The 57,671-nt window shown below is 43.0% G+C and carries 50 protein-coding genes and 1 riboswitch (1 of these 51 only partly in view); of the genes, 7 read left to right on the top strand and 43 right to left on the bottom strand.

Going from position 1 to position 57,671, the window contains the following annotated elements; translation table 11 throughout:
* Together HMPREF9698_RS08620 and HMPREF9698_RS01105 are read right to left on the bottom strand one after the other, a co-directional pair.
* Positions 1–3,262, bottom strand: the 5' portion of a protein-coding gene (locus HMPREF9698_RS08620; RefSeq protein WP_003776444.1) for a metallophosphoesterase. Its footprint begins 86 nt before the window's first position; the window shows 3,262 of its 3,348 coding nt (coding positions 1–3,262); its start codon is at positions 3,260–3,262; its stop codon lies beyond the left edge, outside the window.
* 303 nt (positions 3,263–3,565) lie between these two features.
* Positions 3,566–4,048: a metallophosphoesterase family protein gene (locus tag HMPREF9698_RS01105; protein WP_003776442.1), complete on the bottom strand. Its 483-nt coding sequence runs from the start codon at positions 4,046–4,048 to the stop codon at positions 3,566–3,568.
* 290 nt (positions 4,049–4,338) lie between these two features.
* On the opposite strand from HMPREF9698_RS01105, the gene istA reads away from it, so the two are divergent.
* Positions 4,339–5,577, top strand: a complete 1,239-nt coding sequence (istA, locus tag HMPREF9698_RS01100) for an IS21 family transposase (RefSeq protein ID WP_003776440.1) — start codon at positions 4,339–4,341, stop codon at positions 5,575–5,577.
* The gene (gene istB, locus HMPREF9698_RS01095; protein WP_003776438.1) at positions 5,570–6,298 is read left to right on the top strand and encodes an IS21-like element helper ATPase IstB; all 729 of its coding nucleotides are present in this window, start codon (positions 5,570–5,572) and stop codon (positions 6,296–6,298) included. The genes istA and istB overlap by 8 nt, the downstream gene beginning before the upstream one ends.
* Positions 6,299–6,526: 228 nt before the next feature.
* On the opposite strand, the gene HMPREF9698_RS01085 is transcribed toward istB, so the two are convergent.
* From HMPREF9698_RS01085 to pdhA, 15 genes are all read right to left on the bottom strand, one after another.
* The gene (locus HMPREF9698_RS01085) at positions 6,527–7,318 is read right to left on the bottom strand and encodes an ABC transporter ATP-binding protein (protein WP_003776434.1); all 792 of its coding nucleotides are present in this window, start codon (positions 7,316–7,318) and stop codon (positions 6,527–6,529) included.
* A 1-nt stretch (position 7,319) separates the two neighbouring features.
* Positions 7,320–8,474, bottom strand: a complete 1,155-nt coding sequence (locus HMPREF9698_RS01080; RefSeq protein WP_003776431.1) for an ABC transporter ATP-binding protein — start codon at positions 8,472–8,474, stop codon at positions 7,320–7,322.
* Between the two features lie 2 nt (positions 8,475–8,476).
* On the bottom strand, positions 8,477–9,289 hold the full coding sequence (locus tag HMPREF9698_RS01075; RefSeq protein WP_003776429.1) for an ABC transporter permease: 813 nt from the start codon (positions 9,287–9,289) through the stop codon (positions 8,477–8,479).
* Positions 9,289–10,236 carry an ABC transporter permease gene (locus tag HMPREF9698_RS01070; protein WP_003776427.1) on the bottom strand — a complete coding sequence of 316 codons (948 nt, stop codon included), beginning with the start codon at positions 10,234–10,236 and terminating at the stop codon, positions 9,289–9,291. The genes HMPREF9698_RS01075 and HMPREF9698_RS01070 overlap by 1 nt, the downstream gene beginning before the upstream one ends.
* A gap of 281 nt (positions 10,237–10,517) precedes the next feature.
* Positions 10,518–12,092: an ABC transporter substrate-binding protein gene (locus HMPREF9698_RS01065; RefSeq protein WP_003776425.1), complete on the bottom strand. Its 1,575-nt coding sequence runs from the start codon at positions 12,090–12,092 to the stop codon at positions 10,518–10,520.
* Between the two features lie 408 nt (positions 12,093–12,500).
* Positions 12,501–12,983, bottom strand: coding sequence for a pantetheine-phosphate adenylyltransferase (coaD, locus tag HMPREF9698_RS01060; protein WP_003776423.1), 483 nt, complete (start codon positions 12,981–12,983; stop codon positions 12,501–12,503).
* Positions 12,984–13,538: a 16S rRNA (guanine(966)-N(2))-methyltransferase RsmD gene (gene rsmD / locus HMPREF9698_RS01055; protein WP_003776421.1), complete on the bottom strand. Its 555-nt coding sequence runs from the start codon at positions 13,536–13,538 to the stop codon at positions 12,984–12,986.
* A gap of 9 nt (positions 13,539–13,547) precedes the next feature.
* Positions 13,548–13,868 carry a YlbG family protein gene (locus HMPREF9698_RS01050; RefSeq protein ID WP_003776418.1) on the bottom strand — a complete coding sequence of 107 codons (321 nt, stop codon included), beginning with the start codon at positions 13,866–13,868 and terminating at the stop codon, positions 13,548–13,550.
* Positions 13,869–13,944: 76 nt separating this feature from the next.
* The gene (locus HMPREF9698_RS01045; protein WP_003776416.1) at positions 13,945–14,214 is read right to left on the bottom strand and encodes a DUF1507 family protein; all 270 of its coding nucleotides are present in this window, start codon (positions 14,212–14,214) and stop codon (positions 13,945–13,947) included.
* A gap of 63 nt (positions 14,215–14,277) precedes the next feature.
* Entirely contained in the window at positions 14,278–16,107 is a 1,830-nt protein-coding gene (gene typA, locus HMPREF9698_RS01040) for a translational GTPase TypA (RefSeq protein ID WP_003776414.1), read from the bottom strand.
* Between the two features lie 101 nt (positions 16,108–16,208).
* Positions 16,209–16,991, bottom strand: coding sequence for an inositol monophosphatase family protein (locus HMPREF9698_RS01035; protein ID WP_003776412.1), 783 nt, complete (start codon positions 16,989–16,991; stop codon positions 16,209–16,211).
* A gap of 156 nt (positions 16,992–17,147) precedes the next feature.
* Positions 17,148–18,560 (bottom strand): dihydrolipoyl dehydrogenase, encoded by a 1,413-nt coding sequence (lpdA, locus tag HMPREF9698_RS01030; protein ID WP_003776411.1) that lies wholly within the window; start codon positions 18,558–18,560, stop codon positions 17,148–17,150.
* An 87-nt stretch (positions 18,561–18,647) separates the two neighbouring features.
* Entirely contained in the window at positions 18,648–19,928 is a 1,281-nt protein-coding gene (locus HMPREF9698_RS01025) for a dihydrolipoamide acetyltransferase family protein (protein WP_003776409.1), read from the bottom strand.
* A gap of 120 nt (positions 19,929–20,048) precedes the next feature.
* Complete coding sequence (locus HMPREF9698_RS01020; RefSeq protein ID WP_003776408.1) at positions 20,049–21,032, bottom strand: alpha-ketoacid dehydrogenase subunit beta; 984 nt, start codon at positions 21,030–21,032, stop codon at positions 20,049–20,051.
* Positions 21,033–21,034: 2 nt separating this feature from the next.
* Positions 21,035–22,198 carry a pyruvate dehydrogenase (acetyl-transferring) E1 component subunit alpha gene (pdhA, locus tag HMPREF9698_RS01015; protein ID WP_003776406.1) on the bottom strand — a complete coding sequence of 388 codons (1,164 nt, stop codon included), beginning with the start codon at positions 22,196–22,198 and terminating at the stop codon, positions 21,035–21,037.
* A gap of 327 nt (positions 22,199–22,525) precedes the next feature.
* Here pdhA and def point away from each other — a divergent pair, with 327 nt between their 5' ends.
* Together def and rnjA are read left to right on the top strand one after the other, a co-directional pair.
* Complete coding sequence (def, locus tag HMPREF9698_RS01010; protein WP_003776404.1) at positions 22,526–23,089, top strand: peptide deformylase; 564 nt, start codon at positions 22,526–22,528, stop codon at positions 23,087–23,089.
* Positions 23,090–23,382: 293 nt separating this feature from the next.
* On the top strand, positions 23,383–25,056 hold the full coding sequence (rnjA, locus tag HMPREF9698_RS01005; protein ID WP_003776402.1) for a ribonuclease J1: 1,674 nt from the start codon (positions 23,383–23,385) through the stop codon (positions 25,054–25,056).
* 49 nt (positions 25,057–25,105) lie between these two features.
* On the opposite strand, the gene HMPREF9698_RS01000 is transcribed toward rnjA, so the two are convergent.
* The 6 genes from HMPREF9698_RS01000 to mltG form a co-directional block, all read right to left on the bottom strand.
* Positions 25,106–25,738, bottom strand: coding sequence for a response regulator transcription factor (locus HMPREF9698_RS01000; RefSeq protein WP_003776400.1), 633 nt, complete (start codon positions 25,736–25,738; stop codon positions 25,106–25,108).
* Positions 25,731–26,792, bottom strand: coding sequence for a sensor histidine kinase (locus HMPREF9698_RS00995; protein ID WP_003776399.1), 1,062 nt, complete (start codon positions 26,790–26,792; stop codon positions 25,731–25,733). Before HMPREF9698_RS00995 ends, HMPREF9698_RS01000 begins: the two co-directional genes overlap by 8 nt.
* Positions 26,789–27,532, bottom strand: a complete 744-nt coding sequence (liaF, locus tag HMPREF9698_RS00990) for a cell wall-active antibiotics response protein LiaF (RefSeq protein WP_003776398.1) — start codon at positions 27,530–27,532, stop codon at positions 26,789–26,791. Before liaF ends, HMPREF9698_RS00995 begins: the two co-directional genes overlap by 4 nt.
* Before the next feature lie 139 nt (positions 27,533–27,671).
* Positions 27,672–28,145 carry a transcription elongation factor GreA gene (gene greA / locus HMPREF9698_RS00985; RefSeq protein WP_003776396.1) on the bottom strand — a complete coding sequence of 158 codons (474 nt, stop codon included), beginning with the start codon at positions 28,143–28,145 and terminating at the stop codon, positions 27,672–27,674.
* Positions 28,146–28,232: 87 nt separating this feature from the next.
* A complete protein-coding gene (gene udk / locus HMPREF9698_RS00980; protein ID WP_003776395.1) occupies positions 28,233–28,868 on the bottom strand; it encodes a uridine kinase in 636 nt (211 codons plus the stop codon).
* Between the two features lie 87 nt (positions 28,869–28,955).
* Entirely contained in the window at positions 28,956–30,098 is a 1,143-nt protein-coding gene (gene mltG / locus HMPREF9698_RS00975) for an endolytic transglycosylase MltG (protein ID WP_003776394.1), read from the bottom strand.
* A gap of 213 nt (positions 30,099–30,311) precedes the next feature.
* On the opposite strand from mltG, the gene HMPREF9698_RS00970 reads away from it, so the two are divergent.
* Positions 30,312–31,478 carry a pyridoxal phosphate-dependent aminotransferase gene (locus HMPREF9698_RS00970; protein WP_003776393.1) on the top strand — a complete coding sequence of 389 codons (1,167 nt, stop codon included), beginning with the start codon at positions 30,312–30,314 and terminating at the stop codon, positions 31,476–31,478.
* A 135-nt stretch (positions 31,479–31,613) separates the two neighbouring features.
* Here the strand turns inward: HMPREF9698_RS00970 and lysA are convergent, their stop codons facing one another.
* The 14 genes from lysA to HMPREF9698_RS00900 form a co-directional block, all read right to left on the bottom strand.
* Positions 31,614–32,915, bottom strand: a complete 1,302-nt coding sequence (gene lysA, locus HMPREF9698_RS00965; protein WP_003776390.1) for a diaminopimelate decarboxylase — start codon at positions 32,913–32,915, stop codon at positions 31,614–31,616.
* Positions 32,915–33,982 (bottom strand): alanine racemase, encoded by a 1,068-nt coding sequence (locus tag HMPREF9698_RS00960; RefSeq protein ID WP_003776388.1) that lies wholly within the window; start codon positions 33,980–33,982, stop codon positions 32,915–32,917. The genes lysA and HMPREF9698_RS00960 overlap by 1 nt, the downstream gene beginning before the upstream one ends.
* A gap of 1 nt (position 33,983) precedes the next feature.
* Entirely contained in the window at positions 33,984–35,150 is a 1,167-nt protein-coding gene (locus HMPREF9698_RS00955) for a M20 metallopeptidase family protein (protein WP_003776386.1), read from the bottom strand.
* Positions 35,151–35,175: 25 nt separating this feature from the next.
* Positions 35,176–35,910, bottom strand: a complete 735-nt coding sequence (dapD, locus tag HMPREF9698_RS00950; RefSeq protein ID WP_003776384.1) for a 2,3,4,5-tetrahydropyridine-2,6-dicarboxylate N-acetyltransferase — start codon at positions 35,908–35,910, stop codon at positions 35,176–35,178.
* 9 nt (positions 35,911–35,919) lie between these two features.
* Complete coding sequence (gene dapB, locus HMPREF9698_RS00945) at positions 35,920–36,633, bottom strand: 4-hydroxy-tetrahydrodipicolinate reductase (protein ID WP_003776381.1); 714 nt, start codon at positions 36,631–36,633, stop codon at positions 35,920–35,922.
* A complete protein-coding gene (gene dapA, locus HMPREF9698_RS00940; protein WP_003776380.1) occupies positions 36,630–37,499 on the bottom strand; it encodes a 4-hydroxy-tetrahydrodipicolinate synthase in 870 nt (289 codons plus the stop codon). Before dapA ends, dapB begins: the two co-directional genes overlap by 4 nt.
* 16 nt (positions 37,500–37,515) lie before the next feature.
* Positions 37,516–38,496: an aspartate-semialdehyde dehydrogenase gene (locus tag HMPREF9698_RS00935; RefSeq protein WP_003776378.1), complete on the bottom strand. Its 981-nt coding sequence runs from the start codon at positions 38,494–38,496 to the stop codon at positions 37,516–37,518.
* Positions 38,489–39,712, bottom strand: coding sequence for an aspartate kinase (locus HMPREF9698_RS00930; RefSeq protein ID WP_003776376.1), 1,224 nt, complete (start codon positions 39,710–39,712; stop codon positions 38,489–38,491). Before HMPREF9698_RS00930 ends, HMPREF9698_RS00935 begins: the two co-directional genes overlap by 8 nt.
* Before the next feature lie 81 nt (positions 39,713–39,793).
* Positions 39,794–39,967: riboswitch (Lysine riboswitch) on the bottom strand.
* A gap of 192 nt (positions 39,968–40,159) precedes the next feature.
* The gene (locus tag HMPREF9698_RS00925) at positions 40,160–40,444 is read right to left on the bottom strand and encodes a DUF1292 domain-containing protein (protein ID WP_003776374.1); all 285 of its coding nucleotides are present in this window, start codon (positions 40,442–40,444) and stop codon (positions 40,160–40,162) included.
* Positions 40,445–40,452: 8 nt separating this feature from the next.
* Positions 40,453–40,872, bottom strand: a complete 420-nt coding sequence (gene ruvX / locus HMPREF9698_RS00920; protein ID WP_003776372.1) for a Holliday junction resolvase RuvX — start codon at positions 40,870–40,872, stop codon at positions 40,453–40,455.
* Positions 40,869–41,141, bottom strand: a complete 273-nt coding sequence (locus HMPREF9698_RS00915) for an IreB family regulatory phosphoprotein (protein ID WP_003776370.1) — start codon at positions 41,139–41,141, stop codon at positions 40,869–40,871. The genes ruvX and HMPREF9698_RS00915 overlap by 4 nt, the downstream gene beginning before the upstream one ends.
* Positions 41,142–41,385: 244 nt before the next feature.
* Positions 41,386–42,327 (bottom strand): IS481 family transposase, encoded by a 942-nt coding sequence (locus tag HMPREF9698_RS00910; RefSeq protein ID WP_003776368.1) that lies wholly within the window; start codon positions 42,325–42,327, stop codon positions 41,386–41,388.
* A 104-nt stretch (positions 42,328–42,431) separates the two neighbouring features.
* Positions 42,432–45,074 (bottom strand): alanine--tRNA ligase, encoded by a 2,643-nt coding sequence (alaS, locus tag HMPREF9698_RS00905; protein WP_003776366.1) that lies wholly within the window; start codon positions 45,072–45,074, stop codon positions 42,432–42,434.
* Between the two features lie 352 nt (positions 45,075–45,426).
* Complete coding sequence (locus HMPREF9698_RS00900; protein ID WP_051011766.1) at positions 45,427–46,347, bottom strand: YitT family protein; 921 nt, start codon at positions 46,345–46,347, stop codon at positions 45,427–45,429.
* 68 nt (positions 46,348–46,415) lie between these two features.
* On the opposite strand from HMPREF9698_RS00900, the gene HMPREF9698_RS00895 reads away from it, so the two are divergent.
* Positions 46,416–47,330, top strand: coding sequence for a diacylglycerol/lipid kinase family protein (locus tag HMPREF9698_RS00895; protein WP_003776362.1), 915 nt, complete (start codon positions 46,416–46,418; stop codon positions 47,328–47,330).
* Between the two features lie 42 nt (positions 47,331–47,372).
* On the opposite strand, the gene recD2 is transcribed toward HMPREF9698_RS00895, so the two are convergent.
* The 6 genes from recD2 to gshAB all read right to left on the bottom strand — a co-directional run bounded on the left by recD2 (position 47,373) and on the right by gshAB (position 55,984).
* Entirely contained in the window at positions 47,373–49,787 is a 2,415-nt protein-coding gene (gene recD2 / locus HMPREF9698_RS00890; RefSeq protein WP_003776360.1) for an SF1B family DNA helicase RecD2, read from the bottom strand.
* A gap of 114 nt (positions 49,788–49,901) precedes the next feature.
* The gene (gene nadC / locus HMPREF9698_RS00885; protein WP_003776359.1) at positions 49,902–50,762 is read right to left on the bottom strand and encodes a carboxylating nicotinate-nucleotide diphosphorylase; all 861 of its coding nucleotides are present in this window, start codon (positions 50,760–50,762) and stop codon (positions 49,902–49,904) included.
* 139 nt (positions 50,763–50,901) lie between these two features.
* Positions 50,902–52,029, bottom strand: coding sequence for a tRNA 2-thiouridine(34) synthase MnmA (mnmA, locus tag HMPREF9698_RS00880; protein ID WP_003776357.1), 1,128 nt, complete (start codon positions 52,027–52,029; stop codon positions 50,902–50,904).
* A 130-nt stretch (positions 52,030–52,159) separates the two neighbouring features.
* Positions 52,160–52,504, bottom strand: a complete 345-nt coding sequence (locus tag HMPREF9698_RS00875) for a hypothetical protein (RefSeq protein ID WP_003776355.1) — start codon at positions 52,502–52,504, stop codon at positions 52,160–52,162.
* A 9-nt stretch (positions 52,505–52,513) separates the two neighbouring features.
* Complete coding sequence (locus tag HMPREF9698_RS00870; RefSeq protein ID WP_003776353.1) at positions 52,514–53,665, bottom strand: cysteine desulfurase family protein; 1,152 nt, start codon at positions 53,663–53,665, stop codon at positions 52,514–52,516.
* Positions 53,666–53,686: 21 nt separating this feature from the next.
* Positions 53,687–55,984, bottom strand: a complete 2,298-nt coding sequence (gshAB, locus tag HMPREF9698_RS00865; protein ID WP_003776351.1) for a bifunctional glutamate--cysteine ligase GshA/glutathione synthetase GshB — start codon at positions 55,982–55,984, stop codon at positions 53,687–53,689.
* Positions 55,985–56,108: 124 nt separating this feature from the next.
* On the opposite strand from gshAB, the gene HMPREF9698_RS00860 reads away from it, so the two are divergent.
* On the top strand, positions 56,109–57,377 hold the full coding sequence (locus HMPREF9698_RS00860) for a replication-associated recombination protein A (protein ID WP_003776348.1): 1,269 nt from the start codon (positions 56,109–56,111) through the stop codon (positions 57,375–57,377).
* Positions 57,378–57,671: the final 294 nt, after the last annotated feature.

Genomic DNA, 57,671 nt, shown 5'->3' with positions numbered 1-57,671 from the left:
TATCTGGCAGAGCTTGGTTGGCTGGTTGATCCCCGCTAGCAGGACTGCCTTGACTAAAATCTTTTGATTTACTAGGTGAATTTTGGTCAGATGACTTTTGGTCAGGAGATTCCTGTTTAGTCTGCCCTTGACCAGAGAACTCCTTGTCTAAAGTTTTTGAATTTGGCTTTTCTTCTTCAGGATCTTCTTGGTCAGTATTTCCTGGATCTAGTTGGTCAGCTTCAGGATCTTCTTGTTCAGGGCTTTCTTGACCTGGTTGATCTGCTTCAGGATCTTTTTGGTCAGAACTTTCTTGACCCGGTTGGTTTGTTCCTGAATCCACTTGGTCAGTATTCCATATAAAGTCTGGTGCTAAGAAGTCATAAACCGCGTCAACTGAACTTTCTCCTTCAATGGTAGTAGCTTGTTCAACTTTTTCTCTCGCTGTGAAGGTTCGGCTACTTTCGTCATAGGCCCAATCTAAGTCACCTAAACCATTTTCACTAGCCCAGTTGCGGAAGTATTTTTCAGCTTCTTCCGGATTACCCGCTTTAACAGTTGTCGCTCCATTTTTGCCCCTAGTATTTTGGGTAATGTAAACTAGTGTATAAACTTTTAATTGATCTGGAATTTCTTGATCAGTGTTCCATTCAAAGCTTGGTGCTTGGAAGTCGTAGACTGAGTCTACTGAAGCCTCTCCTTCAATTGGATATATACTATCTTCTTCATCTTGATCTTCTTCTGAAGGAGACCAATCAGGAGTTGGTGCAAGGAAGTTGTAAACGGATTCGTCTATGTCAGCAATCGTTTTGCCAATTACATCTTGACCAACTGCTGTAAAAGTTCTACTGTCAGGATCAAAGGTCCAGACTAGGTCACCTAAACCACTTTCTTTAGCGTACTGGTCGAAGTATTTTTTGGCTTCTCCAATGCTAGGAGACTTAAAACTAGTGCTGCCTTTAGTAGTTGAGTTGATAAATTTAAAGGTGAACTCTTCTTGGAAATCGATAATTTCTAGGCCATCGTGGTCAAAGTGCATCACTACTACATCGTCATATACTCGACGTTCAGTTCTGACAAAATTGTAGTCATCATCTAAGATTGGGAAAAGGTAGACCGGTTGGAGGATCATTTTAGAACCGTAGTCTGTCCGAACTAAATCAATTTGTAGGTGACCATAGTGTAAGCCGCCATCCACTAGGTGCTTAACCCCGTTTTCATTGGTTAGCCAAGTCTCAGGTTCATTAGCAGTTGCAGACCACTGGGAGTAGGTGTTGAAGTTCAATGGAACTAGCTTGCCTTCCTCATCCCTGACAACTTTTTCACCGCGGAGACCATCCGCTGCTACCCCAACATCGTAAACATGGAAGCCTCGACCATCACCATCAAGGTCTACAAATGACCGTTCAAACATTTCATCGTGACCGGCGATAACTAGACTGACACCATATTTTTCGAATAGTGGCGAGTAAACCCGCATGGCAACCCCTGACTGGTTGTCTGGTTCGGAGAAGTTTGGAGCCATACCGTGGACACCAGAAGAATACGGAGCATGGTGGAATTGGACAACGATGATTTGACCTTTTTCTCGGGCATCTTGCAATTGTTCAACAGCCCACTTCCACTGAAGACTACCTGGATTGAAAGCTGGAAGGTCAGAATCTTCCGGACTAGTTCCAGGAAAAACTTTTGGGTAGGCATTGGCATATTCTTCAGCTGTAAAGGATCCTTGGGTATCAGTTGTAATGTAAGGATCATACTCCTTTCCCTTGTACCATAATTCTTCTTGCAAGATACTGTCATCACCAGTGTATTTCTCACCAGTCAGCATGCCTTGGTTGACATCTTCATCTGGCAAGCCATTAGTAGAATCAAGGGTCAAGATGGTAATTGGTCCAATGTCAGTCCGGTAGTAAGAAGACTTATGTTGTTCGTGTCCTGGGTAGTCAGGAGTAGAGATGTAGGCGTGGTATCTATTTCTAGCTTTTACCACAGGACTTCGGTCAGCTTGTGACCCGTAGTCTCCACTTAGGGCGGCAGTAGTCTCCCAGTTACCCAAGGCAGTGATTAGGGGAACATTGGAAGCAAAGTCGTTGAAATTTCCCGCAAAATGGCGCCAAAATTCGTCCCAGGCAGGTTGGTAACCAGATCCCTGGGTAAGGTCTCCTGCAATTAAGAGGGCATCCAAATTAGCTTCAGCTAGGTGGGCCAAGTTTTCATTCAAAGCTGTTTGCTGGTCAATCGGGTAGTTCACCAAGAACATATCGTTACGGGTTGAAGCACCATGCTTCTCAGCAAAGTCAGATCCCTGTCCTGGACGGGGTTCAGACTCAGAAGTGTAAGGATTAGTGGTGTGAAGCTCCCATTCTCTTTGCTCAATAGCACCCTTAGGTTCAGTTTCAGTATCTGAAAATGCTGCTAGTCGGATGTGGTCCCAATCATCCTTGGTCGGAAAGGTTTTGAAGGTGTTTTGATATTTTTGCCCATCCATTTCAATCATATATGTATACTCGGTGTTAGGGACTAACTTATCAAAGTCAGCATCGTACTTGTAGTTACTGTTAGAATATAACCACTCACCTTTTGGTAGTGTTTTGCCAGCATGTGAGATGTTTTCGTCTACTTCAGCCCGAGTATATTCCATGATCTCCATGTACTGGGGTTCAATAACTTGCTGTGAAACTTGCTTCCCCCCGGCTTTCAAGGTTATACGGGCTGGAGAGCCTAGTTCAGAAATCCAAGATATTCTCATAGAATCGCTAGAAGGTTTCTGTAAGTAAGGAAGAACCCTAAAGCCTGGTTGTGGGTCAGGGGTGTTGGCTTCAACGTAAGCTTTTTCTTCATCTATTGGGGCAGAGAATTCTAGAATTTCTCTCTTTTTTTCTTCTACCTCGTCACTATTTTCAGAGTTTTCTGACTGACCTGAGACAACTTTGCTATCAGCCGGATTATCTTTAAGTTCAAATGAATCATCAGCTGTATTTACATCATCTGGTTTATCTGGTTGACTAAGTTGGACCGTTTCTACCTCTACCCCACCACTTTCACCTTGGTCACTTGGGTAAATGGTTACTTCTAAATTACTTTCTTCGACTTGGTTTGATTGACCTTGGTCGATGGCTTGGCCCTCTAGAGGAAGATCTAAGCTTGCTCCGGAGTCTGAATCCGGCATTTGTCCTTGGTCTTGGCCTAAGTCTTCGGCAGAAACTTGTTCTACAGCATTTAAACTTAAAAGCCCAGCAATGGTAACTGTCGACCAAATAATGAATTTCTTGTTTTTCAATATTATCACTCCTTTTTAATAACCTTATTTTACTAAATGATTATGAAAGCAACTACCTTATACAAGTTAATATTGTGTAAATTTTTGTTTGATCTGATTCATATTATATATACTTTAAATTTACTAGTTAATATTTTAAAATTTTATATTTAGGGAATACATATCATTATAATTCTAAATAAAAATGATATTATTTTTTCGCTATTAATATTATCTACTTAATCAATTTCTAGAATAAAAGCTGCATCTTGGAGCTCCGCTATTAAATCGCTGCTTCTCCATTCCTCATAGTTACCTAAGCAGTTAACAATAAATGAAATCCCCCCCTACAATTAGTTCACTTCGATAGTGAACATGTCCCATAAAATTATACAGGATTGGATGGTCCTTAATTAATTCATCAAAATCGTCTGTACCTATAAATGCATTAAAATAGTCAAATTCTTGGTGAGGCATTGGAACGCAAAATTCAGGTATTGTAACCATATGTGTCACAAGAATAACTTGAAGTTCTTCTTTTTCGAATGATTTAGTAAAATCATTTTTTAACCTTTCAAGTTGGTTTCTAACTTTATTAGTCATAATCTTTGAAGTATCCCGGTCAGACATTTTCCAATTCACAAATATCTTATCTTGCCATGTTCGTTCATTATATTCACCTTTCTCCAACTCTTGCTCTGTAAAGATATTTCCATTATCCTTGGATCCTTTATATGCATGATTATACCAACCAGAGTGTCCTACCAAGACAAGTTGATCGCTAAGCCAAATAGATTTCTCTAACAAGCATTGTGGGTGTTTAGATAATTTTCTATAAATACTCCAAGTATCTATTTGATCATATAATTGTGGTTCTTCCGTATTTTGGGACCAATAATCATGGTTACCGGGAATAAAATAAACTTGGACACCTGTTGTATCTTGAAGATCTTGAACAAAATGACAAGAGACTTTCCAATTATTTGAAATATTGTAAACGGCAGCTATAAAATGTAGGAAAACGGCAATTTAAAATTGTTGGTTTTCCTACATTTTTTATATACTCTTCTTATCCCTTTAGAAATGGAGGTATTGGGATGAGAAGAGATATTCGAGAAGGAGTGAAAAAATATATGATAGACGGTATTAAACCTAATTTTTCTGCTTTAGCTCAACAATTTGGGTGCGATTACCGCACGGTTAAGGCAGCCTATCATGAAGCATTGAAAGGAGAAAGCTCAACCTCTCCTCGTAAGAAACGTGGAAGCAAACTGGATCCGTTTAAAAACATGATTCACGAAAAGCTAGAAGGCCACTGTAGTGCCTATAGTATCTTCCGATTTATTGAGAAGAAAGGTTTTGATGGCAGCTATAGTTTGGTAAAAACTTACTGTCGTGAGTTAAAGAAAGAGCGAGTCAAGAAAGCGACGATCCGTGTTGAACATACGCCGGGTCTTTCTGCTCAAGTTGATTGGAAAGAAAACATACATCTTATCAGTGAACAAGGAGAAATTATTTGCTTTAATATTTTTCTCTATGTATTGCCATTTTCAAAAATGAAGTTTATAACACTGACGTTTGACCGCAAACAAGATACATTATTTCAGTGTTTAAATGAGGCTTTTAAACATACCGGTGGCGTTCCAGAAGAAATTTGGTTTGATAATATGAAAACAGTTGTCGATCAATCAAGAACTCAGTTTTCAAAAGTACAATTGAATGAACGATTCTATGCATTTAGTAAAGATGCAGGGTTTAGAACGATGGTCTGCCGTCCATTTCGCCCTCAAACAAAAGGAAGTGTGGAAGCACTTGCCCGAACAGTTGAACGATTACGTGTCTATAATCATGAATTCCATGATAGTACAGACCTTATCCACATCGTAGATATGCTTTGCCACGACCTTAATCGGGAAGTGTCTCAAGCTACAGGAGAAACACCCTATTTCCTATGGAAGGATAAAGAAAAAGAGCACCTACATGAGCTACCAGAAAACCTATTAACGCCATATTTCAATGACTCTATTTGCCGTAAAGTCACAAAGGAAGCGATGGTTCTGTTCCGCAAATGTAGGTACTCGGTAGATCCTCGTTATATTGGAAAAGAAGTTGAATTAGCCCTTTCCGATAACGAATCGCACGTGCACATCTATTATAACGGAGAACGCATCCGTTCGCACTTATTAACGGAGAAACCATTGAATTATAACTATGATGATATGGTTCAAATTCTAAAATCTGATGTCCTAAGTCATAAGGATGAAGATGATATTCAGTCCTATATTGAAAATAGTTTAAAACAGTATGACTTTTTGGAGGAGCCAACGAATGAGTAGCGCTTATCAAAAACTCTTATATAATCTAGAAGAACTCAATTTAAACCATATGCGAGAATATGTGCCCAATTATATCGATGTCGCAAACAAAAATGAAATTTCTTTAACTGAGGCTCTATTAGAACTGACAAACCAAGAACTACACTATCAAAAGAACCAAAAGATTGAACGTGTGATTAAGCGCGCTCATTTCCCCAAAAGAACTTCTTTAGAGGAGTTTGACTTTGATTTCCAACCAAGTATTAATAAAAACGAAATCATTGACCTCAAACATATGGCTTTTATGGAAAAGAAAGAAAACCTTGTATTTATTGGTAATCCAGGTGTGGGTAAGACCCACCTGGTAATTGCCTTAGGGATTGAAGCTTGCCACCAAGGCTATCGTACATTGTTTATTAGTTGTCATGAATTACTTTTACGTCTTCGTTCAGCTTTTGAAAAAGGGACAGAAGAGCGCGTATTAAAACGTTATGCACGTTATGACTTGCTTATCATTGATGAGATTGGCTACTTACCTATTCAAAAGATTGAAGCAGACTTATTCTTTCAACTAATGACGATGCGGTATGAAAAGAATTCAACTGTCATAACAACCAACATTGTGTTATCCCGTTGGGGGGAATTATTTCAGAACTCAGAGATTGCGGCAGCGATACTTGACCGTCTGGTACATCACGTGAAGGTATTCAAGATCACTGGAAAATCATACCGAATGAAATAAAAAACTACCGATTACCTACAATTGAATTGCCAAAAACCTACATTTTTATCTTGCCGAAAACCTACAATTTTAAACTGCCCTTGACAAATATCTCCGCCGATAACAAAGTGAGAAAGGTTATTTTTCTTAATCCAATATCCAAATAGCTTTAATACTTCAGTACCTTCGAGAGGTATTTGGTCAATGTGTATATCTGAAACGAATCCTATACGCATGTCAAATTCCTCTCTAAAGATAAATCTGAGGGATAGAATCAAATAATTTTCTAGTATAGTCAGATCTATCTTCAACAGATGTCACTGAAGGATCAAAAACCTCTATAAGGTCTCCACGATACATTACAGCAACTCGATCACAAAAGTACTCTATAACATTTAGATCATGAGAAATAAATAAATAGGTTAATTTATATTTCTTTTTTAGATCATTTAAAAGATTTAAAATTGCTGCTTGAATAGACACATCTAAAGCTGACACACCTTCGTCAATTAAAATTAATTCAGGACGTAATATTATGGTAGAAGCTATAGCCACACGTTGACGCTGTCCCCCACTTAGATTATGAGGATAACGGTCATAGTATGAACTATTGAGTCCCACATCGGTTAATGCTTCTACAACTCGTTGTTTAACTTCTTCCCGAGAAATATCCCCAAAATTCCTTAATGCTTCTCCAATACTCCAACCAATGGTCTTACGGGGATTTAGTGTAGCATAGGGATCTTGAAAAACCATTTGTAAATTACGATAATAATTCCGAGCTTCTTTCCCTTTAGATTTAAATATATTTTGTCCGTTAAATAGTATTTGTCCGGAATCTGGCGGAAGTAAACGTGCTATAATGTTTGCTATTGTAGATTTACCAGAACCAGACTCACCCACTAATCCGAAACTTTCTCCACGATTAATATCAAACGTAATATTGTTAGCAGCAACTACTGCTTTTGGAGCACTGAAAAGTGAAAAGGAATTTGAGGTAAATGTTTTATTGAGATTCTTCACTTGTAGTATTTTATCCATCTTAATCCTCCTCTAGATCCCGCTTTTCTTTAACTGATTTATTATTTAAATTTGGTAGGTCAGGAACTTGATGAATTATTGTATCTGCTTTGGCCTTATCAGAATAGTTAGGTAAAGAAGCATGGCCATTGCTTTTTTCTTCTTTCGAATCTTGGGCTAAACTTCTAGTAAGTTTGTCTTTATTATCATCTTTGGAATTTCCACTAGCAGTTTTTGAAGATTTATACTCTTCAATTATAAATTCAGGAAAATTCTTTCGTATATACTCTTCATTACTTTTACTAAATTCCAAGTAGGGCCACTCTCCATGACGTCTGTCGGTTATTGATGAAACTTTAAAAGGAATGTAAAATAAAGGGTGACCTTTACTTTTCAGAGAAGGTATAGCTTTCAAAAGTGCCTTAGTGTATGAATGACGTGGATGGTGAACTATTTGCTCTACTGAACCTTCTTCAACTACTTTACCTGCATACATAACATACACCCTATCACACATCTCGTTAATTACTCCCCAATCGTGTGTTATAATAATCATAGACTTTTCTTTCTCACGAATTAAACGATATAAAATATCAAGAATCTGTTTTTGAATAGTAGTATCCAATGCAGTTGTTGGTTCATCAGCAATTATGAGATCAGGTTCAGCAATTAAAGCCATACATATCATAATTCTTTGTCTCATTCCCCCAGATAATTCGTGGGGAAAACTTCTGTAAATACTTTGGGGATCTGGAAATCCAACATCTCCCAAAAGATCCATAGTCATCCTCTTACGTTGATCTTTACTGTTAATTTTATGGATCTTTAAAACTTCTTGAATCTGTTTTCCCACTCTTGTTAAAGGATTGAGTGCTGACCCAGAGTCTTGAAAAATCATAGAAATTTCTTTGCCTTGAATATTTTTTCTGTTTTTTTTCAAGGTTTGATTAATATCTTTACCTTTATAATTAAGAATTTCGTAATCGATATGGGCATTGTTAGGTGCAATGCCCATAATAGTTTTAGCTGTTAATGACTTGCCTGATCCTGACTCACCTACGATGCCAATTATTTCTTTACTTTTCACGCTCATATCAACATTGGAAATTGCTGGATACAACTGATTTTGTATTTTAAAATCCAAAGAAAGATTTTTTATGTTTAATATTTCAGACATTTTTAGATACCTCTCTTATCTTGCAACTTACGGATCCCGTCTCCTAGAAGATTGAAGCCATATACCAAGAGAGTGATAATAATACCAATTGAAATAATATACCAGGGTGCAGATACAATAAAAGGTTGAGCTTCGGATAACATTCTACCCCACGATGCATCAGGCGGTTGCACTCCAAGGCCCAAATAAGACAAACCTGCTTCTGACAGTACTGTTCCAGAGAAAGACAAAGTTGTCGCTACGATAATTTGAGTCATAATATTAGGTAATAGATGTTGGCTAATTATGTGCCAGTTTGTTGCCCCTTTTATACGACTTGATTTTACAAAATCATAATTTTTGACTTGGAGAAAGCCTCCACGAATTACTCTAGTAAACGTTGCAATTCTTGGTATTCCTAAAGCAAGAACTGTGTTAGATAGCCCAGCATCAAAAATTGAAACTAGCATAATTGCAAATAATATACCAGGAATCGCCATCATAGCATCATTAAGCCTCATAATAACTTCATCTACCCAACCTCCAAAAAAGCCGGATATGGATCCTATAATTAGACCACCAATAAGACCAATAGCTACCGACAATATTCCAATCAAAAATACTGTACGGGATCCATCCATAATACGACTAAGAATGTCCCTACCAAAGTTATCAGTCCCAAGCAAATGATCAAATGAGGGTCCTTGTAACTGAGGCCCGACTCCTATGGTATTAGGAGGGTACGGGGTCCAAACAAAGCTAACAAGTGTAATAATAAGTAAGCCAATAATAATAATTGTACCAATATAAAGGTTATAGTCACGAGTACCTTTCATTACTTGCCTCCTAGTTTAATACGTGGGTCAATTAGATTATAAACAATATCTACCACTAGATTAGTTACAATGATAATTATCGATATAAACATTACTAGTGATTGAATTAACGGAAAATCTCTTGATTCTACTGATGCATTAAGTAGAGACCCTAATCCAGGTAAAGCAAAGACATTTTCTATTATGATAGAACCTCCAAGAGTATCGGCAACCATTAATCCTATAATCGTTATTACAGGAAGAGATGCATTCTTCAATACATGCCGATACATTATTCGTCCGTCTGAAGCCCCTTTAACCATAGCAGTAGTAACATAATCTTGACTAAGTTGATCAGATACAGAATTTGATAAGTAGCGAATAATAACAGCAATATTGGAAATAGCTATCGCAAGTGACGGTAGAAAAAGAGATTGTAATCCTCCAACAAAATTATCACGAAATGGGATGTACCCAAACGTGGGAAAAAGATTTAATTTATATGCAAAAAAATAGATAAGTAAGAATCCTAACCAAAAGGATGGTGTAGAAATTCCTAATTGAGTAATTAATGAAACGATAGTAGACATCATTGTACCCTCATAACGAGAAATAAAAAGTCCAAGGGGAATAGCAAATATTAAAGTGATAACAAATGAGTAAATTGTTAAAGAAACAGTTACTGGCAATCGAGAAGAAATTATGTCAGCTACAGGTTGTTGATAACGATAAGAAATACCTAAATCACCACTGAATAAGTTTACTAACCATTCAAAATAACGCTCAAGTAAATTCCTATCTAAGCCAAGTTCAATTTCCAAATTTTGAATTTGTGCTGGATCTGCATCAATGCCTAATATAGACTGGGCTGGATTGCCTGGTAGAACATTAAACATAAGAAAAATTATAATAGATACTAAAAGCAAGGTAACTATAGTAGTCATAATTTTCTTCACAATAATTTTCATAATAACCCCCAACTAATATAAAACTTATCTGCTAAAAGTTATAACTTTAGACCATCTAATGAATAATAAAGATATTATGCTAAACAAATAGGATATAATTTATTCTTTATTTTTTGTAATGATATAGGGACTTACACTCGGCAAGTCCCTATATCAAAAATCACTTTCATTTTCTCTAACATTAGTATGCTTGAATGCTTCCAGTTGAGACGACAGCTAGTTTAAATCCCTGAAATGAATACATTGATCTTGGTGCTACTCTCTTAATTAAAGTTTTTAAATTATTGAGTATTAACGAATTCAATATCTTCAAGGTTTAATTTTTCATCGGGATACATTTCTAACCCTTCAATGTGTGATTTTGTAGCAGTAATACGATATGGGTCTGCCAAAAATACTGAAGCAGCATCATCAGCTAGCAAAGTTTGAGCTTCTTTGTAGTGATCAATACGCTTATCATCATCAATCTCTTGTACAGCATCTTCCATAGCTTGATTATAGTTATCATTATTATAATTTATGAAGTTTCTGTGATAGCCATCTACAAAGCGAATTAGAACATCATATGGATCAATTTTCCCTGTCAAACCAATTATTGTAGCTTCATGATTAAAATCGGTATAAACATCTTCTAACCAGGTAGACCATTCTATCATTTCAATATTCACTGTCACACCTACTTGACCTAGTTGATCTGCAATTACTTGAGCCATATCTGCATACATTTGAGCATGACTAGGAGCCTTCAATGTGAATTCTAAATCTTCATAACCGGCTTCGGCCAATAAATCTTTGGCTTTATCTTGATCATATAGCCATTTATCTTGAAGACCTTCTTGATAGTACAACTCCATAACTGGTGAAAACATGGAGCCTAATTCAGTAGCTTCTCCTTGGAAAACAATGTCTATTAACTCTTGTTTATTTATGGCATGATTCATAGCTTGACGAACTCTCTCGTCAGAAAAAGGTTCAAATTCATGGTTTAGACCAAAAACTGTCACCATGTTCATTGGACCTTCAATATAGTTGTATTCTTCACCTAGCGTTTCTTTTTCTTCTAAAGAAACATTAGTAATATCAATTTCTCCGGTTTGTAAGGCTAACATAGCAGTTGAAGAGTCTTCCATTAAGTACCATTCGACCCCGTCTATAGAAGGCATATTTTCTTGATCGTAGTACCCGTCAAATTTTTCCATAACCAATTTTTCTCCTTGATTCCATTCAACAAACTTAAATGGACCGGCACCAATTGGATGATTAGCCTGATCTTCATATCCTTCAGGACGAATACCTGAAGTAGTTCGAGCTAAGAATCCAGAATCAGGACTTTCTAAAACTATTTCCACAGTAAAATCATCTACTGCTGTTACACTTTCAACTACTTCCCATTTTGAACTTAATGGTTCTTCGCCATCTAAACCTGCCAATGGGCTATAAGAGGCTACAACGTCTTGGGCAGTAACAGGATCATCATTATGAAAAGTTGCATTTTCTACTAAATGGAAAGTGTAAGTCAAACCATCTTCAGAAATTTCCCAGCTTTCAGCTAAAGCTGGTATTATATCACCGGCAGTATCATAATCAACTAAACCGTCATGTATTTGGTCTAACATTTTTCCTGTTTCAGTTGCTTCAGATCTATGATTGTCTAGTGAATCGATTTCTGAAGAATTTGATATTTTTACTATTTGCTGTTCTTGGGATTGATCAGCTTGTTGGTCTTCAGTTTGCTCAGTTTGTTCGTCTTGAGTCTGATCGGCTTGTTGATCTTGTGATTGATCTGAATTATTACTACATCCATATGTACTAAGAAGCACCGTGACTAACAATAAAGTTTTCAAGTTTTCTTTCATTTTTCATACCTCCTATATTTGACTAATTCAATATAGCATATGATTTTTAACGTAAGGTAAATCAAACAGCTGAAATTGTAAAATTAACGTATTGAAATGTAATAATAAAGTTAAAGATAATACTAAAAGCCAGATCAAACATTGGATTAATAATGTTCGATCTGGCCTTTTTAATGAGCTAACTCAAATAAAAATAAAGTTCCAAAAATCTAAAAAGATAATATAAGCCTCCCAAAAACAAAGAAGTACTAGCTCTTTTGTTCACTACTAACTATAAATCTAAAAAAGTGAAGGAAAACCGTCTTATATTGTGATAATTTACATCATGGTTTAAAGAGATTAATATAATGGAATTAAAATTACCAAACTATTTCACACTAGTATGGCGAGCATTAATTCCAATTATTATTATTTATTCTTTTGAAAGTAATCTACAACTGGCTTAGGTACTAATTGTTCAATTTGTCCTTCAAATTGAATAATTTCTCTAACTACTGTAGAACTTATTGAACGATGTCTAGCTGATGATAATAAATAGACTGTTTCAATGTTAGGATCTTGAACCTTGTTCAAATCCTCAATAGAAGACTCATAGTCAAAGTCTTTAACAGATCTAAGACCTCTTATGAGGATTTTAGCATCTTTTTCTCTAGCGAAATCTACAATTAAACCAGTTTCTAATTTAGTTGCATATACATTTTCTAGTTTGTGACCTCGTACTGACTGATTAATTAATACTAACTTAGTGTCAAGATCTAACATACTGTTTTTTGAAGTATTATTAGCTACTGCAACTATTATTTCATCAAATATTTTTGACGCTCGCTTGATAATATCCATATGCCCCTTAGTAATCGGATCAAAACTGCCTGCATAGATTGCGCGATTCATTTAAGCTTTCCTTTCATAAATAGTGATAAGGGTGGTCCCATACTTTCTTTGCTTGTAAATAGTTAAATCTCGAATGGTCTCTGGCATTTGGGAGTCATACTTGGTCTCACAGACAATCAAGGCACCAGGCTTAACCATTTCTTGCTTGACCATTTCCTCGATATCGCCAATGATTTGGTCGTCTTGGTAGGGAGGGTCTAGGAAAATGAGGTCAAAGGCCAATTGCTTGTGCTTAAAGGTCATTAAAGCCTTGGCTGCTGGCGAACGATACGGATAAAACTTGTCTTCTTCCTTGGTAATGGTGATATTTTTTTGAATTGATTTGACTGCCTTAGCGTCAGCATCAACCAGGTAGGCTTTATCCATGCCACGAGAGACTGCCTCAATGCCAAGGGCCCCGGTCCCTGCATATAGGTCTAAGACTAAGCCTCCTTCAAAATAAGGGCCGATCAGGTTAAAAACCGATTCCTTAATTTGGTCACTGGTCGGCCGGGTCTCTTCACTTACCTCAGCCTTGAGTGGCCGTCCACCATATTTTCCAGCAATAATTCGCATACATCCACCTCAATAATCTAATTGTGAGAACAACTTCAGTCCACTATCTTCCTCATTTTTGGCCTTGGCCTCTTGGTCTAACTCCTCCAACAAGCCACTATAGTCTGCTGTCAAGTCCTGGTAGTGGCAGTCTTCGATACTTCTAACAAAGTGCAGTTTAATGAGTTGGGACTTCACCTTATCTAGCTTCTTCTTCTCCACGTACAAGAGGGCATACTTCATCTTCTTGGAAACATAATGCAAGGTCCCATACTGACTTAATTGGTTTAAATACTTGGGCGTGTACAGCCATACAATAATTCCCTGGCGCTTTCTTTCTATATTGTCCATGTCGCCAAACTCCTCTCCAGCCCACTTCTAATATAATAAAAAGCCCTCTGTTCATGAGGGCTCTCTTAACTTGTGTTTACTCGTCTTGGTCAACGGCATGGTTGTAGACATCATTTAAATGTTTTTCCAAGTCAGCCATCATTTGGTGCCCGTCTTCTTCTGGGAGTAGATCCATTTGAACGGCGAATTCAATTTTTTTAGAAAAGCCAAACAATTGTGTATCGATCACTTCTTCAAATGCTGGACATGAAACACACAAATGACGCTGGTTCTCGATTAATTTGGAAATGCGGTTGGCATCTTCCATTAAAATATCCTTTGTATATTGCACTTTTACACTATCCACACCACATGCCCTCCTTTTTTACTCTTTGAAATCATTATACCATATCGAGTCCTCGGGACAAGTCTAACCCTTGCGCTTGTTCGCTTTTTCTCGAGTATTTTTGTCCAAGATCTTCTTGCGGAGCCGGATGGATTCGGGAGTTACTTCCACATATTCATCGTCAGTAATAAATTCTAAAGATTCTTCTAGGGACATAATCTTCGGTCGTTTAATAACACTAGTTTGGTCTTTGGTAGCTGACCGAACATTGGTTTTTTGTTTTTCCTTGATAATATTGACGGTCAGGTCATTGTCCCGGTTATTCATCCCAACGATCATACCCGCATAAACTTCCGTCCCCGGTTCAACAAAAATGGTCCCCCGGTCTTCAAGGTTCATGATACTGTAGGTGGTCGCCTGGCCGTTTTCCATGGAAACCAGGGCCCCGTTTTTACGTTCGCCGGTATTGCCTTCGACCATTGGGGCATATTCATCAAAACTGTGGTTTAAGATGCCGTAGCCATGGGTCATAGACATAAATTCATTACTAAAGCCAATTAATCCCCGGGCCGGCACTTGGAAGACAATCCGGACTTGGCCATTGCCCGTGTGTACCATGTCGAGCATCTCGCCCTTGCGTTGTCCTAGGGCTTCAATGATGTTGCCCATGTACTCTTCAGGCGAGTCAATTTGGACCCGTTCAAAGGGTTCACACTTAACCCCGTCAATTTCTTTAGTAATGACCTCAGGCTTGGAGACCTGGAGTTCATAACCTTCCCGTCGCATATTCTCGATTAAAACGGACAAGTGGAGTTCCCCTCGTCCAGAAACCTTCCAGACATCCGGCGAATCGGTTTGGTCAACTCTTAAAGAAACATCGGTTTGGAGCTGGGTAAAAAGCCGCTCTTCAATTTTGGAGGAGGTCACCCACTTGCCTTCCCGACCAGCGAAAGGCGAATTATTGGCTAGGAAGGTCATCTGTAAGGTAGGTTCGTCAATATGGAGGACTGGGAGGGGGTCTACTTGGTCAGTTGGGGTAACTGTTTCGCCAACGAAGATATCTTCAAAGCCAGAGACGGCAATCAAGTCGCCGGCCTTGGCAGACTGGATCTCCCGTCTTTCCAAGCCAAAGTAGCCAAAAAGCTTGGTCACCCGGAAGTTTTTGACCGACCCATCTAACTTGGACAAGCTAACATTGTCCCCAACACTGATGGTTCCCCGAAAGACCCGGCCAATCCCAATCCGACCAACGTAGTCATTATAGTCCAATAGAGAAACCTGAAATTGCAAAGGCTCTTCACTGTTGTCGATTGGAGCTGGAATCTTGTCGAGAATGGTTTGGAAAATAGGGTCCATGGTCTCCTCTTGGTCTCCAGCTTGGTCTGAAAAAGAGGAAGTCCCATTTAAGGCAGAAGCATAGACCACTGGAAATTCCAATTGGTCTTCATCTGCTTCCAGTTCAATCAAGAGGTCTAAGACTTCATCAACCACTTTTTCCGGTTGAGCCGTTGGTTTGTCAATTTTATTCACCACCACAATGGGTTGCAGGTCTTGTTCCAAAGCCTTTTTCAAAACAAACCGGGTCTGGGGCATGGTCCCTTCATAGGCATCTACAATCAATATAACCCCGTCGACCATTTTCATAATCCGTTCTACCTCGCCACCAAAATCGGCGTGGCCTGGGGTATCCAAAATATTGATCAAGGTGTCCCCGTACTGGACCGCCGTATTCTTTGCTAGAATGGTAATTCCGCGTTCTTTTTCAATGTCATCGGAATCCATGGCCCGTTCACCAATTTCAGTATGGCTATCTAGGGTGTCGGATTGTTCCAAGAGTTGGTTAACCAGGGTCGTTTTACCATGGTCAACGTGGGCAATAATGGCTATATTTCTAATATCATCTCGTTTTTTCACACAATTTCCTCCAACTTATCTTGGCAATGTCTTTCTACTACTTGTTAACCTGTCATAAAACAGCAAGAATATTATATCAGTTAGGTCAAAGGACTGCAAAATTATTTTTGATGCAAGTGGTCCAGTATTTCTTGGTGAGCCAGCTTGTTGGCGATGATAATCTCACTTTCCGTTAGAAAATCTGGATCTTGGCCTTGGAAGTCACTTAGCTTGCCCCCCATTTCAGCCATAAATACAGCTGCTGGAGCATAATCCCATGGCTTCAAGTGAGAGGCAATATAGGCTACCGTCCGGCTCATGAGAACTTCCATGGCCTCCATGCCAGCTGACCCATAGAGCCTTAAGCCTAGGGTCTGGTCGAGCAGACCTTGGAGTTTGGTCCGAGAAGAGTCGATCAAGATCTTAGAATTAAAGGCCAAAAGTCCTTGGTCCAGTCTTCGGTCTAAAAGCCCTGTAATAGGATTGTCATTGCAGTAGGCACCCTGGCCCTTGATGACATGATAAAAGCGGTCCCCCACTAAGTCATAGATGTAAGCCAATTGCCCCACCCCGTCTTCATAAAAAGCTAACATGATGCAGAAATTTTCCCTCTGCTTGACAAAGTTTAAAGTCCCGTCAATAGGGTCAACAAACCAAACTGGCCCCTTTAAGTCACTCAGCTTGTCGCCAAAACCTTCCTCACTTACAATCCTATGGTTGGGGAAGTTTGCCCTGATCTTCCCGGTCAAGAATTTTTCGGTTTGGACATCTAAGTTGGTCACCAGGTCATTGGGGCCCGTTTTCGTCTCCACCGACAAATCCTGGTTCAATTGACTAGCGATTTGACTTCCTGCCTCTTTGACCCAAGCAGTCGCCAGATCATGTACTTTATTTAAATTTGTCACAATTGACCACCTCTCTAGAAACTCTATACAGCCTATTTACTAGCAATTTTACCACAGCTATCCTTTAGAAAAAAACTTGTCATCTAAACTCACATGAATGTAAAAAAACCACTGGGTTAAACCCAGTGGTTTTCGATTCCTATCTTCAGTCAAAACTTAGATGTGGATTGCTTGGTCTAGGGCTGCTTCAGCAGTATCCATGACAGCTTCAGGAAGGGTTGGGTGGGCGTGAACAGTAAGGGTAATATCTTCTAAGTTCATGCCAGATTCAATTGCCAAGGCAATTTCCGCAATGATGTCTGAAGCCCCAACACTTGCTACTTGGCCACCAACGATGACGTTGTCTTCTTTGGTGGTGATCAAGCGGATGAAGCCATCAGTCGCATTGAGAGATAGGGCACGACCGTTCCCACCGATTGGGAATTTAGTTGCTTTAACGTCTAGGCCAGCATCTTTGGCTTCTTGCTCAGAGTAACCAGCAATAGCAACTTCAGGGTCTGTAAAGGCAACAGCAGGCATTGCCTTGTAGTCCACTTCGACTTTTTTGCCTGAGATAGCTTCAGCAGCAACTTTTGCTTCATAAGAAGCCTTGTGGGCAAGAGCAGCACCTGCCACAATGTCCCCAATAGCCCAAATGGAGTCTACACTAGTTCGGCCTTGTTTGTCTACTTTGACTAGGTTGCGGTCGTCCAATTCAACGCCTGCAGCTTCTAAGCCAAGTTCATCAGTGTTAGGGGTACGGCCAACTGTGACAAGAACATAGTCAGCTTCGATGGTTTTTTCTTCGTCTTTGGCTTCGTAAGTGACTTTGACACCTGAATCTGTTTCTTCAGCTGATTTTGCTTTAGCTTTAGTCACGACATCAACGCCCTTGTTTTTCTTGAAGTCGCGTTCGACAATTTTAACCATGTCTTTGTCAAAACCGCCAAGAATGGTGTCTGCACCTTCTAAGATAGTCACTTCAGTACCAAAGTTGGCATAAGCACCAGCTAATTCACAGCCAATGTAACCCCCACCAACAACTACTAGTTTTTCTGGAATTTCTTCCAAGTTTAAAGCACCAGTTGAGTCCAATACCCGGTCAGATTTGAAGCTGAAACCAGGAATTTCAATTGGGGAAGATCCTGTTGCGACAATCAAGTTGTTGAAGCTGTAAGATTGTTTACCATCTTCAGTCGAAACACTTAACTTGTTAGGGCCATTGATATAAGCTTCGCCCATGATGATATTGACACCATTTTTCTTGAGTAATCCTTCAACACCCTTGGTCAAGCGTTTAACGACTCGGTTGTCTTTCCATTTTTGAGTCTTGGTAAAGTCAATCTCAACGTCTCCAGTTGTAATACCTAAGTCTTTAGAATCAACCGCATCGTGGTATTTGTGGCCAGCATTGATGAGGGCTTTAGATGGGATACATCCGACGTTTAAGCACACCCCGCCAATGAATTCTCGCTCGATGACAGTAACATCTTGACCTTCTTGGGCAGCCCGGATAGCTGCAACGTAACCGCCGGGTCCTGACCCGATGACTACTGTATCCAATTCTTCAGTAAAGTCTGCAACAACCATTAATGAACACCTTGTCCTTTCCTTTTGTCTGGTCTGGATTTACAAAGACAGCTGTTTGGATAACCTGCTAAGCCAGCTGACAAGACCCTATCCTTCCATGAGTAATAGGTCAGGATCTTCAATGACACGTTTCAAGTGGTTTAGGGCTCTTTGTCCATCAGCCCCATCGATCACGCGGTGGTCAATGATCAATGACAATTCTTGAACAGGGGCAACTGCCAATTCATCATTTTCATCGACTACCGGTTTTTTCTTAATTCGGCCAATTCCTAAGATAGCAGTTTCGGGGTGGTTGATGACTGGTGTGAAGAAACCACCGTTAACGGAACCAATGTTGGTAACTGAGATTGAGCCACCGGACATGTCATCTGAACTTAATTTGCCAGCCTTAGCTTTTTCAGATTTCTCCTCAATTTCGTCAGCAATTTCATACATTGATTTTTTATCTGCATCTCGAATAACCGGAACGAATAATCCACTTGGGGTATCGGTGGCTATACCTATATTATAATAGTTTTTGTGAATAATTTCATCTGTAGTGTCATCTAAAGATGTATTTAATACGGGATATTTTTTCAAGGTTGATACCAAGGCCTTAACAATATAAGGCAAGTAGGTCAATTTTACCCCTTGTTCGGCAGCCTCTTCTTTAAACCGACTACGGTGGGCAATGAGTTTTGTCGCATCGGCTTGGTCAAAGAGGGCGAAGGATGGGATGGTATTGGAACTGTAAGACATACCATTTGCGATTGCCCGGCGTGTCATGGACATTGGTTCGCGAGTTTCTTGGTCTTCAAATGGTGAAGAGTAAGCTTTGACTTCTTGGCTAATGGTTTGCCCTTGACCTGTTTGATCTTGGGCTTGTGGGCTAGCAGAGCCGTCAAAGTTGTCTATATCTTCTCGAGTGACCCGTCCACCCTTACCAGTTGCTTGGACTTGGCTGATGTCGACGTCTTTGTCTCTAGCATATTGTCGAACAGATGGCATGGCTAGGACTTGCTTGTTAGGGTCAGCTTTTTCAACTACCCCACCACTAGCAGCGGGCTGACTGGCTTCTTGATCTTCCTCTTTTTCTTGGCTGTCTTGGTCTGCCTGGTCTTGACTGCTTTCTTCTTCCTCATCGTCTTCTGACCCATCGTCAATTTTAAGGATAGGGTCACCAACTCCGACTAAAGTTCCAGCTTCAACGATAAATTCTTGGATAGTCCCGTCAACTGGTGATGCCAACTCTTCCACTGACTTATCGTTTTGGACTTCAGCTACCGAGTCACCTTCTTCAACGGTATCCCCTTTTTCGACTAACCAGCTGACAATTTCACCTTCAGCCATCCCTTCGCCGACGTCAGGTAGTTTAAATGTGAATGCCATATTTGATCGCTCTCCTTTTAAACGTGTGTGATTGGATGTGGTCTCAAGCAAAGAGGGAATGGCCCTTGCCAATGAGGAAACCATTCCGACTCACTGCTTGACATAAATCATCTAACTTGCTTAGAAGTTAATGGATTCTTTCACTGCTTCAATAATGTCATCTGCACCAGGCAACCATTCATTTTCAATTTCGCCAAATGGGAAGACGGTATCTGGGGCAGAAACATATTTGAGGGGTGCTTCAAGTGATAGGATTGACCGCAAGGCAACTTCTGCGATCACTTGACCGCCCACTCCTGCTTGTCTTTGGGCTTCTTGGACAAAGACAAAGTGGTTGGTTTTTTCAATTGACTCGGTAATGGTTTCGTAATCTACCGGTGAAACAGTTCGCAAGTCAATGACTTCAACCGAAATATCTTCTTTCTCTAATTCTTCAGCTGCCTTCAAGGCTTCGCGGACCATGTATCCATATGCGGCAACTGTCACATCGCTTCCTTCTTTGGCTACATTGGCCTTGCCAAGTTCGATTTCATATTGTTCTTCCGGCACTTCTTGGCGGAAAGACCGGTAAAGTTTCATGTGTTCGAGGAAAACAACTGGGTCAGGGTCGCGTAAGGCTGCGGTTAGAAGGCCTTTTGCGTCATAAGGGTTGGATGGAATAACGACTTTCAAACCAGGAGACTGAGCCATCAAGCCTTCTAGAGAGTCCGCGTGCATTTCTGGCGTGTGGACACCTCCGCCAAATGGTGAACGAATGGTGACTGGGAAGTTAATGTCTCCCCCCATACGGTAACGTTGGCGGGCAATTTGACCAGAAATTTCATCCATGGTCTCAAACACGAAACCAAAGAATTGGATTTCCATAACTGGTGTAAAGCCTTGTAGGGCTAAACCAAAAGCCATGCCCCCTATACCAGATTCAGCAAGAGGAGTATCGTTAACCCGGTCTTCACCATATTTGTCAAAGAGTCCTTGAGTTGCCCGGAAGACCCCGCCGTTTTTACCGACGTCTTCACCAAAGATAATCATCTTGTCATTTTGTTCCATCTCTTGGTCAAGGGCTTGGGTAATCGCCTTGATCATGGTCAATTGATTACTAGCCATGGTTAATTACTCTCCTTCTCTTGGTATTTTTTGATTTGTTCTTTGATATTAGCAGGTTGGTGTTCGTACATCGCTTCAAGTAAGCCAGTAATCGTCATGTCTGGAGTTGAATCAGATTCTTTGGCTGCCTGCTTGATTTCTTCTTTGGCTTTTTCGACGACTTCTTCATGTTTTTCGTCGTCCCATAAACCTTTAGCTTCTAAATATGCTTTGAAGCGTTTGATTGGGTCACGGTCATCCCAATAGTCAAAAGACTCTTGGTCACGGTAGATGGAAGGGTCGTCACCTGAAGTAGAGTGGGCCCCCATACGGGAAGTTAGTGTTTCAATCAAGACGGGACCATTGCCAGCTGCTGCCCATTCTCTTGCTTGTTTAGAAACTGCATAAACGGCGAGTGGGTCCATTCCGTCAACTTGAACACCCGGAATACCAGCAGCTGCTGCTTTTTGGGCTAGGGTCTCAGCAGCGGTTTGCTTATGTCTTGGGGTTGAAATAGCGTAACCATTGTTTTGAATATAAAAGACAGCTGGAGCCTTGTAGCGGGAAGCGAAGTTAATCGCTTCGTAAGTGTCCCCTTGTGAAGATCCGCCGTCACCGGTGTAGGCAAAGGTGACAACATTTTCTTCGCCTTTTAACTTGACACCAACTGCGTTCCCCATAGCTTGTACCATTTGGGCACCGATTATAATTTGGGGTGGCATAGCTCTTAGGTCATCATACCGGTTCCCTTCCATATGGCCTCTAGACCATAAAAAGGCTTTGGAAATAGGTAAGCCGTGGAGAATCAATTGTGGGACATCCCGGTAACCAGGAAAAAGCCAGTCTTGTTTTTCAAAAGCATAGTGGGAAGCTACTTGGGAAGCTTCTTGGCCCTTACTTGGGGCATAAAAGCCTAGGCGCCCTTGTTTTGACAAGGCGATAGACCGGTCAAATAAGGTTCTTGACCAGACCATTTTCTCCATTAAGTCAACTAATTGGTCATCTGACAAGTCTGGCATAATATCCTCATTTACAACTTCCCCTTCCTTATCCAATATTTGAACAGTTGGGAAAGTTGCCTTGTAATTATTTAAGATTGCCTCATAATCAACTGGCTGTGTTGATTCTGAGTTCAAAGATTCAACTGAGCTTTCTTGCACACGTTGATCGCTTTGTTCTTTCGCCATAAATAATCCCATTCCTCTCATTATGGTAATTGTAATACAGGCTTAGTGGCTGTTACACTTCGTCTGTCGATTTAAATTTAGCATGGAACGAACCATTTTTCAAGCTTTTTATTATAATCGATTTCATCATGATAATTATACGACTTGCTTTGACTCACTCTGAAATGAAACCTGGCTAGTCCGAGCAAGCTTTAAGCCTATAACACCATTTCAAAACTGTTATAATTTGCTTCTTATGCAATTTCTTTATAAGCCTTATCCTCAAACAAGTTAATTGCTTAATTTTTATCTTATTGCTATACTAAACTATTGATTAGGAGTGGTAAAATGATCACAATGAAAGATATTATCCGGGAAGGTCACCCCACCTTACGAAAGGTTGCTGAAGAAGTTACCTTTCCTCTCGATGACGCTAGCAAGCAAACGGCTCAAGATATGTTAGAATTTGTCAAGAACAGTCAAGACCCTGAGCTTGCGGAAAAATACGATCTTAGACCCGGGGTTGGGATAGCAGCCCCTCAGATCGATATCTCCAAGCGTTTTATCGCTGTCTACTTGTCTGAAGAAGAAAATGACGGCCAGGAATTTAGCCGGATTATGTTTAACCCTAAAATTATTAGCCATTCTGCTGGCAAGACGGCCCTACCAACTGGTGAAGGTTGCTTGTCAGTTGACCGCAAAGTAGCGGGAATCGTGCCCCGGGCTGCTCGGGTTAAAATCCAGTATTTTGACCAAGATGGCCAGAAGCATGAAGAACGCTTGCGCAACTACCCAGCTATTGTGGTTCAACATGAAATCGACCACTTAAATGGCGTTCTCTTCTTTGACCGGATTGATCCCGATAACCCTCTGGCCCTACCAGATGACGTGGAATTATTAGGGGTTAACTAACCTAACTTACCTTGATCATCCCATATTAATAAAACAAAACGCTCAAGGCTTGTCCATAGTACGAAGCTTTGAGCTTTCTTTTGTGAATTTATAGTAAATGAAGGCCAGCTTACTAAAGCGTTAGACCTTAATGCAAAGTCTCCTTGTCACAATCTATTCTCATCCTAGCATATGTAAATCTATACTTGAAGATAGACTTGTGATAAACTATAAAGTAGCTCTAATTGGGCCCAAGACGCCAATTAGAAATAGAACTGGAAAATATTTTTTATGATAAGGAGATATAAGACAAGATGACAGTCGACATAAATAACAATGAAGTTGCCATATTTGGTATCGGAGGCTTAGATGAAATTGGTAAAAACACCTATGGCGTCCAATTTCAAGACGAAATCATCATCATTGATGCAGGGATCAAGTTCCCAGAAGACAGTTTGCTGGGGATCGACTATGTGATTCCCGACTACACCTACTTGGTCGAAAACCAAGATAAGATCAAGGGGCTTTTTATTACCCACTCCCACGAAGACCACGTTGGGGGCATCCCCTATTTACTAAAAGAGATCAATGTCCCGATTTATGCCGGTCACCTAGCTTCTGCTATGATCCGCAACAAACTCAGCGAGCACAAACTCTTGCGGTCAACTGAAATTCACGAAATCGATGAAGATACAGTTATTAAGTTGGACAAGACATCAGTTGGCTTCTTTAAAACGACCCACTCTGTCCCTGAATCATACGGGATTGTTGTCAAAACACCTAACGGCAACATTGTCCAAACGGGTGACTTCAAATTTGACTTTACCCCAGTTGGTCAACGCGCCAACCTCCACAAGATGGCTCGTATCGGTGAAGAAGGTGTCCTGGCCCTCCTATCTGATTCTACCAACGCTGAGGTTTCCGGCTTTACCCAGTCAGAACAAGTAGTGGGGGAAACCATCCTAAAACTTTTGCAAAATATTAATAGTCGGATTATTTTTGCCACCTTCGCTTCTAATGTTTCTCGGATTAACCAGGTGGTCCAAGCCGCCCACCAAACCGGACGGAAAATTGCAGTCTTTGGTCGGTCCATGAACAACTCCGTTGAAGTGGCCCAAGAAATGGGGATTATTGAATCTGATACGGATATTTTCGTCAATGCCCATGACTTAAAACAGCTAGATCCTCAAGAGACTTTAATCCTCTGTACAGGGTCTCAGGGTGAACCCATGGCTGCTTTGAGTCGAATTGCCAATGGAAGCCACAGGCAAATTTCCATCCAGCCAGGTGATACCGTGGTCTTCTCTTCCTCGCCGATTCCAGGCAACACCACTTCCGTTAATAATGTCATCAACCAATTGATGGAGGCTGGCGCTGAGGTTATCCACGGCGAGGTCAACACCATCCACACTTCCGGTCACGGTAGCCAGGAAGAGCAAAAATTGATGCTCAGTCTCATGCGACCGAAATTCTTCATTCCTATCCACGGAGAGCACCGGATGCAAAAAATCCACGCCAACTTAGCTATCCAAACCGGAGTAGAAAAAAACAACTGCTTCATTTTGGATAACGGTCAGGTCCTAGCCATGACCGAAGATTCAGCCCGCTTAGCTGGTGATTTCCCAGCCGGGTCAGTTTACATCGACGGCAGTGGGATCGGGGACATTGGCAGTGTGGTATTAAGAGACCGGAAGAACCTATCTGATAACGGCTTAGTTGTAGTCGTCGCAACCATCGATACCCAAAAACGACAGGTTATTGCTGGACCGGATATCGTCTCCCGGGGCTTTATTTACATGCGGGAGTCAGAAGATTTGATCAAGCAGGCCCAAAGAGTCGCCTACCAGTCCATCCAAGACTCCTTCCAATACAAGCATGTCAATGAATATAAGCTCCGCAATAACCTGACAGAAGCCGTTAAATCCTTCTTATTTGAAGAAACCGAACGGAAACCCATTATCCTACCTGTTGTATTAACCAGTAATTAAACTGAATAAAAAATCAAACAAAAAAGCCGAGACAATTGTCTCGGCTTTTTTACTCAGCTAAACCATGGCGGTAGGCGTAGATAGCAGCCTGGGTTCGGTCCACCACATCTAACTTAGACAAGATATTGGAAACATGAGTTTTAACCGTCTTCAAGGTAATAAAGCAAGCATCAGAAATTTCCTGGTTACTATAGCCCTTAGCAATATAAGAAAGGATTTCCAGCTCTCTTTTGGTCAAGTCATCATGAGGCTGGCTTGCCTGGTCATGGCTGTGCCTTTGAATAACTTTCTGGGTCACCTCTTCTTCAAAAACGCTATCCCCTTTGTCAATGGCCCGGATAGCATTGGCTATTTCAGCAGCAGAAGAAGTTTTGAGCAAATAGCCACTTGCCCCGGACTCCATGGCCGGGAAGACCTTCTCATCATCAATAAAGCTGGTTAGGATAATAATTTTGGCTTGGGGCCATTCTGTCATTATAGCCTTGGTGGCTTGGATGCCATCCATCCCATCCATAACCAAGTCCATCAAAATAATATCCGGTTTTTGGGTTAAGGCCATCTCCACGCCTGTTTGTCCATTGTCAGCCTCACCGACCACTTCCATATCACTCTGGATGGAAAAATAAGACGATAAACCCAGTCGGACCATGGGATGGTCATCGACTAACATTACTTTAATCATTAGCTTCCTCCAAATCTATCGGAATCGTTATCTCCACACTGGTCCCTTGATTTTTTAGGGAGACAATCTTGACATTGCCCCCCATGCCAGAAATTCTCTCCTCAATATTAGCCAAGCCATAAGAGCCAGACCGGTCCTCGTCTAGGTCAAAGCCTAGGCCATCATCCACTACCCTTAAGACAATCTTTTGAGGCCTTTCTTTGAGATAGACTTCCACTTCCTCAGCTTGAGAGTGTCTTAAGACATTAGATAAAAGTTCTTGGACCACTCGGAAGAGGTCATCTTCTATACTGGTGGGTAAGGTCACCTCGTCTAAATCTTGCTTGATAGCCATCTTAACCTTACTGGCTAACTCTTTTAATAAGTGACTGATGCCTTCTTTTAGAGACTTATTGTTGAGTTGGACAGGCCGCAAGTGCAGCAAGAGGGCCCGCATTTCTAATTGAGAGTTGTTAATTATCTGCTCCACATTAGCCAACTGCTGGCTGATAGCCGGATAGTCTTGAGCCAAGAGGTCTTGCTCATTTATAGCCGATAAAATCATAGAAGAGGCAAAAAGGTGCTGGCTGACTGAATCGTGGAGCTCCCGGGCAATCCGTTTGCGTTCAGCCTCCAAAATTTCTTCCCGGGTCTCCGTCCCCAACTGGGCCTGCTCTTCCTTAGTTAAAAGGATTTCATTGGAAATGCTGATCAATTTTTTCTGGAGCTGTAAAAAGGCCTGGTCAATTTTGGGGCTGATCTGAGCCTTGGGGGCATAAGTCATCCGGGCTATTAAGTTGGAAGAATAATTTCCTTCAATGAGCGACTTCAAGGCTTGTTCAATTTTTCGGTCTCGCCGGTATTTTAAAAGGGTGGGGATCCCGTAAAAAGCCAGGGTCAAAATAAAGGAAAAAATAAGCAAGACCATTAAGTAGGGAAAGGAGTAATAGTCATCTATTACTAAACCCACTAGGCTATATTCCGTAAAGTATCTGAGAGTGACCGCTATAGCCAAAATCAAGATGATGATGACCAAGATATTGGTTAAGATAAGTCTTTTGATATGATCTTTCATAAGAAGACCACCTCAACATCTCCAAAAATACTGGTTGTCATAATTTTTAACTTGCGGTCGGTCTGGTCAAAATGGTCTGACCGGTAAGTGACCACCTCATTGTTTAAGGTTAACTCGTCCTCCCCAATCCGTACCTTGCCTAGCAAAATACTAATGTCCAAAGAAACAGCGACCTCTTGGGGAATCAAAATCTTCAAGTCCCCAAAAACCTTGCGGATTAGTATAACATTTTGATCCTTGGGCATGATGGTGTTGCCCAAATCAATGAAGGTGTCCCCTGCAAACTTGGTATAGACAATATCTTCCCATTGATAAACCAAATTTTCATCGCTTTCGCGACCAATCCACTTACGCCGTGTCCGCTTGATGGATCTTTCGTGGTCTTGGTCAAATTTTACTGAGATATATTCACTACCCGTCCAGGAAAAATTTGTTTCAAACAAGCTATCTTTCAGCGATTGAAAGAAAGACTGGTTCCGAGTAAAAATAATGATAACAAGGATGGCTAAGATAATCCAAGCCGAATAGGTATTGAGCAAGGCCAGGCTGATGGCAGCCAAGCTCATGATGAACATTAAACTATATGACTCTTTCCCCTTGCTTTGGGTTAGGTATAAACCCACGATCCCTGCTAGGATCAATATCAAGGGGAAGGGACTGGCCGCAAGCTCAAGGCCCATGCTAGCGACTAGGACCAATATTAGGATGAAAATGACGACATCTTTATTTATTCTGTCCATGAGATTGGCTCCTATTCTTTAATACCCTTATTATACTGGTTAAAAGAGCCGATTTATAGCTTTTATAGGCAAGATCAGTCTTAGGTCCCATTCACCACTGGATAAGTTAAAAAAGCTGGAATAAAATCCAGCTTTTTTCCTAGGCTACTTCTATTATTTCGACATTCATAGCTCCACCTGGGGTTTGAATCTCAACCAGGTCCCCTACTTGTTTATCCAAAAGGGCTTGGGCAATTGGAGATTCATTGGAGATCTTGCCAGCGAAGGGGTCGCTTTCCGCCTTGCCGACGATAGTGTATTCTTCTTCAATCCCATCTGGCAACTCTTTAAAGCGGACAAGGCTGCCTAAACTGACTCGGCCGTCGTTATCTTTTTTTTCAATAATTTCCACATTTTGTAGCATGTGTTGCAAGGTGCTGATCCGACCCTCGATAAAGGCCTGTTCATCCTTGGCTGATTCATATTCCGAGTTCTCTGACAAGTCACCAAAACCCCGGGCGATCTTGATTCGCTCAACCACTTGCGGGCGTTTATTGGACTTTAAGTCTTCCAGTTCTGCTTCTAATTTTTCCTTACCTTCCCGTGTCATCGGGTAAACTTTTTCATCTGACATACTTATCACCTTTACTTTTTATTTCAATGAGGCTAAGATACCATGGTCTCCTTAAAATGTAAAGAAATTACCTGGTTCCAAGCTCTTTTATTGTCTTTCATCAAAAATATTTTGAATTTTAGTCGTAACCAAGTCAATAGCCACCTGGTTTTGCGACCCTTCTGGGATGATAATATCGGCATAGCGTTTAGAGGGTTCAATAAATTGTTCATGCATTTGCTTGACCACACTAAGATACTGGTCAATGATGGAGTCCAAGCTCCGACCCCGGTCTTGCATGTCCCGCTTAATCCGCCTGATAATCCGGATGTCATCATCAGTATCCACATAAATTTTAATGTCCATCAAGTTACGCAAGGCTTGGTCCACTAAAACCATGATACCTTCCACAATAATAACTTCCTTAGGCTCCTGGTGGATGACCTCTGAACTCCTGGTGTGACGTTTATAGTCATAGACAGGTACATCGACAGCCTGGTTATTTAAGAGGGCCTTGAGTTGATCGACCATGAGTTCTGTATCAAAGGCTAGGGGGTGGTCATAATTAGTCTTGAGTCGGTCTTGGAAGTCCAAATGACTCTGGTCCTTGTAATAAGAATCATGCTCTAAGATCATGATGGACTTACCGGGGAAGTGGTTGTAAATCGCCTTGGTAACACTGGTTTTCCCACTGCCCGACCCACCGGTTACCCCTATGACCAAGGGCTTTTCCTTTTCATCCATTTTTTCACCTTCATCCCTACACCATAAAACATTGGACCGAGGCCCAATGTTTTGTGGCTTTTCTATTCATTTAATCGGAATAAAATCCTATTCTTCTGGTTCTGCCTCAGTTTCTTCAGTCTCTTGGCCTTCTTCTGAACCATCCCCATTGTCTCTCAAGTATTGGTTTTGGTATTCCAAGTGTTGTTCATAGGTCTCTGAGAAGTAGACTTCCTTGGTTTCCAAATCAGCTAGGAAGTAAAGATAGTCTGTTTCAACTGGGTTTACAGCTGCATCAATGGAATTGGCAGAAGGGCTGTTAACTGGCCCAGGTCCCAGTCCAGTATGCTGGTAGGTATTGTAGGCTGAATCAACTTCTAAGTCATCATAACTAATCCGCTCTTGGTGCTGTCCTAGGGCATAGGTGACACTGACATCGGTTTGCAGCATCATCCCCAGGTCCAAGCGGTTGTGGAAGACACCGGAGATTACTTGCCGGTCCTCATCCGTGATTCCCTCCCTTTCAATAAAGGAAGCCAGGGTAAGGATTTCATGGACGGTAAAGTCAGATGCTTCAATATCACTCAGGTGAGGTTCCACAACGGCATTCATTTGGCTAATCATTCGGCCAACGATGGTCTCCAGTGAGTCCTCTTCAGTGTACTCATAAGTAGCCGGATAGAGATAACCTTCCAACTTATACCGGGTATCATCCCGGTCAGCCGTCTCCCCTAAGAGGTCAGGGTAATTTTCAGCTTGGCCTTGGATAAAGTCTTCATCCTGGACTAGGTCCATAAATTCCTCTTCTGTGTACTGGGTTTCATTGCCGATGATTTCAGCAAATTGCTCTAACATATAGCCCTCAGGGACATTGAAGGTTGCTGTTTCAACCCCAATCGGTTGCCCACCCTCTTGGAGATAGTCCGTAATCTCTTTTAAAGACATAGACGGTGACATTTCATAAGTCCCAGCCTGGAAATCTTGCTCATCATTCATTCTTAAATAAGTATTATACACAAAGGCACTGTCAATGACCCCTTCTTCCTCCAAAATAGAGGCAATATTGGACCGGGAAGTCCCCTGGGGGATTTCCACTTCAATAACTTCATCACTTGTTTCATCCTTGGGTCCAAGGGCTGAATTGACAAAAAAGTAGCCTGATACCAAAAAAACAAGCAAAAGGACGACCAAGACCGATAAGGTGATGGTCACTATTTTTTTGACAGTCCTATCCGAACCATTCTTTACCATAACTTAACCTACCTTCTATCACAAATACATACTCGGAAACATTATACCGAATCTATCAATAAAAGCAAAAATATAGCGAATGATTTTTGTGGTTTTAAAAACACTGTAACATTTGTAAAGTCATGTAGGCAAGGATAAAGCTAGGCTGGCCTATAAAAGATTTAAAATAATTGCTATAATGGAAATTAAAAGATTAGATCAGGGAGTGTTCTTATGCCAGAGATAAATTCGACCATTGCATCCATGTCCATTCCACAAACTAGGTACTTTTCTAATAAGGCTAGTGACTATGATGATGCCGTCAACCTCACACTTGGAGTTCCCGACTTTGACACCGACCCCCTTATTAAGCAAGCTCTAGTCGATGCCTTTGTTGACAAGAAGTCCCTGAAATATTCCCACAATGCGGGTTTAATTGAACTGAGACAGGCCATTAGCGACTATTACTTCAACAAATACCAGGTCCACTTTGACCCTGAAGACCAAATCATTGTGACTGCTGGAGGAAGTGAAGCCATTGACTCCTCTTTAAGAACTATTTTGGAAAAGGGCGACCAAGTCATTATCCCCCAACCAGCCTATCCTGCCTACCAGGCAATTGTGACCATGTTAGGCGGTGAGGTCATCCCAATCGACACCTCAGAGACTAACTTTGTCCTCAGCCCACAACAAGTAGAGGAAAAAATCACTCCAAAAACCAAAGCTATCATCTTAAACTATCCGACCAACCCCACTGGTGTGTCTGTAAATCAAGACCAGGCCCAAGCCTTGGTCAAGGTCATCAAAGACCATGATATTTTCCTCTTGAGCGATGAAATTTATGGTGAAAACAGTTTGACCCAAGACCATGTCAGCTTCAGTCAATTTCCTGAAATCAAGGACCAGGCAATTATCATTAATGGCCTATCCAAGTCTCATGCCATGACCGGCTGGCGACTCGGTTACCTCTTAAGTTCTAAAAAACTTACCCAGTCCATCCTCATCCCCCACCTCAACAATACTATCTGTGCCAGCCTTCCTAGCCAATACGCTGGTCTGGCTGCCCTCAAACATGGCCTCCATATTCCTCAAAAAATGAACCAGGCCTACCGGGAGCGACTAGCATACCTGGTTCAGCGCTTGGATAAGATGGGCCTCGACTATAGCAAATCCCAAGGAAGCTTTTACATCTTCCCTTCAATTAAGTCCTATGACCCCAATGCCTTTAACTTTTGCCTAAACTTACTAGAAGACCAGCATCTTGCTGTGGTTCCTGGCTCTGCTTTTGGTCAAGCTGGCGAAGGCTATATCCGAATTTCCTTTGCCACTTCCCTTGACCAACTTGAAGAAGGGATGGACCGGCTAGAAACATTCCTGTCCACTTACTCTACTGGAGATTAGGTCTGGCAAGAAGAATCCAATAAATCGATATTATTTATGACAAAGGAGGAAGCTAGAAAACTTCCCCCTTTTATACCCCCTAGCTTCATTTTACGGCTAGGGGATTTTAGTAATTCGTTTCGTTAACATCTTAGTTTAGTCAAAAACTTCATTTTGCAAGACTTGGTCAATGTCCTGTCTCTTGGTTACCAGCTTGTGGTCCTTGCCTTTGACAAAGACCACAGCTGGTTTAAGCATGAGATTATAGTTGGAAGACATGGAATAATGGTAGGCCCCGGTAGCTAAGACAGCCAGTCTGTCTCCTACTTGTAATGACTGGGGGAGGGGCTTGTTTTTCCCGATAATATCGCCACTTTCACATAGCTTGCCTACTACCTGCTTGGGCTTCCAGGAGGAATTGGATGGGGCTTTAGTGGTGGGCAAGATAGTATACTCAGCACCGTATAAGGCTGTCCGGATATGGTCACTCATTCCTCCGTCAATGGAAACATAAGACGGATAGCCTGGAACTTGCTTGATGGTACCGACTTCATAAAGGGTTACAGCAGTGTGCCCCACCAAAGACCGGCCTGGTTCAATACCTAATTTGGGTAGCTGGTAATCTTTTTCCTGGCAGTAGTCCATAATAGCCCCAGCTAGTTTGGCGATGCCGGGTTGGACGTCAAAAGCCACATCCTCTTCCTGATACTGAATGCTAAAGCCTCCACCCATGTTTAAGAACTGGACTGGAATCTCTTGGTCATGGGCCCAGTCTAAAACCAACTGAGCCGTTTCAAGCATCACACTTGGATCTTGGACCTGGGAACCCAAGTGGAAATGGAGACCGATAAAATTCAACTTAGGACAAGCTATAACCTTATCAATGGCTTGCTTGGCCAAGCCCTCTCGAAGCGAAAAACCAAACTTGCTATCTTCCTGACCTGTCTGGATGTAGGCATGGGTCTGAACAGCTATACCTGGATTAAGCCGGACCATCACATCCACTTCATCCTGGGCTAGGTCATTGATCCGGTCAATTTCTTCAAAAGAATCAGCTACAAAGTGACCAATGCCGGCTTGCAAGGCAAATTTGATTTCCTCCAGGCTCTTATTATTGCCATGAAAGTGAATTCGGTCTGCCGGGAAGCCCGCTTTAAGGGCTAGGTATAATTCCCCATAAGAGACCACATCTAAGTCTAAGCCCCAATCAGCCATCAACCTCAATAAGTAGACATTACTAAAAGCCTTACTAGCATAGGAAATACTGTAAAAGTCATCTGCCTTAGCCTGGTCACTTAAGTCTAAACCCTGGCGGAAACCCTCCTGGTACTTGTGAATAGTGGCTTCGATTTCCTCCTGGTCGTAAACAATTAAGGGGGTTTGGTAGTGGTCTGCAAGACTATCTAAGCTAAGCTGGCCCATAGACAATTTTTGGTCATCGTTATAATAAAGCGACATTAGTCATACTCCTTTATCAAGCTGTTTAAATTCAAGGCTGACAACTGCTGGGAATTGGCCCCTACACCTTTGTGGGTGAAGTAGTCTATCCGAAGGTTCGGATCGGGGCTATAAAGGTAGACCCGGTCCCCAATTTGAACCTGGTCATCTACTTCAACCAAGAGGTGGCTCATCATTAAACCAACGATGGGGTAATCTTTGCCCCTGATCTGGCAGGGGTAGTCGGCCCGAGCTTGCAATAGGCCGTCCCCATAGCCAATATCCACGATGGCCAGTTGGGTCGGTTGATGGGATGCCTGGTATTTGAAGGAATAGCCTGCATATTGGCCCTGGTTTAGCTGTCTAACCTGGACCACAGAAGCTGACACTGTCAGTGATTGATCAATCCGGTCATTGGCCAAGTCATCATAAGGTTTGGCCCCATACAAGGCAATCCCCAGTCGGCTATGGGTATGGTGGGGTAAGAGTCCTCCTTCCCTGAAGAAACTGGCCGAATTTTGGGCATGGATGTAGTGAAACTGGTAACCATCATCGAGGAGGTCTTCTAAAAGGTCAAGCCATTCTTCTCTTTCCTTACTGTATTCATCTCCTGGTCCATCCAGGTCATCGGCATAGCCAAAATGGGTCCAAATACCCTGGATGTCTAGCTTGTTTCGGTGAGCTAGGACTTGGTCAATTTCCTCCCGGTTTTTTAAGCCAGACCGGTGCAAGTGGCTCTCATACTCTAACTGGAGGGGAAGGTCTTCAAGCTGGTCTTTGAAAGTATAAAAATAATCTAAAGAGGTTAGGGTCAATTGAATATGGTATTTTCGGGCTAAGTCAAATTCTCTGGTCGGGTTAGTGAGTAAAATCGTCGCTTGGGGCGCCCTTTTCCGGACGGCTATAGCCTCATGTAAAGAGGTTGTGACAAAATGCTGGATGCCGATTTGTAAAAACTGGTCTACAGCAAAATCCAAACCGAAATTATAGGCATTATTCTTAACCACAGCAAAGCAGTCCGCCTTTTGGACTAATTTCTCGGCATTTTCTTGAAAAACCTGGCTGTCGACAGTCCATCTTCCTGGCATTTTATCCCTCCTCCTTACTAGCTATATCCAAGTCCAGTAGCTTTTCATAATAGTCCGCTATTTTGATTAGGTTCATTTCGTCAAAATTGAATTCAGGTGTATGAAGACCCGCAGTAAAGTTTTTGTCCAGGTTTTGGACTCCAAAAAAAACAAAATAAGATGGCGCTAGTCTTTTGTAAAAACTAAAGTCTTCACCAAATAGGAAGGGTCGGTCTGCCTCCACCCCGATTAAGCCTACCTGGTCAATGGCCTGCTGTACCTCTGCTTTCAAACTTGGGTGGTTGTCAGTGGGTGGATAACCTTGGTTGTAGGTCAAATCAGCCTCCACCCCGGTCATGCTTTGGACTGACTCAACCAGTTTACTTAAGGATTCTTTAATGACTTGCAAGTCACTGGCTTCATAAGTCCGGATGGTGCCCTCTAAGTAGCCATCTTGGGCGACCGTGTTGATGGCCTCACCTGCTCTCACTTGGCCAATATGGATAATATTATGGTTTAGTCCGTTCAAGTGGTAGTGATTGATAAGGGGGATCTGGCTTAAGAGGATAGACAAGGCTTCAATAGCCGAATGTCCTTCTTCCTTGTGGGCTACATGGGCAGATTGTCCCTTTAAGTAGATCCGGTATTCTGTAGCGGAAGCGGTAATGGGGCCATCCTTGTAAATAACCCGGCCTTCTTCTAGGCTAGGCAAGAGGTGGACTCCGTAAACTTTTTCTACATTAAAATCATCAAAGGCACCTGCTTCAAGCAGTAAGTTGCCCCCACCATAGCTTTCTTCTGCAGGTTGGAAGATGAATATAACATTGGCCTTCAAGTCTCCTGCCTGGTGGCGGTCGCTTAACCGCTTGGCAAATAAGAGAAGAGCTGTCATGTGGCCATCATGACCACAAGCGTGCATGACACCTGGTGTTTTACTTTGAAAGTCATGGTCTTGCTTTTCCTGAATAGGCAGAGCGTCGATATCTGACCGAAAGGCAATAAAGCTGTCGCTATCACTATCTCCTTTCATATAGGCCAAGACCCCTGTATCCAGAGGTCTGACATACTGAATGCCCCACTCCTCTAAATAGGAAATAATAGCTTGGGTAGTTTGGTGTTCTTCCAGGCTCTCTTCAGCTAACTGGTGGAGCTTCCGGCGTGTTTCTACCACAAATTGACCCTGGTCCATATTCTAACCTGTCTCCCTTCATCTTTCATTGCTGGTCATCTAATTGTCTTAAGGCTTGGGCAATTTCTTTTTTATTGTCGTCCACATCTTGGACAGATTTTATAACCTTAGCCGGTGTTCCAGCTACGACCTTGTGGGCAGGCACATCTTTGGTCACGACTGACCCAGCTGCCACAATCGCTCCTTGGCCAATACGGACTCCTTCTAAAACAACCGCATTAGCCCCGATAAAGGCATCATCTTCGACCACAACTGGGTCAGCAGAAGGGGGTTCAATGACACCTGCTAGAACAGCACCCGCTCCAATATGAGCATTTTTACCCGTAATCGCCCGGCCACCCAGGCAGGCTCCCATGTCAATCATGGTCCCTGGGCCGACGACGGCACCGATATTAATAACGGCTCCCATCATAACGACAGCTCCATCGTGGATTTCAGCCTCTTCCCGAATAAAGGAACCGGGTTCAATCCGGGCATTGACCTGGGTCAGGTCCTTGAGTGGAATGGCTGAATTGCGTCGGTCCAGCTCCACTTCAGATTGGTCCACTAAGTCCCGGTGGTCAGCGATAAAGGCCTGCCAATCTTTTAACTCAGTGAAAATAACAAGAGATTGGTCTGTCCCAAAAACTTTAAAAGAATCTGGGAAAGTTGTCTTTGAAAAGTCTCCATTAACATAAACTTTTACCGGGGTTGACTTCTTAGCCTGGCTGATATACTCGATAATTTCTTGGGCATTCTTTTCTTGGATATTGTCAGTCATAAAAGCCTCCTATAAGTTGTCAAAGCTGTAGTAACCGGGTTCTTTGTCAATCAATTTCGCCCCAGCCCGGAGAGCCCCTCTGGCAAAAATAGCCTTGGACCCTGCCTGGTGGGAAATCTTGATACTTTCATCTGGTCCAGCAAATAGAACTTCATGGTCCCCCACAATGCTGCCCCCTCTTAAGGTATGAATCCCAATCTCATCGGGGTTCCGTTTGCCTGAAGCTTCATGCCGATCATAGTTAGGGTAAGAGTCAGGTCTAGCCTCACTGACTAGGTCTAACAATTTTACCAATGTTCCACTTGGGGCATCCACTTTTTGATTGTGGTGGGCTTCCAAAAGTTCAACATCGTAATCCTGGAGGAGACTAAGCGCCTTTTCTAGGATTTGGCTTAGGGCATGGATCCCATAACTCATATTGGCTTCGAAAAAGACCGGAACATGGTCTGCTTGCTGGTGTAAGGCTGCTTGAATTTTGTCTTTTTCCCCTGTGGTGGCTACTACTATAGGCACTTGGAGGTCCTCTTCTAGCAAGGGGAGAAGGTGGTCAGGGTGAGAAAAATCAATGATCAAATCTGCTGAAGCCTGGTTAAAGGAATCCAGACTAGGATAGTCTTCTTGCTGGTTTGGGGCCACTACCCCGACAATAGTATGACCTTGGTCTTGAGCGACTTGAGCCACTAACTGATTCATGGTCCCGTATCCACTTAAGATAATATTCATGATTGCACTCCTTCATGGTATCTTTGGTAAGCTTTAATCAATTCAATCTCTTCTTTCGGTCCCAATTCAACAAGGGGTAGGCGAAGCTTGTTTTGGGCCAAGTTGAGGTGGTGGGCTAAGGCCTTAATCGGAATTGGATTGACATCAACATTCAAGGCCTCCACCAAGTCAAACAAGGCTTGGTAGTTCCCTTCTGGTTGGTCATAGACTTGTTGGAAGTCGCTAGGGAGAACGTTGGCCAAGACCGATATTACCCCATGGCCACCCAGTTGGTAGTAGGACTGGATATTGCCATCGTTGCCACTGTAGAAACTAAAGGTGTCTTGAACCCTTTCCTTGGCTTGCTTAAAGAAGTCCAAGTCCCCTGTGGCATCTTTCAAACCAATGATTTGGGGGTGGTGGCTTAACTCTTCTAGGGTGGCTAATTCAATTCGCATCCCTGTCCGGCCTGGCACATCATAGAGGATGGCTGGCAAATCGACTTCTCCTAGAATACTTTCATAGTGTTTGATTAAGCCTCGCTGGTTGGTTTTATTATAGTAAGGGGTAATTAGCAAGAGACCATCTGCTCCTAGTGCCTGGGCTGCCTTGGCATTTTCAATGGACTGGGCCGTATTGTTGGTACCGACATTGGCAATAACTTTAACCTTGGAATCAGCCAAGTCCACCACTGTTTTTAAGATTTTTTCCTTTTCATCCTTGGTCAAGGTGGAGCTTTCCCCAGTTGTACCATTGACAATAAGGGCCTGACTTTGGTTCTGGATTAAAAAATTGACCAGTTGACTTAAGCTAGTATAGTCCACCTGTCCCCAGTCATTGAAGGGGGTGAAAAGGGCTACACCTGTACCTGTGAATAAGTGACTCATGATGTCCTCCTATCTTTTAGCCTCTGCTTTTCATTACTTCTTCTAAGATTTGGACGGTGTTTAAAGCTGCTCCTTTGAGCAGGTTGTCTGCTGTACACCAGATATGGAAGGTGTTGGACAGGGTGGCGTCAGACCGAATCCGGCCAACATAAATATCATCACTACCAGCGGCTTCTAAGGCTTGGGGGTAAATCTCTTGGTCTGGTTGGTCTCTTAAGACCACTCTGGGGTCCTGGTCGAATAGGGCTTGAATGGAAGCCACGTCAGTCGGTTGGTCTAAACTAACATTGATATGAACACTGTGTCCATCCGATACCGGAACCCGGGCACAGGTGGCGGTGGTCGGAATGTCTTTGCCTAGGATTTTCTGGGTTTCGTCAATCATCTTTTGTTCTTCTTTGGTGTAGCCATCTGGTAAAAACTGGTCAATATGGGGGAGGACATTGTTGTATATGGGATAAGGATAAGCCTTAGGTGGGGTACCCTCTGGTCCATTAGCCAAGTCCTCCAAACCTGCCTTACCTGACCCGGAAACAGCTTGATAGGTTGTATAGGCTACCCGAGTGACTTGGTAGGCCTCATCTAATATTTTGAGGGGAACAACTGATTGTATAGTGGAGCAGTTAGGGTTGGCGATGATATGGCGGTTCAATTTAGCCTGGTTGACCCCTGGGACGACTAAGTCCATGTCATCTTCGTTTCGAAAGCGACTGGAATTATCAATCACAATGGCTCCACTGGCTTCAAAAATAGGAGCAAATTGGTCACTGACTGAGCTGCCTGCACTCATTAAAACATAATCAAAGCCTTCTTGGGCCGCTTGATCAGTCAGCTCGCGAACTGTCAATGGTTGGTCTTTAAAAACAAGTTCCCTACCAGCTGACCGACTGGAAGAAAAGAGGGTGAGGTCATCAATTTCCACCCCTCTTCGGTCCAAAACGTCTAAAATTTTACGGCCAACAACACCTGTAGCACCTACAACTGCTAATTTAACCATTTATATCCTCCTTTGTTATTCCAAAAGCCTGGCACAAGCTAGCAACTGCTTGGTCTGCCTTCTTACGATCGATGACATAAGAAATACTAATTTCTGAAGTGGTGGTCTGGTAAAAAGGAATAGCCTGGTTGATCAAGGCCATAAATGCTTTGGAAGCGACTCCGGACATCTCACGCATCCCGGACCCAACCAAGGAAATTTTGGCATAATGGTCGCTAATCACGTAAGATAAGGCAGGATAGTCTTCTTTCAGGCCTTGTAACCAGTGTGACAGGGTATTGGATTCATCCGACTGGTAGGTAAAGGAAAACTGCAAGGCTTGGTCGTTATTAATCTGAGAGATCATGTCCACATTAATTTCGTTTTTTTGTAAAAATTCAAACAACCGTCTTAAAAGATTGATGTTTTGATCGGGATAGGTCATGGTAATATGGGACATGTCCATATCCAAGGCTACCCCCGTTACTGCTTTCTTTTCAAATAATTCCTCTTCAGCCACTACCCATGTTCCTCCTTGGTCTGATAATGTTTTCCCCAGGTATATCTTGACACCATAATTTTTGGCTATCTCCACGCTCCGGCTCTCCAAAACGCCTGCACCCAAGGCGGACAATTCCATCATTTCTTCATAGGTGATCAAGTCTAGCTTGGGAGCTTGAGGAAAAACCCGGGGGTCAGTCGCAAACACACCTGGAACGTCAGTATATATTTCGCAAGGGGCCTTTAGTGAAGCTGCAATGGCCACTGCCGTTGTATCACTACCGCCCCGACCGAGGGTGGTCATGTCTGAGTCTTGGTTGACCCCCTGAAAGCCGGCCACAACCAGGCAATCATAGTCCTTCAACTTGTCTTGAAAGAGACCCGGGTCCATAGTCTTGATCTTACTTTTTAAAACATGGCCTGAGGTCTTAATGCCTGCCTGGTAGCCGGTCAAGGATTTAGACTTGACACCTAAGTCATTTAAAACCAAAGAAAGATAGGAAACCGATTGTTGCTCTCCGGTCGATAGGAGCAAAGCCAAGTCTTCATTTTTAGGATCTGGTGTCAAACTAGCCACCGAAGCTAATAGCTGGTCCGTGGTCTTGCCCATGGCACTGACGACTACGATACATTGGTCGCCTTGGTCTACCCGCTTTTGGATGTAGCGGGCAATATCTTTAATTTGGTCAAAATTACTAACGGACGACCCACCGTATTTTAAGACTGAAACAGACATAAGTCCTCCTTTAATCAAACAATGAAAAAAGACAAGTTCGAGTGGCCGAACTTGTCCCAAAAATTAACTACAGTGGTATAAAACAAGTGATGCACTCCATTATTAAAATAATGACAGACCCATAGCTCTTAACCTCTAGGTCCAAAACTTCTAAGCTGTAACTTAGACGAATCTCGGCACGTCACCCTTTCACCTAAACCCGCTTACAGGCAGTCTATTTAGGCTAGTTATGATCCGTGCGCCTCATCAATAGTGTTATAAAATATTTAAATGTTTGCTTTAGCTTTATTTCTTAGCTTGACTATCATATTAAATAAAATGAGAAAATAAGTCAAATAAAATCATTATTTTTTTATTGATTTGTCAGCCGGAAAGATCTTCTTCTGCAATGTACTAACCAGATAAATAAAAGGAGGCCTACAAGCCTCCTTCTTTAAAATATTAATCCTAGTCTTCTTCCTCTTCTAAAAAGGTATTCAAGACTTCTTCAACCATGTCCCATTCTTGGTCAGACTCAATCGGAAGCAGTTGGCCTTCTAATCCTCCATCTTCTTCCCGGTAAGCAAAGGCTTTGAGTTCAATCTCTTCATTGTCAGCTTCCTTGGCTGGGTAAAGTAAGACATAAGATCGGTCAAAATCTTCTGATTCAAAAGTAAATAAGATTTCGTGCAATTCCTCATTGCCGTCTTGGTCGATCAAGTTTAAGTAGTCATGGTCATTGTTACTCGACATAAGCATCCTCATTTCTGTCTATCCATATAAGTCTGTAAAATAGCCTGAGCAGCCAGCTTGTCAACCAGTTGCTTACGCTTCTTCCTGGAAAGGTCGCCTTCTTCGATCATCATCCGGTTAACCTGCATGGTGGTCAAGCGTTCATCTTGGTAAGTCACTGCTACCCCGCAGGCTTCCTCGAGCATGCGGCCATAATTCAAGCTTGCTTGGGCCCGGTCTCCAATTGACCCATCCATATTTTTAGGCAGGCCTACAACAACTTTAGAGACCTCGTATGCCTCAACCAAGGCACAGACTTGGTCCAGGCCAAATTCTTTTCTATTTTCATTGATTTTGATGGTTTCCAAGGACTGGGCAGTCCAACCCAAAGGGTCGCTCACTGCGATGCCAACTGTCTTGGATCCCACATCAAGACCCATTACCCTCATTTTTCGTCGATATGGTCCATGTAAAAGGTAATGAGTTCTTCTAAGATTTCGTCTCGTTCATGACGTTTAATCAAATTACGTGAGTCATTGTGGCGAGGAATGTATGCTGGGTCCCCTGATAATAAATAACCTACGATTTGATTGGTTGGATTATAGCCCTTTTCTTCTAAAGATTGATAAACGGTTTTAAGTGTTTGACTCACTTCTTGTTCGCCATCAATCTCAAAGTTAAAGCGCATGGTACGATCGCCATGATCAGTGTTAGACATACTTCTTCCTCCTATTCTTCATGGAACTACCTACTAACTATCTTACTAAAAAAACAAAAATTTAACAATACTTTCTAGCTTAGTTCCCTCTATCTTCTCTAGAGTAATCAAACATATGTGACACCCGCTTCTAGGAATAACGCTTGTTAGCCTAAACAACCAACTCATTTTTTCGCCCTACCGGTCAAGGAGGAAAGCGTAGCGGTCCTTGACCGGGAGAAGAAAAAATGTAAACTGATGAAGGCTAAGAAGCGACTTCTGCCCTATACTGATCGACCACTTGATTAGGACTTCGAAAATTGAGGACTTTTCGGACAATGTTATTATGGCGACTCATATACCGCTGGTGTTGCTTCTTCATATCCGCTTCCGATGTAAAAACGCGCTTACTATAAAAACGAACTTGATCTTCCCGGTGGCTTCTTTCGACCTTTCCGTTTTGCCAAGGGGAGTAGGGCCGGGTGTTTCGGTACTGAATGCCAAGCTCTTTTAAGCGTTGTTCAAACAAGGTCTTTTTCGTTGTTTTATCGGGATCGTTAACAAACTCAGCCCCTTTATCAGTTTGAACCATCTGAATTTGAAAGCCCAGCTGGTCTTGTAAATCAAGCAGAAATTGGGCCGTATGCGTGACACTTTTTTCGTCGACGATGGTACAGTGTCGTTTGCGAGAGAACTCATCAATGGCCGTGATTTGGTAGTAACGACGGTCATAACTCTCAAACTGAATGCATTCATGAGGGACGTATTTGATATCAATTTGGACTTTTTCACCGGGATAAGACACCGGGTCCGCTTGCCATTTTGATTTGGGATAGCGTTTGGGGGCAGCTTCTTCCGACATCCCCCATTTGCGGTCTCTAATCTGCTTACTCATACTGCCATAGGACCGACGATAGCCCCTTTTCTGACATTCAACGTAAACCTGGGCAAGCCCTTCATGGCCATAGCGTTGATAAACTTTTTTAATCAAGGTCAGCTCCTCTTTTTGGTGCTGACGAGGATGGCTATGGGGCCGAGTGGACTGGTTTCGCAGACTTTCGACCGTGCCATCATAACGGTCTCGCCACCGTTTGACCTGCATCCGGTTGGTGTGGTAACGGCGGGCTGCTTGGGCATTGTTGCCCTGTTTGATCGCATATTTTACAACTTTTTCGCGATAACGCATTTCTTCTGTTATAATAGCCATACGAGGATGCTTCCTTTCTGTTGGGTGCTAACTTCAGTATAGCAGAAGCATCCTCTTTTTTAATGGTTTTGTGTCACATAAGTATTATACTCTAACATTCTAGCTTAGTTCCCTCTATCTTCAAGCCAGGTAAAGGTTTCTTGTAAGGCTTTTTCTAATCCGTCTGGCTGAGATCCCCCTGCCTGGGCTAAGTCAGGACGGCCTCCACCGCCACCACCGACAAATTGGGCCAGGTGCTTAATTAAGTCCCCAGCCTTGATGCCGTTTGCGATAGCAGACTCCTGACAAGCCACAATAAGATTGACCTTCCCACCCTTACGCAAGCCTAGAACAAGGATATCAGAATAGTCCGACTCTTTCCACTTATCAGCTAGTTGCCGGAGTTGTCCCATGTCTTTAACCTTAGCTTCTTGAGCGATCACTTGGTAACCTGCCACTTCTTGGACATCTTGGAATATATTGTCAGCTTGTTGGTTGGCTAAACGAGCGTTCAAGGATTCATTTTCCTTGTCTAGGGCCTTTAAGTCGTTTTGGAGGCTGGTAATGCGTTGCAATACATCCTGGCTGGTCTGAGCTTTTAACTGGTCTTGGGCCTGGTCTAAGAGCTGGGTTTTTTCGTCCAACCATTCATAGGCTGCCCGGCTAGTGACGGCAACAATCCGCCGGGTCCCTGCTCCAATCCCAGATTCACTGGTAATTTTAAAGAGGCCAATATCCCCAGTAGTCTTCACGTGGGTTCCACCACATAGTTCCTTGGAGTAGTCATCGACCAAGACCACTCGGACTTCCTGGCTATATTTTTCACCGAAAAGTGCCATGGCTCCCATTTCTTTAGCCTTATCAAGACTAGTCACCTTGGTTTCCAAGCCAATATTATCCCAAATTTTCTGGTTGACAATCCGCTCAACTTGCTTCAATTCACCGGGTTCAAGTGGCGAAAAGTGGGTAAAGTCGAACCGAAGTAAGTCTTCATTCACTAAAGACCCCGCTTGGTTGACATGAGAACCCAAGACGTCTTTCAAGGCTTGGTGGAGGAGGTGGGTAGCTGTGTGGTTTTTCTCGACAAGGGACCTTCTTTTGGCGTCTACTGTCAAGAGATAAGTCTCCCCAACTTTAAGGGGTTGGACCACATCGACTAGGTGGAGGTGTTGGTCGCCAGGACCTGACTGGACATCAGTTACATGGGCAACTACTTCTTGGTTTAAGTTACGGACGGTGCCCTGGTCACCGACCTGTCCTCCCTTTTCGGCATAGAAAGGGGTTGCGTCAAAAATCAAACGGGCTTGCCCTTGACCGACTTCTTCCTGGACTTGGTCGTCTGCCAAAATGGTGACAAGTTGCCCTTGACTTTCAAGTTGGTCATAACCTAAAAAGTCATCGGAGACATCTAACTTGGTCAAGAGGTCTGATTGCACCTGCATGGACTGGTCATCACTTCTGGCAGCCCGGGCCCGGTTTTTTTGTTTTTCCATTTCTGCCTGGTAGCCTTCAAAATCCACTTGGACTCCTTTTTCTTTAGCGATCTCTTCTGTTAATTCAACTGGAAAGCCATAGGTATCGTAAAGTAAGAAGGCATCCTGACCAGAAAGTAAGTTTTCGCCCTCTTCCTGCAATTTCTCCAAGATTGTACTCAAGTGGCTCGACCCCTCTGTAAGGGTTTCAAAAAACCGTTCTTCTTCCTTAAGGACAAGATCTTGAATCAAGTCTGCCTTGTCAACGACTTCCTTGTAGTGACTAGCTGTAATCTGACCAACAATGGGAACAAGATGGTGGAGGAAGGGGTGGTAGATGCCCAAACGACGACCATGCATGACTGCCCTTCTCAAGAGTCGGCGGAGGACATAACCCCGACCTTCATTAGATGGCAAGGCCCCATCCCCGATGGCAAAAGAAATAGCCCGGATGTGGTCAGCAATGACCTTAAAGCTCATCTTATTCGCTTCATCGTCGTAGCTTTGTCCGGATATCTCTTCAACCTTGTGGATAATGGGCATAAAGAGGTCAGTTTCAAAGTTGGTAGGAGCATCTTGGACGATGGACAACATCCGTTCTAAGCCCATACCTGTATCAATGTTCTTGTTGGGGAGGGGTTCATAACTGTCATCTTCCTTGTGGTTAAATTGGGAGAAAACGAGGTTCCAAATTTCCAACCAACGGGAGTTTTCCCCACCTGGATAGTTTTCTTTTTCAGGCAAATCTGCTTCTAAATATTCCGGCCCCCGGTCATAAAAGATCTCAGTATTGGGTCCAGATGGGCCAAGACCTATGTCCCAGAAGTTACCTTCTTCTCCGATAATGTGGTCTTCGGACAAGCCCACAACGTCATGCCAAATCCGGTGAGCTTCAGTGTCATCCGGATAGATAGTGACATAGAGCAAGTCTGGGTCAATGGCCATCCATCTATTCCCTGTTAAAAATTCCCAGGCCCAAACAATGGCTTCTTCTTTAAAGTAGTCCCCAATTGAAAAGTTGCCCAACATTTCAAAGAGGGTGTGGTGGCGGGCAGTTCGTCCCACGTTTTCAATATCATTGGTCCGGATACTCTTTTGGGCATTGACGATGCGAGGATTGTCGGGGGTTAAACTTCCGTCAAAATATTTTTTTAAGGTTGCGACACCAGAGTTAATCCAAAGCAAGCTAGGGTCATTTACGGGGATGAGGGAGGCACTTGGCTTGACTTCATGGCCCTTTTCTTTAAAAAAGTCTAAAAACAATTGTCTGAGCTCTGACCCAGTTAAGTATTTCATTTTAACCATCCTTTTTACTTTTATGATCAATCCGAAGAAGCTAGATTACTGTCTTCACTATTCTATCGGTCTCCTAACTATAAGTTATGAAAAAAAGGCAATACCACTGCATGTAAGGGCGTCAATCGCGGTACCACCTTACTTGCAATAATATTGCCATTATTACATCTTTGAACTCGCTAACGCTGAGGAGCGGATTAATTTCTTAATCAAATCTTTCCGATAGGGAGCACACTAGGCCTTGACCGTATTTTACAGCAACCAATACGTCTCTACTTGTTCAATCAACCTATTGTATATCCTATACAAGCCTTAATATACCTTTTATCAATGGTCTTGTCAATTTTTTCTTTTATTCCTTACTGTCAACTACTTCTTCGACAAATTGGGAGTTCCCATAAGACTCAAATTTATTAGCAAGAGAGAAGCCCCTTCCCATAACCTCAGAAGCACTCATCACAACCACAAAGGCTTCCTCATCATATTGGAGGATCATTTCCTTGAGGTAAGGGAACTCACGCTCGGGAATGACACACATCAACATGTCCCGGTTTTGGTTGGCCATGCCACCTCGGATCCCAATATTGGTGACCCCCCGGTTGATGGTGTTCATAATGAGTTTCTTAATGCTTTCAGATTCTTTCGAAATAATAAGTACATTTTTGTGGGACCGGATCCCGACCTGGGTCATGTCAATAGACCGGGTGGTAATGTAAAGGTTGATAAAACCATACAAAACAGTGTTGACTTGGAAGGTTGTGAGAGAAAGCAAGATTACCAAACCATCAGACAACATAGTAGTTGCCCCTAAGGACAAGCCTGTGTATTTATTTAGAATTTGGGCTAGGATAGAGGTTCCACCTGTTGAAGCCTTGGCCCGGAAAACTATCCCCAGACCTATTCCATTGACGATACCCCCGATAACAGTTGCTAAGAAGATATCAGTAGTGGCCGGCTGCCAGTTGCCAATTAAGGAAATAAAGAGAGGCAGGATTAAACTGGCTAAAATAGTCCGGTTACCGGCTTCCTTACCGAGGAAAATATAGGCAACTAAAAGTAAGGGAATATTAAATAAGTACTGGATAAAAACTGGAGACCAACCCAACAAGTCCGAAAAGACAATGGAAAGACCGGTGACGCCTCCGGATACGATATTATTTGGCAGTAAAAAAAGCTGGAAGGCAACTGCTACAATAAAGGTGCCCACTAGCATGTACACGTAGTCTGCGATAGAAAAAGAATACCGCTTGGCTAATTCTATCAATTTACTCATCCTTTCATTATTTTTAAAAAATTTATTCTCCAGTATAATAAGATTAAGTTTGGATAAGGAGGATAAATATGAAGCAAGCTGACAGACGTTATTATTTCATCATCAATATCTTTGCTAATCGTGGCTCAGAAGCAAGTGATAAATTAAGTCGACTCTTAAAACAAAGTAAGCTAGACTATAAACTATTTAAAACGTCTAGGCACTACAATATTAAAGATATTGTCCAAAAAATTCAAGACTCTTTACATAATCGTGACATTATAATTTCTGTCGGTGGGGACGGGTCTTTGGGGGACTTAGTACAAGCCCTAAAAGAAGCCGGTCTGTCTAACCCAGTTGGAGTCTTGCCTGCTGGGGCAGGCAATGATTTTATCCGAGCCCACCAGGTTTCCACCAAGTTCGAAGAGGCTTTTGACCACCTGCTACAAGTCCAAGAACCAGTTGTTAACGACTTAATCCTGGTTGAAAATGCCAAAGACAAAGCATACGTGGTCAACAGTATTGGGGCGGGGATCGACGGCCGGGTCATCGCCAGTATCAGCCAGGATAAGTCAAAACAAAAATTTGGCCCCCTGACCTATCTGGCGCCTGCCGTTGAGGCCTTGTTCTACCAGTCTCCCTTTGACGCTAGGATTAAAATATTAGGCAGAGAAATTGAGGTAAAAAAGACTCCCATCATCTTATTTATGAACCATGGGTCATTCGGAGGCGGAATCCAAATCAACCCTCAGGCAGATCCGACAGATGGCTTTATGAACATCATCTTTGCTAAGGACTTATCATTTTGGGACTTGTTAACTTTAGTCGTTAAAATTTTCACTTCAAAAGACCAACTCAGCCACCCTAAGGTTTACCAAGTCCGAGCTAAGCAAGTAGAGGTTCAAGTTCGGTCCAATGAATACTGGCAGGCTGATGGAGAGAGCCTGGGTTCAAACCAGCAAACTTATAAGCTCAGTAGCCTAAAACAAAGCTATTGGATCTAGGCGCTTAACTTGACTAAGTGGGCTAGACCAAGTGGCTGGGGTTTAGTTTAAAAAATCATAAAGGCTGATTCCTTCCATCCCAATCATAGGATTGATGGCCTGTGAATCAACCAAGTCAGGAGTCAAGACGTAATCTTTTGGACCACCTGGCTGTTGCCCTTTTTCCCCGGCCTCTGTCTTGCTGGCTTGGGTCTGGTCTTTTTCATCCAGTAGCTGGAAGCTGGTCTTATCGGTTAATAGCCGGTCTTTCAAGCTGGTTTTCCTCAAATTTACCCCAGTAGTCAGGCACTTGTTAAAGGCTGCTTTTTGTCCGCATAAGATCAGAAAGTCACTGGCCCGGGTGACGGCTGTGTAGAGAAGGTCTTTGCGAAGCATCCGCCAATAGTCAAAAGTCAAGGGTAGGATGACCATCTTGTATTCGCTACCCTGGGACTTGTGGATAGAAGAACAATAGGACAAGGCGATTTTATTCCATTCATTGCGCATGTAGGTCACTTCATTACCATCAAAGTCAATCACCAATTCATCACTATTGACCTGGGATTCCTTGGAAGGAATAATACCTGTGATCTTTCCAATGTCGCCATTGAAGACATTTTGGTCCGGATCATTGACCTGGTGGAGGACCTTGTCGTTAATCCGGAAAATTGTGTCGATAAATTGAACTTCTTTTTTGCCGGGGCCAGGCGGGTTGATTAGTTCCTGGACTAACTTATTCAAACGGTCAATGCCTGCTTGTCCCTTGTACATGGGGGCAAGTACCTGGATATCTTCAGCCGTAAAACCTTTGGCAATAGCATTGGTCACCACTTGTTCAATCACTTGGGCAACCTGGCTAGGTTCAGCTGGTAAGAAAGACCGGTCAGCCATTTTGCTAGCAAAATCAGCTGGTAAAACCTCATTTTTGATATGGTGGGCCAAGGAAACGATCGATGATTGATCATTCTGGCGGTAAATCTCGGTAAGCTCAATCTTGTCGATCTCTTGACTATCAATCAGGTCTTTAAAAACCTGGCCCGGACCAACGGAAGGCAGTTGGTCCTTGTCTCCCACCAGGACCACCTGCATTTGGTTGGGAACAGCCTTAAAGAGCTGGTAGGCCAGCCAGGTGTCGACCATAGACATCTCATCTATTATCAGGAGCTGGCCTTCTAGCTGGGTGTCTTGGTCTTCTTGGTCCATGTCTGCTGTCAAGCCCAATAAGCGGTGGATGGTGGAAGCAGGGAGACCTGTTGTCTCCCCCATCCGCTTGGCTGCCCGTCCAGTTGGAGCAGCCATTAAAATAGGAAAGGCTTGGTTTGGGTAGTCAGCTGGGTCAAGAGATAAGTCATGCACCTGGGCAAATAGTTGGATCAAGCCTTTTAAGACCGTTGTCTTCCCTGTCCCTGGCCCTCCGGTCAAAATAAAAAGGGGAGACATGATGGCCTGGAGGATGGCCTCCCTTTGTCCTTTATCATATGTCAAGTCATTGTCTGCTTCGACCTCTGCTAAGCAGTCGCTTAAGTAACCCTTGGACAAGGCCTGGCTACTTTGGGACTTGATTCGTTCAATGGCCGAGACAATTCCCCATTCAGAGTTATTGAGAGACGGAAGATAATAGTGGTCTTGATCCTTAAAAATCATTTCAGCCTCCACCATTTCCCCAATTCGGTCAGCCAAGTCGCCTGGGTCAATGATATAGTCTTGACTCTTTTCTAAGGTCCGGATGGTTGCTTCCACCATAGTCTCTCCTTCAAGGTAGGTATGCCCTTGGTTAAGGCTGTCTTCTGTTAAGCTATGGACCACCCCGGCATACAAACGCTCCTTGGAATCGGGCTTAATTCCAATTTCATATGCAATTTGGTCAGCCTTGTTGAAGCCAATATTTTTAATGTCGTAAATTAATTGGTAGGGGTTATTTTGGATGGTGGCTAGGGTTTTTTCCTCATACTTCGCATAGATCCGGTAGGCCAATTCATTGGAAATCCCATATTCATTCAATTTCAAGATGATTTTCTGGACGCCTCTTTCAGCATGGACGTTTTTAGCAATCAGGTCTTTTTTGTCTTGCTTTAAATTGCTAACCTGGTCCAAATAACTAGGGTCGTCCAAGATAAGGTCTAAGGCATTGATGCCAAGCTCATCCACAATGTTTTGGGCTGTTTTGGGACCAATCCCCTTGAATTTCGAGCTTGACAAGTAGCTAATAAGGGCCTCCTCACTAGAAGGTTTCTGGTCTTCATAGCGGTTAGCTGCAAACTGGAGCCCATACTTGGGGTGGCTGGTCAGGTGGCCATAGAAGGTATAGTCTTCTCCTTCCTGGACTCGGCCAAAGTGACCGACCACGACAATATCGCCTTCATCATAAAGCATATCTTGATCCTTTATCTTAATTTTTAAAACCTTGTAATAGTTATCAGGACTGGTGAAGAAAATCGCAAGCACTCGTCCGGTAACATAATTTTCCTCCTCTTGCATCCCTTCCTCCTCCTTTCGGCTAAAGTAGGCATTTTTTGCTTGGCAAGCTTTTCTGTCTTCATTATAGCGAAAACCAGCTGCAAGAAAAATAATCCTTGTCAAACTTTTAGCCAACTAGTCCTTTAAGTAGGTCAAGTTCTTCATGGATAAGTCTAAAACTGGGGCATTGTAGACCATGGCACCGCTAGACAAATAATCGATGCCAAGATTTTGGTAGTCTTTAACATTACTGAGGTCGATATTGCCTGAACACTCAATAATAGCTTGCTTGTCAATGAGCTTAACGGCTTCTCGAATGGAATCGATCGCCATATTATCTAGCATAATAATATCAGCTTGGGCTTCTAAGGCCTCTTGAACACCTTCTAAGCTTTCGACTTCCACTTCGATTTTTTTGACATAGCGGGTATAGTCCCTGACTTTGGCTACAGCTTCTTTTATTGATCCGGCGGCGTCAATGTGGTTGTCCTTAATCAAGATTCCATCACTCAGGTTGTAGCGGTGGTTAAACCCACCTCCTACTTTGACGGCGTATTTTTCGAAAACCCTCATATTGGGGGTAGTTTTACGGGTGTCGACCACACTAATTGAGTCATCATCAAGTTTTGCCACATACCGAGCGACATTAGTGGCTATTCCACTCATTCGCTGCAAGTAGTTCAAGGCCACCCTTTCCCCAGATAAGAGGGTAGAGACCCTGGCTTGGACCTCCAAAACCAGGTCTGAATCTTTCACCCAGTCCCCTTCCTGCTTGTAGTCTTTAAAGGTCACCTGGTCGTCAAGCAATTGAAAGACTCGCTTAAAGACAGCTAAACCGGCTAAAATCCCCTCTCCCTTGGCTAGGAGTGAAATCTCGGCCAGCCTATCTTCTGTGTAGATGGCATTACTGGTGACATCTTCGTAATTAATATCCTCTTTTAAGGCTAGCTGGATAGCCTGGTCAATTTGAAAATTCTTTAATTCATATAAGGTCATTTTCCCCTGTCCTTTGCCTTTCTTGTCTTAAATAGTCAGTTTACCGCTACTTTCATATATAAAAGGATACAGGGGGGCTTGGCAGGTTTAATCAAGCTTTCCCTGTATCCTCATGCCCTTCAAAAGCATGGTTACTTCATTAAATATATTGGAGTTGCTTGTCCTCGCTGTAGGCCTGGTCGATGGTTCCGCCACCCAAGCATTCATCTCCGTCATAAAAGACAATGGCCTGGCCAGGAGTGACTGCCCGGGCAGTTTGGTCAAAGTCGACCCTAGCCGTATTGTCTTGGGCATTGTAGTGGACTGTGGCCGGAACTTCTTTAGTCCGGTAGCGGAACTTCGCTTGGCAACGGAAGGTCTCTTGGGGTTTGGCTTCTTGGGTAAAGGAAAAGTCAGATGCCTCTAGGTGACTAGCATAGAGGTGGTCATGATCATAGCCTTGACCGACCAATAAAACATTCCGGTCCAAGTCTTTACCAATGACAAACCAAGGTTCATTTTGGTGGTTGACTCCCCCACCAATGCCTAAACCCTTGCGTTGGCCAATGGTATAGTACATCAAGCCGTCATGTTGGTTGACAACTTCCCCGTCCAGGGTCTCCATATTGCCTGGTTGGGCTGGCAGGTAGTCCATTAGGAAGTCTTTAAAGTTCCGTTCACCGATAAAGCAAATACCAGTGGAATCTTTTTTCTTAGCAGTCGCTAATCCGGCTCTTTCAGCAATAGCCCGGACTTCTTTCTTGTCCATGTCACCTAGGGGAAAGAGGACCTTGGATAATTGGTCTTGGGACAATTGGTTCAAGAAGTAGGTCTGATCTTTATTGCCATCCAAGCCCTTCAAGAGGTGGGCAGTCCCGTCTGCGTCCCGGAGCAAACGGGCATAGTGGCCGGTTGCCACATAATCTGCCCCCAAGTCTAGGGCATAGTCTAAGAAGGCTCTAAATTTGATTTCCTTGTTGCACATGACATCTGGGTTAGGGGTCCGCCCCTTCTTGTATTCATCTAAGAAATACTGGAAGACCTTGTCCCAGTATTCTTCTTCAAAGTTAACTGAATAATAGGGGATGCCGATTTGGTTGGCTACCAAGGCAACATCATTATAGTCTTGAGTCGCGGTACAGACACCATTTTCATCTGTGTCATCCCAGTTCTTCATAAAGATACCAACCACGTCGTAGCCGGCTTCTTTTAAAAGTAGGGCTGTTACTGAAGAGTCAACGCCCCCGCTCATGCCGACAACAACACGGGTTTGTACTTTGTCTTTCATGACACCACCATCATTTCTTGTTTAGATTTTGAAAAATCTATCAAATTGAAGGTTTGATCATTTTCCAATAGTGACTAGTATACTAACAAAAAAGAAGAGAAGCAAGCCTTTCAGCCTGCTTCCAAACCATTTATGGGTCTACTTTTTCAAGGACCCGGTTGGCTACCAAGTCATCCAAGATTTGCTCGGCAAAGATCCGGGCATCCTGGCGCTGATCGTTCTTGTAGAGGTCAATCTTCTTTAAACCGTTGGGGGCTACCGTAGATATAGTCAGATCAGTTAAGTCCTTGCTGACAGATATTTTTAACCTGGGTGCTCTTTTGTCCATCAATTGTTTGGACAAGTGACGTTCATATTGAAAGTTACCGTTTTTGGTAACAGAAAAGGCATTGTCCCTTAAGGTATAGCGGACAGCCTGGTCGGAAATCCCGTAGCGGGTTGTGCCACCTGGCAAGCTTTGAGTGTTTGACTTCATCTCTTCCTCCTAGTGGTTATTGTCTTTAAGTCTTTGGATAGCCTGGGCCAGGTCACTAACAGCCTGGTCAATGTCCTCTAAACTTAAACCGTAGCCAAAGCTAAAGCGCAGGCTTTGGGACAAGGCAGGGTGGTCAGAACCCAAGAGGGCTACTAGGACATGACTTTTTGTCAAGTTACCGGCCGTACAAGCTGATCCAGCAGCAGTTTCGACGCCGTCTAGGTCAAGTTGGATTAACAATTTTTCTGATTCAACGCCCTTGAGGTGGACATTGAGGATGTGGTCTAAAGACTGGTTTAAATTCCCGTTAATAGTGTAGTCAATACCTTCTTGGTCTAAATCCTGGATAAATCTTTGCTTCAAGGATTTAACCAGTTCTTGATAGTCATCAAAGTGGTCCAGTCGCAATTGAACCGCCTTGGCAAAACCTGCAATGTAAGGGATATTTTCGGTCCCTGCCCGTCTTTTGCTTTCTTGGTCTCCACCTAAGATTAAACTTGGTAAGTTAATCCCTTGTCTCTGGTATAAAAAACCAATCCCTTTGGGGCCATTAATTTTGTGGGCTGAAACTGACAGGAAGTCGACTTGTAAGTCCTTAACGTCAATTGGAACCTTGCAATAAGACTGGACGGCATCGGTGTGGAAGAAGGCTTGGTGGTTGGCCAAGCGGTCCCCGATAGCCTTGATAGGTTGCAAGGAGCCAATTTGATTATTGCCATGCATAATAGAAACCAAAATGGTGTCGTCCCTCAAGGCTTGGTCAAAGTCATCTAGGTCCACCACCCCATCCTGGTTAACTGGTAAATAGGTCACCTCAAAACCAAGTGATTCCAAGTAGTTCATAGGTTTTAAAACTGACTGGTGTTCGATGGCTGTCGTAATAATATGCTTGCCCTTGTCTGCATTGGCTTGGGCTGTTTTTATGATAGCCGTATTATTGCTCTCACTACCCCCACTGGTGATCACAATTTCGTCAGCTTGGCAAGACAAGCTTGAAGCAAAAACTTGCCGGGCTTGGTCAATGATGGCCCGACTATCCCGGCCCCTTTGATAGCTACTTGAAGCATTGCCAAAAGTATGGGCTAGGGTATCGGAAATAGTTTCCACGACTTCAGGATGAACGGGACTTGTGGCTGCATGGTCTAAATAAATTCGGTTCAAACTTACATCTCCTTTAAGTGTCTAATGGTTGGGACGCTTAGGTAGTTCAGGATAAAGCATGTTTAACACGTCCTGGGTTAGCCGGCGACCCAAACCTTCATAGACATAAGCGTGCATGTTCATAGCTGGGTTAAAGTTCATTTCAATCATAGTATAACCTGGCTGGTCAGGTGTTGTGGCCTGGTGAATATCCGGTATGATAAGGTCAATGCCAGAAACCTTCACTTCAAGGTCTTGGGCCATAGCCTCCGCCACCGCCTTGTAAGATGGATCAACTTGGTCACTAACCTCTAGAGAGTCTCCACCAGTTGAAATATTGGAATTCTCCCTTAAATAAACTTCTTCTCCCTCTTTAGGCACCGAATCAAAGTCATAGCCTTGTTGGTCCAGCATGAGGGCTTCAAGTTCAGTCATTTTGATATTGGTGAGCGGGGCCCGGTGGTTGTCCCCGCGCAATTTATCGTCATTCTTGGCCTGGATCAGTTCCTTAATCGTATGCTTGCCATCTCCTAAAACATTAGCCGGCTTGCGCAAGAGGACCGACCGAGTTTTGCCGTCAATAACAAAGAAGCGGTATTCTGTTCCTTCAATATAGTCTTCTACTAAGACGGATGAGTCCTCTTTAAAGGCAATAGCCAAGGCTTTTTCATAGGCTTCCTGGCTGAAGGGCTTTTTAAATATAGAAATACCTATGCCGTAATTGGTGGACTTGGGCTTGACGACTAGGGCTTTGTTTTTATAAGCCGGGTAGTCTGCAATGGCTAGGTCCAAGGAACTATACTCCTTGCCGGAAGGGACCTGGTAACCCAACTCAGCCAAGATCAGTTTAGTCACCGTCTTGTTGGCCATAATCCAATGGGAAATATAATTGTCCTTGCTGGTTTGGTTACCATTACGGACATATTCCACATGGCCCTTGTAGTTTAATTCTAGAAACTGGTCGTCTTCATCCAAAACTCTCGCTTCAATCCCACGCTGGATGGCATCAAAAAGAAGGAGTTGACTGGACATCTCCATCTGGTGGAAACCCCGGAGCAAGAAAGGTTTGTCCCAAGCCTTGGCCAGGTTAGCCTGACCAATATCTCGTCCCATATCCAGGTAATCTTTTTCTTTAAGGTCCTTGATGATCTGGCTAGCCAGGGTCAATTTAGGGTCTTTTAAGGCCGCCTTGGCTTGGTCAACCTGGTTGAGGTAGCTAGCGGGCAGGTCCGCATGTTTAACCAAGTAGGTCATGGCATCTAAAATTCGAAATCCCTCTTCTTTTGCTTCAGCTGGGATTTCTTCATGGGGATGGAGGGTGGCAATGTTTGAGTTCAAGTCATTCCCTTTGGCAACGGCTTCCTCATCTGCATCTTCATCGATCCAAACCATGGCCATTAAAAAGAGGTGGATAAATTCCAACTCATCCTGGCTGATCCCAAATTCAGCATAAGGGTCGATATCGATGCAGCGAAGCTCAACATATTCAATTCCTTCATCTAACAAAGTCTGGCTTGACCCCTGACTATTCTTAAGCCGGGCATCGCCGTAAAACTCCCGTTCTTCAATAATAACTTGGTCACGAACCAAATCTTGGATTTTGTGGGCATAGTCCTCAACGGAAGTCAAGGGGACTTGGACATTGGTAAAGTTGTGGTAGCCATATGAACTATTCCGCAAGCTCCGCATATAAGAGGCAGGTGGTTCTTTGGGGTGGGTGGTCGATTCATAGAAAGACCCATCCGCATAAGGGGCTGCCCCAAAGAGGTAGGTAATCAACCAGTGGTAGCGTAAAAAGTTCCGGGTCAATTTAAGATAAAGCTCGTCCCTGAAGTCCTTAAAAGTATCTGGACCAGAATAGGCCTGGTAGAGCCGGTCTAAAAAGTCCTGGCTAAAGGAAAAATTAAAGTGGATGCCAGAAATCATTTGCAACTTTTTGCCGTACTGGTCAGCTAAAAAGTTCCGGTAGTCTAATTCAAACTGCTCAGGGACTTGGATAATGTCAATTTCATCATCTTGGGGTAGGACATTGGGCATGCTAAAGGGCCACAAATACTCATCATGCTCCAAGGAACGAAGGTAAACATCATGCAAGGCTTGAAGCCATTGGACCGTCTCATTGATACTAGAAGCTGGGGGAGTAATGATCTCCGGCTGGGCTTCCCCAAAGTCGGTGATCAAATAAGGGTGGTCTGCCCTCTTCCCCAAGGCTTTAGGAGCCATGGTCTGGGCCAGTTGACTGTCCTTTGCAGTCCGCAAACATTCTCTTTCAATTCCTAGGCCAAGACCCTTGAAGGCAGTAAACAAGTCTTGGTCCTTTATCATTTGGCTAAAATTCATTCCGCTCACATCCTCAATCTTTTGCATTTTCATTTTACCACAGCAAGTCTTTTTTATCTAAGTATGCAACTGATTATTCACCAGGTTCGTGCTATACTGGTGGAAAAGTTAAAGGAGGACAAGGATGGACCAACCCTTAGCTTACCGTATGAGACCCAATACCATTGAAGATATTGTTGGCCAAGACCACCTGGTTGGTGAAAATAAAATTATCTGGCGGATGGTGGTTGCCAACCAACTTTCGTCCATGATTTTATATGGCCCACCCGGCATCGGCAAAACAAGTATCGCCAGTGCCATCGCCGGGACCACCAAGCATGCCTTCCGCAAATTGAATGCGGCAACCGACACTAAAAAAGACCTACAGGTGGTAGTCGAAGAGGGAAAAATGAGTGGCAATGTCATCCTCCTCTTAGATGAAATCCACCGCCTAGACAAACCCAAGCAAGACTTCCTCCTCCCCCACCTGGAGAGCGGCAGGGTGATTTTAATCGGAGCTACCACTGAAAATCCCTATATCTCTATTCACCCTGCTATCAGAAGTCGGTGTCATATTTTTGAATTAAAGGCCTTGAGTCAAGACAATATCAAGTCAGCCTTGAACCGGGCCCTTCATGATGAGAAGAACGGCTTAGGCGCTTTTCAGGTCGAAATCAGTGACCAAGCCCTCAACCACCTGGCTCAGGCTACCAATGGCGACCTTAGAAGTAGCCTTAATGCCTTAGAACTAGCCGTCAAGTCGACCAAAAAAGACCAAGACGACAGAGTCCACATTGACCTAGCAACTGTTGAGGAATGCACCCAGCGCAAGGCCATTAGCCATGACAAGGATGGGGACTCCCACTATGACGTCATGTCAGCCTTACAAAAGTCTATCCGGGGTAGTGATGTCCATGCTGCCCTCCACTATGCCGGCCGGTTGATTGAAGCAGATGAACTGGAGACTCTCAGCCGACGTTTGATGGTCACAGCTTATGAAGATATTGGCCTAGCAAACCCTGCAGGAGCCCAAAGAGCGGTTGTAGCAGTTATGGCAGGGGAAAGGTTGGGCCTGCCTGAAGCTCGGATCCCTCTAGCCAATGCTATCGTGGAACTCTGTCTATCAGACAAGTCCAACTCAGCTTACATGGCTATTAATGCTGCCCTAAAAGATCTCAACCAAGCCAAGGACAAGTCTGTCCCTGACCACCTCAAAGACAGCCACTATGCTGGAGCCAAAAAATTAGGACGGGGCAAGGACTACCTCTACCCCCACTCCTATCCTGGGGCCTGGGTAGACCAAGCCTATTTGCCTACCGCCTTACAAGGGAGACGTTACTACCAACCCAAGGAAAATAGCAAATTTGAGTCCGCCCTCAAACACCAATATGATAAGTATGACAAAGACTCATAAAATAATATAAATGGTTGACACACATAAAAGTAAGTGCTACCATAATCCTGAGTTTGACACTTTTTTGAAAGCAAAACCCTTCCGAAGGCTGATATAACAGTCTTTAGAAGGGTTTTTTATGGTTCAAAAAAAGACGTACTAATTGGCTTTTTTTGATTGGCGTAAAATTTTTTTCATTTCTTTTTGGGAGAGAATTTCGAGGTCCGTTTCAAAACCAAAAAGATCATGTAAGCGATCCGTTAACCGTGTGCGTTTGTAGGCTGGAACATAGGCATCATCTTGAACTTCTAACAT

Origin of the sequence: Alloiococcus otitis ATCC 51267 (genome assembly GCF_000315445.1) — a bacterium.
Lineage (GTDB): Bacteria > Bacillota > Bacilli > Lactobacillales > Carnobacteriaceae_A > Alloiococcus > Alloiococcus otitis.
The sequence above is the reverse complement of the archived record's forward strand: the minus strand, read 5'-3'. Positions and strand labels throughout refer to the sequence as shown.

Bases quoted from the DNA above. Each gene is read 5' to 3' on its own strand.
- rnjA (WP_003776402.1), top strand. From the start codon at position 23,383: ATGACAGTCGACATAAATAACAATGAAGTTGCCATATTTGGTATCGGA.
- mltG (WP_003776394.1), bottom strand. From the start codon at position 30,098: ATGGTAAAGAATGGTTCGGATAGGACTGTCAAAAAAATAGTGACCATC.
- udk (WP_003776395.1), bottom strand. From the start codon at position 28,868: ATGGATGAAAAGGAAAAGCCCTTGGTCATAGGGGTAACCGGTGGGTCG.
- HMPREF9698_RS01075 (WP_003776429.1), bottom strand. From the start codon at position 9,289: ATGAAAGGTACTCGTGACTATAACCTTTATATTGGTACAATTATTATT.
- recD2 (WP_003776360.1), bottom strand. From the start codon at position 49,787: ATGCAAGAGGAGGAAAATTATGTTACCGGACGAGTGCTTGCGATTTTC.
- gshAB (WP_003776351.1), bottom strand. From the start codon at position 55,984: ATGAATTTTAGCCAAATGATAAAGGACCAAGACTTGTTTACTGCCTTC.
- lysA (WP_003776390.1), bottom strand. From the start codon at position 32,915: ATGTCGCTTTATTATAACGATGACCAAAAATTGTCTATGGGCCAGCTT.
- HMPREF9698_RS01065 (WP_003776425.1), bottom strand. From the start codon at position 12,092: ATGAAAGAAAACTTGAAAACTTTATTGTTAGTCACGGTGCTTCTTAGT.
- rsmD (WP_003776421.1), bottom strand. From the start codon at position 13,538: ATGCGAATTATTGCTGGAAAATATGGTGGACGGCCACTCAAGGCTGAG.
- HMPREF9698_RS01000 (WP_003776400.1), bottom strand. From the start codon at position 25,738: ATGATTAAAGTAATGTTAGTCGATGACCATCCCATGGTCCGACTGGGT.
- pdhA (WP_003776406.1), bottom strand. From the start codon at position 22,198: ATGGCGAAAGAACAAAGCGATCAACGTGTGCAAGAAAGCTCAGTTGAA.
- HMPREF9698_RS00995 (WP_003776399.1), bottom strand. From the start codon at position 26,792: ATGAAAGATCATATCAAAAGACTTATCTTAACCAATATCTTGGTCATC.
- HMPREF9698_RS01050 (WP_003776418.1), bottom strand. From the start codon at position 13,868: ATGGACAATATAGAAAGAAAGCGCCAGGGAATTATTGTATGGCTGTAC.
- HMPREF9698_RS01085 (WP_003776434.1), bottom strand. From the start codon at position 7,318: ATGGATAAAATACTACAAGTGAAGAATCTCAATAAAACATTTACCTCA.
- HMPREF9698_RS01080 (WP_003776431.1), bottom strand. From the start codon at position 8,474: ATGTCTGAAATATTAAACATAAAAAATCTTTCTTTGGATTTTAAAATA.
- HMPREF9698_RS00900 (WP_051011766.1), bottom strand. From the start codon at position 46,347: ATGAGTAAATTGATAGAATTAGCCAAGCGGTATTCTTTTTCTATCGCA.
- istB (WP_003776438.1), top strand. From the start codon at position 5,570: ATGAGTAGCGCTTATCAAAAACTCTTATATAATCTAGAAGAACTCAAT.
- def (WP_003776404.1), top strand. From the start codon at position 22,526: ATGATCACAATGAAAGATATTATCCGGGAAGGTCACCCCACCTTACGA.
- dapD (WP_003776384.1), bottom strand. From the start codon at position 35,910: ATGACTGACAATATCCAAGAAAAGAATGCCCAAGAAATTATCGAGTAT.
- mnmA (WP_003776357.1), bottom strand. From the start codon at position 52,029: ATGAAAGACAAAGTACAAACCCGTGTTGTTGTCGGCATGAGCGGGGGC.
- liaF (WP_003776398.1), bottom strand. From the start codon at position 27,532: ATGGACAGAATAAATAAAGATGTCGTCATTTTCATCCTAATATTGGTC.
- HMPREF9698_RS00910 (WP_003776368.1), bottom strand. From the start codon at position 42,327: ATGGCTATTATAACAGAAGAAATGCGTTATCGCGAAAAAGTTGTAAAA.
- ruvX (WP_003776372.1), bottom strand. From the start codon at position 40,872: ATGAGGGTAATGGGTCTTGATGTGGGATCCAAGACAGTTGGCATCGCA.
- nadC (WP_003776359.1), bottom strand. From the start codon at position 50,762: ATGACCTTATATGAATTAAAGAATTTTCAAATTGACCAGGCTATCCAG.
- HMPREF9698_RS00960 (WP_003776388.1), bottom strand. From the start codon at position 33,982: ATGCCAGGAAGATGGACTGTCGACAGCCAGGTTTTTCAAGAAAATGCC.
- greA (WP_003776396.1), bottom strand. From the start codon at position 28,145: ATGTCAGATGAAAAAGTTTACCCGATGACACGGGAAGGTAAGGAAAAA.
- HMPREF9698_RS01025 (WP_003776409.1), bottom strand. From the start codon at position 19,928: ATGGCATTCACATTTAAACTACCTGACGTCGGCGAAGGGATGGCTGAA.
- HMPREF9698_RS00925 (WP_003776374.1), bottom strand. From the start codon at position 40,444: ATGTCGAGTAACAATGACCATGACTACTTAAACTTGATCGACCAAGAC.
- istA (WP_003776440.1), top strand. From the start codon at position 4,339: ATGAGAAGAGATATTCGAGAAGGAGTGAAAAAATATATGATAGACGGT.
- lpdA (WP_003776411.1), bottom strand. From the start codon at position 18,560: ATGGTTGTTGCAGACTTTACTGAAGAATTGGATACAGTAGTCATCGGG.
- HMPREF9698_RS00860 (WP_003776348.1), top strand. From the start codon at position 56,109: ATGGACCAACCCTTAGCTTACCGTATGAGACCCAATACCATTGAAGAT.
- HMPREF9698_RS00955 (WP_003776386.1), bottom strand. From the start codon at position 35,150: ATGGACCAGGGTCAATTTGTGGTAGAAACACGCCGGAAGCTCCACCAG.
- HMPREF9698_RS00895 (WP_003776362.1), top strand. From the start codon at position 46,416: ATGAAGCAAGCTGACAGACGTTATTATTTCATCATCAATATCTTTGCT.
- HMPREF9698_RS00915 (WP_003776370.1), bottom strand. From the start codon at position 41,141: ATGTCTAACACTGATCATGGCGATCGTACCATGCGCTTTAACTTTGAG.
- HMPREF9698_RS00935 (WP_003776378.1), bottom strand. From the start codon at position 38,496: ATGGTTAAATTAGCAGTTGTAGGTGCTACAGGTGTTGTTGGCCGTAAA.
- alaS (WP_003776366.1), bottom strand. From the start codon at position 45,074: ATGAAATACTTAACTGGGTCAGAGCTCAGACAATTGTTTTTAGACTTT.
- HMPREF9698_RS01020 (WP_003776408.1), bottom strand. From the start codon at position 21,032: ATGGCTAGTAATCAATTGACCATGATCAAGGCGATTACCCAAGCCCTT.
- HMPREF9698_RS01070 (WP_003776427.1), bottom strand. From the start codon at position 10,236: ATGAAAATTATTGTGAAGAAAATTATGACTACTATAGTTACCTTGCTT.
- dapB (WP_003776381.1), bottom strand. From the start codon at position 36,633: ATGAATATTATCTTAAGTGGATACGGGACCATGAATCAGTTAGTGGCT.
- dapA (WP_003776380.1), bottom strand. From the start codon at position 37,499: ATGAGTCACTTATTCACAGGTACAGGTGTAGCCCTTTTCACCCCCTTC.
- HMPREF9698_RS00875 (WP_003776355.1), bottom strand. From the start codon at position 52,504: ATGAAGTCAAACACTCAAAGCTTGCCAGGTGGCACAACCCGCTACGGG.
- coaD (WP_003776423.1), bottom strand. From the start codon at position 12,983: ATGAATCGCGCAATCTATGCAGGCAGTTTTGATCCGATTACTAAGGGG.
- HMPREF9698_RS00930 (WP_003776376.1), bottom strand. From the start codon at position 39,712: ATGTCTGTTTCAGTCTTAAAATACGGTGGGTCGTCCGTTAGTAATTTT.
- HMPREF9698_RS00970 (WP_003776393.1), top strand. From the start codon at position 30,312: ATGCCAGAGATAAATTCGACCATTGCATCCATGTCCATTCCACAAACT.